Here is a 56362-nt window from a genome sequence, read left to right on the forward strand (position 1 = left end):
TGCGGGCCGACGCACGGCGGCCGAACGCCTTGGCTTGGCGGCAGCACGCCATGGACCGGCGGCCGAACGCCATGGACTGGCGGGCGAACACCATGGATCGGCGTACGCACGCCGCCTGGGCAGTGCGGGCCGACGCACGGCGGCCGAACGCCTTGGCTCGGCGGCAGCACGCCATGGACCGGCGGCCGAACGCCATGGACTGGCGGGCGAACACCATGGATCGGCGGCCGGACGCCGCCAGGGCAGTGGTGCCCATAGCAGGGCGGCTTCGGCGGCAGCACGTTGACCGGCGGCACGTAGACCGGCGGTACATAGACCGGCGGCACGTAGACCGGGGGCGGCACGTAGACCGGCGGTGGCACATAGACCGGAGGTGCCACATAGACCGGGGGGGAGACCCGCACCGGCGGCCGCGTCGGCGACACCAGCGGCATGACGGGCGCCGGAGCCTGCTGCTGCGGCGGGCACGTCACCTTGAAGTTCCAGGCGGTGCCGGTGGTGCCGGCACAGTTCGGGATAACCTCGACCCGCACCTTCTGCGCCCCGGGCGGCACCTGGAACGGCATGTCGCCGCCGCCCCCGGTACACGTGGTGTCATGGACCAGCCGGCCGTCGATGAAGACGCGCATCTGGTCCTTGATGTCGAAATTCTCCCAATGGAAGCTCGCGTTGCCCTGGCGTCCGGCGAGGTCGAGTTCGATCGCCTCCGGCTTGTCGCCGCCGGCGCTGATCACGTCGTCGCACTTGCCGGGCCTGGTGGTCTGCGGCGGCTGGTCCACCGGCGGCTGCACAGGCGGCGGTTGGTCCGGTGGCCGAATGTCGATCGGGATGCAGACCGTGTCGATGCAGTTGACGCTGCCGGCTGGCAGGTCTGGCGGCAATTGCACGGTCATCGTCACCGTGACCGACTCGCCGGGATTGAGCGTCACCGGCGGGTATTCGCACGCCACCTGGGTGCCATTGGGCGCACAGTTCCACGGCGCCGAGGCGGCGACCGCGGTTGCTCCCGGCGGCAGGGTGTCGGTGAAGCGCGGCGTGCCGGTCCACAGCTGGCCGGTATTGTTGGTCAGCGTCAGGTCGAAGGCGCATTGCCCGCCGGGCTGGCACGGCGCCTGCTGGGTCTTGGAGGGCGTCAGCGGCGGCTGATTGACCGGCGGCTGGTCCGGCGGCGTGGTGTCGATCGGGATGCAGACGTCGTCGATGCAGTTGACGCTGCCGGGTGGCAGGTCCGGCGGCAGCTGGATCGTCGTGGTCAGCGTCACCGACTCGCCGGGATTGAGCGTCACCGGCGGGTATTCGCAGACGATCTGGTTGCCGGTGGGCACGCACGCCCAGGGCGGCGAGGCGTCGATCGGGATTGCGCCGGGCGGCAGCGTGTCGGTCAGGCGCGGGATGCCGGTCCACACCTGGCCGGTGTCGTTGGTCAAAGCGAGGTCGAACACGCACTGCCCGCCGGGCTGGCAGATGGCCTGCTGCGCCTTGGACGGCGTCAGTGGCGGCTGGTCCGGCGGCGCGGTGTCGATCGGAATGCAGACGTCGTCGATGCAGTTGACGCTGCCGGGTGGCAGGTCCGGCGGCAGCTGGATCGTCGTGATCAGCGTGACCGACTCGCCGGGGTTGAGTGTCGCCGGCGGATATTCGCAGATGATCTGGTTGTCGGTCGGCACGCACGCCCAAGGCGGCGAGGCGTCGATCGGGATCGCGCCGGGCGGCAGCGTGTCGGTCAGCCGCGGTATGCCGGTCCACACGCCGGGGCCGGGATTGGTCAGCGTGAGCGTGAAGCTGCACGGGCCGCCCGGCTGGCAAAGGGCGGCCTGAATTTTGCTAGGTACAAGGCTAGGCTGGCCGGGGAGCGGCGGGGGGCGGCGCGGCGGCAACTGCGCCGGCTTCTTTGGCGGCGGGGGCGCGTCGCAGGGCTGGTAGATGGCGATGTCGCCGATGCGGGTGGCATCGTTGCGGGCGAGGCCTGCGGTGTCGACCTCGCCATCGACACCGACATTGATGTCGGTGTCGATGAGGTAGGACTGCAGCAGGCCCGTCGGCGGGTAGGGCGGGCCGTCGGGCGGATAGGGCCTTGCCGCGCCGGGCGGCATCGTCTCCTCGACCGCGCTGGCCGGCGTGCCCTGGATGCCGTGAACCTGCGAGCCGTCCGGCCCGGGACACGGCGCCTTGGGCGAGCACAGCGTATCGCCGCTTGTCCAGACTGTCATGTTGGGCCGGGCAGGGTCGAGGGTCCACAGCACCGGCGTGTAGCCATAGCCGAAGGCGATGCCGCCGGCGCAGTTGGCCCGCAAATACGGCTGGCCTTCGGCGCGGCGATCGTAATGGCCGACGTCATAGCGCCCGCCGAGCTGCCAGCCCTGGGCCGGATCGAGCACGTAGCGCAGCGCCCGCGCCTCGTGCGGGGTGGCGAACGCCGCCTCCGCGCCGAGCCCGAGATTGCGCAGGCCGCCCCGCTCGGCCAGCAGCATCACCGCCTGCTCGCCACAGTCGGGGAAGGTGATGTCGCTCACCGGCTGGCTGAAGCCGGCACGGGCGATGTCGGCCGGCTTGGAGAAAAAGTCCGGCAGAAGGAATTCGCGCCGCACGTCGGCGGTGTCGAACGCGCCATCGGGCCCGAGCCGCACCGACCACACGGCGTTGCGCTTCTCGTCCTCGGGCAGCTGCCCCCAGGCGCTATTGCCGAAGGCCGGGCTGCTCCACACCGCGTAATAGAGCCGGCTCTCGCTGCGCGCCGCATCGCGCCGCACTCCCAGGCCCCAGATGCGCCGACCGGACGCGGCGAGGTTCCAGCACTCGGGGGACCGGTCGAAGCCGGCGGCGCCGCAGTCGCTGAAGCGCGCCGTCGAGGCCGGATCGAACGCGATCGGCTGAAGGCTGCGCGTCTGGCCGCTGGCGACGTCGAGGAAGCGTGCCCGGCCCTGGGTGCCATGGTCGTAGCTGCCGAGATCGGCGCCATCAGACACGCGGATGCGGTGGATCATGCCGGTTTCGAGGTCGGAGACCAGGAGCTGGCGGCTGGCCTTGTCGAAGGCGATGTTGCCGAGGCCCGCGGCGGTGTTCAGTCGGCCGTTCAGCGTGACATGGGCAAAGATGGAAGGCCGGTAGCCGTCGGCGGCGTCGAGCCGGTAGATGGTCCCAGGCCCGCCGCCCGGCCCCCACATGCCGGCCATCCACTGGCCGGTGGCGCCGTCGCGGTGCAGGCCGAAGGCGGCCGTCGCCGTGAGGTAGATGTTCGGCGGCGTCGCATCGTCCAGCGCCACGCCGAACACCTGTCCGACTTCGGCCGCGCTGACCGGGCCCCGCTGCGGCTCGTTGATCCAGTGCGTGCCGGTCGGTGGCTGGCCAGGCGCCCGCAGGTCGAGGATGCTGCCGACCGTGCCGGCAGGGTCCAGGATCAGGATGGGCTGGTCGTTCGGGCCGCGGACGGTCGTGGTGCCTGAAAACCGGGTGACGAAGGCCTCGCCGGGGGCAAGGCCCTGTCCCTGCGCCACGGCCGGCAGCGGCGCGGCGCCGAGGAGGGCGGCGGCGACGGCCAGCGCCCGCCAGGGCCGCCGGCGCGACGGCAGCACGGCCGGAAGGGGCGGACGACTGGCAAGCGAACGCGCCGGCAAGCGGACCGAGATCGGCCACGCGCGCGGCAAAGGCCTCGAACTTGAAAAAAACATCGTCGCCCCCTCGCCGAGATGGGGCTGCCCTTGCGGTATCAGGCGCAGATCAGACCGCTTCGCCCGGGGGGGTCAATGCCTGTGCGCTCGCCCGCAATCCTTGCGCCCCGCTCAGCAAATCACCGGCATCGCGACCGGATTTGAATAAAATAGCATTGCAGGCAAGTTCATCGCAAAACAATTGTCTAATTCCATCTGGCAAGCCAAGATCTTGGTTAGCAGCTTGTCCTTGCACCCCTGGGCCTGCAACCCTTGCGGTTGCATGCGCGATTGATGAGACGAGACAGTCGTCCGTGAAGGGTTCGCAGGCGCGTGAAGAGGCGCAGGGATCGGCGCGTCGGATGCATTCGTTTTTGCGGGACCGGCGGTCCAGGACCGTAGATTCCGTGCCCCTGCATCGTCCCAACCCCGCAAAACACGCACGCGGCGGCGCCGGTCATGCACGCCTGCAGGTTGTCCCCCGTCCGCCCACCAAGACGCCTGCCGGCGTGCCGGCAGGTCCGGCCGACCCCGGCGCGGGCGCGACGCCCTTCGAGAGGGCGATGCGGACCGGCGGCGCCGTCACTTCCAGGCGCCGTCATTTCCAGGCGCCGTCACTTCCAGCTGCCGTCCTCGGTGTCCCAGCGCTGGCCGCCGAGCGCGCCGGCGAAGGCGTCGAGCAGCGACTCGGTGTCGACCTGGGGCAGCGCGCTGTTGTCGCCCTCGTCATCGCCGCCGACGAAGGTGAGGTGCGGGCCGGACCCCTCGTCGACGGTGGTGGTGCTGGCGCCCTGCAGCCACAGGAGGGCCTGGTCGCCTGCGCCCGGCGTCTCCGGCCCGAGGGCGATCTGCAGCTCGATGACATCGGTCAGCCCCAGGCTGGGCACCACCTCGCTGGCGCGCTTCAGGACCAGTTTCAGCTCACCCGTCGTCGGGTCCCAGGCGGCGGCGCGGCTCCTGGCGCCGACGATGCCGGAGGCCACCTCGCCCAGCCGCTCGGCGAGCCGTTCGCGGTCGAGCGCGGCGCCCTTGCGCCAGGCGTCCGTGGGGAAGCGCACCGCCCACTCCACGGCGTCGGCGCTGGTCCAGCCCGCGGCAGCGACGCCGGGCAGGGCACGCACCTTGGCGAGCACGTCGGGCGCGCGCTCGGCCGCCAGGCGCAGTTGCAGCACCTGTTCGCCGGTGCGCAGCGCCCGGCAGGAGTCGACCAGCGTGGGCAGCGACACCCGCACCTGCTCGCTCCGCAGCGCCTGCAGCACGCCGGGCAGGCCGGCGCGCGTCACCTTCACCCCGAGGGCGAAGGGCGAGAGGGTTCCGAACACGGCGGGCGCCGGCTCGATCGTCTCCTCCACGGGAAGCGATTCGGCGAACTGCTCCTCGGTCTGCTCGGTGAGGTCGGCGGCATCGACCTCGATCGCGGCATCGCCGCGTGTGAGGGTGCCCTGGAACGAGAAGGTCTTGCCGGTGGCTTTGCGGGTCAGGCTCACCGCCACCGGCAGGCGCTGCTCGGAGGTCTGGCCGGTGCCGGTCAGCTTGGCGCCCTCCGGCTTGAGGGCGACGACGAAGCGATCCTTGCGCGGGCTGTTCGGCCCGAGGGCGTAGCACACGTCCAGCTCGGCCGACACGACGCGGCCGCCCTGGCGCGTTTCCTTCAGGAAGGCGTCGACCAGTTCGTCGCCGAACAGGCCATCATCGAACGTGAAATAGCGGACCGACTCGGGTGCCGGCTTGGCGGGCTCTTTGGCGTGGCTGGGCAGGACGAGCGCAGCGAGGACGCCGGCTGCAAGAACGCTGGAGCGCATGGCGGATTCCGTAGGTTGACGCGCCGGGATCGACAGCGAGATCCCGATTTTCGCAAGCTTGAGGATGCGATACTGTCCCGGCGCGTGGCTAGGCTGCAAGCTTGGTTGAATTCGGCCTCGCCGTCATCAGGGGGAGAAAGCGATGGCAATGCGGCAGCGTGTGGCGGCGGGGACCGTGGCGATGGTGCTGGCGGTTTCGGCGGGCGGGGCGTCGGCGCAGATGGGGTCGAAGGAGCAGGGCGGCGCCATCGGCGGCGCCCTCATCGGCGGCGCCGTGGGCTCCTTTATCGGCGGCAACGCGGCAGCCCGGGTTGGCTCGGCGGTGGCGGGCGCCATGATCGGCTCGTTCATCGGCAGCCGCATCGGCGCCGCGCTGGACGAGGAGGACCGCCGGCAGTTGGCGCGAATGACCCGCGCCTCGATGGAATCGAACAGCGGCAAGCAGTACACCAGCCGCAAGACTGGCGCGAAGGTCCGCACCCGCGTCGCCAAGACCGCCCGCAACGCCGAGGGCCAGACCTGTCGCACCGTCGAGCAGGAAGTGGTGACCAAGGACGGCCGGGTTGTGAAGGACCGCGTCACCGGCTGCCGCGGACCCAACGGATGGTCGGTGTGAGGCTGCGTGCGGGCGCGCTCGCCCTCGTCGCCACGGTGTGGGCGGACGCGGCGCTGGCCCAGCAGCCGATCTCCGGCCGCTCCGAGACCCTGGGCATCACCTTCGCCGGCCGCGGCGAGGCGGCGTGGTGCGGCCCGACCGTCAGCATCGACCTCGCCGCCGACACCGCCGCCGCCTATGACGACATGCAGGCGGTGCAGCAGATGGTGGGGCGCATCCGCGCCGCAGTCGGCCACCCCAAGGAGTGCCCGACGGCCGAGCTGGTCTATTTCCATGCCTTCGCCGGCGGGGAGCCCTATTTCTCCATGCTCGCCACCCGGCTGGGGCGCTGGCGGGTGTTCGACGTCGACCCCGCGACGTTGATGCCGCGCTGTCTCGACGCCGATGCCGACGACGCCCGCTGCGCCGACCGCGTAGCGGCGTTTTCGCTGATGCACCAGCTGTTCGCCGAGGAGGCGTTCGCCGGCCTGCAGCTCACCGAGATGCTGAGCGTGGCCACCGCCTCTCCGCTGGCCTGGCGGGGCCGCGCCTCCGAAGGCCGGCTCGACATCTTCGACGCCGAGCCCGGCACCTCGCCCGCCGCCCTGGCCGACGGCGCCGCCGAGGCCGAGCGGGCGGCCTGCGCGGACCAAGGCGGCCGCTTCGAGGTCGGCGCCGGCAGCCGCGGCGAGCGCGTCGCCAGCGCCCGCACGCGCTGTCGCAAGGGCGGCAGGACCGCCACCACCGAGCACGTCGCGTGGCTGCGCGGCGCGGCGCTCTATCTGTTCCGTATCGCGGCCACCGGGTCGGACGTCGAGGCGGCGCGCACCAGCGAGCGGCTGGTGGAGATGCTGCCGCAGATCGAGTGAGCCGGCTTCCGGCGGCAGATCCGCCTGCGTTTTCAAGGTCTGATCGCGAGAAATTCCTGCAATAGTGCGATAGCGACCTGAATTTTCCGGAACCACCCGAAATGCGCGATGGCATTTCTTGTCGGGCCGACGTGACACGGTGGAAGTCGGCGGATGTCCAAGGATTCGTTGTCACCTGCGAAGGAATTTGCGCAGGGGAATAATAAGAGTCGGTACGGAATCAGTACGAACGGCGAGCTCAGGGCATTCTTCGCAAAAGTGGGAACCGGTTTTGCGGAAGAGAATGCGACAACTCGATAACTTGGAGCGTCCGCCTGGTTCAACGAGATCGGCGGACGCTCCAGTCGCCGATGCTAGCCGCAAAATTTTTTAAGTAATTGAGTTATGGGGAAAAAGGAAGGAGTCGCATTCTTGTCACGCTGATGCGGTTTCCGCATGCTGCCGCAAGGACGACCGTGACCGGGCCGGCGCCCGGCCACGACGTGGCGAGAACGGGGAGCGCCGCCCGCGCCCGGCCGCCGAAGGCCGGTCACAAATCCTGCTTCCTGCGCATCTTGTGGATGACGAAGGGCGCGACCAGGCCGACCACGGCGACGGCGCCGAGCAGCATCAGCAGCGCCGACTCCTCCAGCCAGGCGATGCCCGGGACGGTGAGCGCGAGCACGATCCCCACCAGCGCGACATGCCACGACGCGATATGGATGCCGGCGGTGAAAGTGCCGAGCGCCAGAATGGTCAGGGTCGACAGCGCTGTGGCATCCGCGCTCATCATGTCGGAGACGTCGGCGATCGACAGCAGCTCGATGGCCCCCAGGACGGCGGCCCAGTGCAGAACTTGGGTCCAGATCAGCCGCAGCCGGCCCTTCCGGTCTCCCGCCGCCCGCCATTGCGACAGGATGCACATCAGACCAATGATCGGCCCCAGCGCGATCCAGTAGCCGCGCAGCGGCGTGCCGGAGAAGCTGGTGTAGGCCGCGCCGAAGATCGACAGCGCCAGCACCGCCAGATACGGCAGCTCGCGGAAGATCAGCCGCCGCCCGAAGGAAGGCGCGGCGTCGGCGACAGCATCGTCTGCATTCCAGTTCGTCATAATCCGGTCCCTTCGTTCGGCCGAGACATGGTTCTTCACGTCGCCCGCAGCAGGCGGGGTTGCCCGAATTCGCGTTCGATCATGCCGCCGAACCGGCGGAATTGCTTGTGTTGAATCGCGTTCCGGAAGCCTTTGCACATTGCCTGGAGCACCCTAGGCCGTCGTAATGATGTCCGGCGCGGGGGCGCGCTGCGGCTCCGACTCCTCGGGCTTGGGGCGGTCGAGATACATCTTCGTCAGGAACCGGAAGATGACGCCGATCGCCGCCGCCAGCGGCACCGCGACCACGAGGCCGAACAGCCCGAACAGCTTGCCGAACGCGAACAGCGAGAACATCACCCACACCGGCCCCAATTCCACCCGGCGCCCGAGCAGATAGGGCGACAGCACGTAGTCGGCGATGGTCTGGCCGACCAGGAAGACGGCGGGAACCTGGAGAACCAGCAGCCAGCTCGGCCAAGACTGGGCCAGGGCGATGAGGGTGGCGACGACGAGCCCGGTGAGAAATCCCAGATAGGGAACGAAGCTGAGGAGGCCGGTGGCGATGCCGATGATCAGGGCGTGGTTCAGGCCGATCAGGCTCAGCGCGACCGCATAGAAGACCGCGAGCACGAGGCACAGCGTCGCCTGTCCGACCATGAAGCCGCTGATCTTGTCGTTGATCTCGCCGGCCAGCGCATGCACGGTGTCCTTGTGGGCGTCCGGCACGCAACGGTCGAGGAAGGTGGTGATCCGATCCCAGTCCTTGATGAAGTAGGCCGCGACGATCGGCACGACGATCAGCACCGACAGCACCGAGATCAGCTCCTCGCCGCCCGACCAGGCGGAGCTGAGGAAGCTCTCGGCCGAGCTCACCGCCGCCGAGGACAATTCCGAGAACGCCTTCTCGGCCTGCCCCATGCCGTCGCCGAACACCCGCGCCAGCCACGGCCGGTCCGGACTGCCGGCCGTGAACTCCTGCAGCTGGCGGAAGTAGGCCGGCGCCCGCTCGACCAGATAGCTGAGCTCCTTGATGACGATCGGGCCGGCAACGACGACGAGCCCGATCAGCACGACGCCGATGACCGCGAAGATGCCGAGCGCGGCGCCGAGCCGGCTCACGCCGAGCCGTTCCAGGCGGATCACCAGCGGGTTCAGCACATAGGCGACCGCGGCCCCGGCCACGAAGGGCAGCAGGGCCTCGCGCAGCACCGTCGCGGACACCACCACAACGGCAAGGAGCGCCAGCCATGCGTGCTTCTGGACCATGCGCGATGCCCGTCCCGACCTCCGCCGGCCCGACGAGGCCGGGTCGGATGCCCCGAATGAATGGTCCGGCGCATTTCCTGTCGCAAGCCGTCCGGTCTTGCAAAAATGCGTCCGCCCCGCCGCCGTCCCTCAAGGCTTCCGGACAAGGTGCCTGCGCAGACTAGGGAAGTTCGAGAGAGCCGACAACGACGCGATCAACTCTAGCATGAAATGGCTGTGATTCCGGTTCCCTGGCGTCGGGAGGAGCCATCCGCGGACCGGACCGGATGTCCTCCGGGGCATTCTCCGCAACAGTGGGAACCGGTTTTGCGAAAGAGAATGCGACAACCCAAGGACTTGAGAAGCGTCCGCTTGGTTCGAACTTGCCAGCGGACGCGCTAACGACGGCAGCGTGCGCGGACCGCTGGGTCCGGTCGCGGATTTTCGCGACATCCTCGATGTCCGCACCACCTCGATCATCGCCGCCATTCTGCCGGACAGAGGAAAGCCGCCCGCTCGTCCCCATTTGCGGGGTCCGGTCCCGGATCTTCGGGCGCATCACGTCTTTGCTTCGGCACGGCGGCTCCGGCGTCAACCGCACCCCCGGCGCAGCCAGACCACAAGCGGTTTCACGCGTCTGTTATCCATTGGTGCAATCCGGGTGAACGCGACTACGTATAAATAAGCAGAGCGCGCGTGAAGGGACGCTCTTTCGTTCGAAGCGGCAACACGGGTAGAACAATCTCTCAATGGAGTGTGGAATATGAAGAAAGCAGCTGCAATCGGGGCAGCCACTCTGCTCCTCACGTCGACGATTGCTTCAGCCTACGTCAACCCGGATGGATCGATTACGCCGAGCATCACCGACTCCTATCTCTGGATCAATTTCACAATTCTTGGCCTGCCGGCCATCTGGGCGGCGATCCTGTACAGCTAGGCATCGCGGATGCGCTGAACGGCGGCGGCGCCAAGCTGCGCCGCCTTCGCGGCCTGCTGGACGGTCAGGCTGCGCTCGTTCAGCGAATAATACCAACGTCGGCGGTAGCCGACCGTTGGTTCAACTTGCGAATTTTCGCGAAATCGTTGATTTCCTTAAAGGAAATTCGCAAGATTCACGGCCTCACGCGTCAGCGTTTAGGGCCGTTAGTGTCATACGGTTTCCGGCCAAATCGGCCGGAAACCGTATGATCCGTTTCCTTGAATTTCGCAAAGTCCAACCGCGAGGCTGAATGGCCCCGCGTCAGCGTTTGGGGCCGTTGGTATCAGGCCGCTTGGCGCGAGTCCGCCTGGGTGGCGGGCCGGCAGGTGGGCTGCGGCTCGGCGGTGTCGGGCGCATCGGCGATGCTGACCGTGATTCCGGATTCGCTCAGGCGGCGGCCGAGCCATTCCATGCGGGCGGCCTGCGAGCCGGCCTGCGGAAATTCGCTGCCGCTGCGCTGCAGCCGCTCGGCCATCAGGCAGATGCAATCGGCCATGAACGCCAGCGGCAGCTTCACGCGGGTCATCCCGTCATGGCAGCGCCGGCGGTCCCAGGCGGCGGCGATGACGCCCTCGCGCGCCTTCTCCGCGGTCTGGTTGGTGAAGGCGGCAAGTTCCTCGTAGGTCAACCACAACTGGGGCATTGGGGCAGGCTCCCGTTTCCGACGCTCGTGCAGCTTACATAACGGAAACACCCGAAAATTCGGTTGTGCCGACCTCTAAACTTTGATCAAAACGCCGATCATTGGCCCAACCTGGGCGCGGGACCGCGAAAGGTTGCCAGATGCACCGGACTGGAGTGCGGGGAGGCGAGGCGTGCGCACGTCGGCGGCTGCGCATCGCGGCGATTGCGCTTGGCGGCTGGCTTTTCAGCGCGGCGGGCGCGCTGGCCGGCGGCTCGCTGCCGTTCTCGGACGTCCTGGAGCACGCCCGCGCCGTGCCCGTGCTGGCCGAGCAGTTGGCGGCGATGGTGGCGCAGGAGAACGTCGATCCGGCCGAGCTGGTGTGCGATGCGACCCGGCTGGGCAATCAGTGGCGGCATCTCGGCGGCGAGCGGGTGTTGCCCTTCGAGTGCGAGATCGGCGCCCGCACCGTCGTCATCGAGGGCGCCATCGAGTTCCTGAACGCCAAGGGCAAGGTGATCGCCACCGTGGTCGATGGCGATGCCAAGGACATCACCAAGGCGGTGTTCCGCGACGCCGCCTCGGTCCGCTTCAGCGACCTGCACCTGAAGCCGGAGTGAGACGGTTTCCGCTCGGCGGCGGCGGCGGCGCCTGCGCCCGCGTTGCGATCGTCAGGCCCCAGACCAGCCCGAGCAGCATCCAGAACAGTCGCCAGTGGTCGGAATCGATCACGAAGCCGAGCATCGCCATGCCGAGGAAGGTGCTGTAGATGGCGATGTAGGCGCCCTGCCACGGCGTCGGCCGCAGCACCGTCGCAAAGCCGAAGCCTGTGGTGATCAGCACCAGCAGCGCATAGGCCAGCCCCGAGATCCAGCCGCCCGACAGGAAGGCGTTGAGATAGACGTTGTGGGGATCCTCGACGAAATAGAGATGGAACTGGCGCGGCCCGATGCCGAGCGGATGGTCGAGCGCCAGCAGCGCGCCGAGAATGTGCCGCCCGAACCGGCCGAGCGGGCCGGAATCGTAGCTCTGGGTCAGCGAGGCGCGCTCGCGGAACAGCGTGCCCACCTCATCGACCGACAGCGCCGCCACCACCAGCGCGCCGACGAACACCACGCCGATCCCCGCCAGCAGAATGATCCGCGCGCGCTCAGCCGTCGCGCGGGCGGTGACGAGCGACAGCAGCACCGCGATCGTCGCGGAGGCTGCGAACATGAACCAGGAGCCGCGCGAGAAGCTGAGGACCAGCCCCAGCAGCAGCACCGCCAGCACCGCGACGTTGCGCACGATGGTGCCGAGATTGCCGGCGAGGCTGCGCTGCACGCACAGCACCGCCGGCAGCACCAGGAACGGCCCGAACACGTTGGGATCGTTGAACGTGCCGCGGGCGCGGCCATAGCGCGTGAAGAGATCGGCGAGCACGCCGAAATAGCCGGCGATGCCGCAGGCGGCGGCGATCACCGCGCCGATCATCACCCCCGCCAGCAGGAAGCGCAGCCGCCGCGACGTCTCCTCGGCCATCACCAGCGCGAAGCCGATGGCGGTTACGCCGAGATACCACGACACCGCCACCCACATGCCGGTCTTGTCTTCGCCGAGCACCTGCAGCAGCGAGAGCGTGAACCCGACATTGTAGACGATGACGAGCAGCAGCAGCGGGATGTAGGCCGCGTTGAGGGTGAGGCCCGCCGCGACGAACGCCGTGAACGTCACAAGCGAGACGATCTCGTAGGGCGAGGGCTCGATGAACACGAACGCCCCGGCAAGGCCGGCGAGCAGCAGCAGGAAGGGCCGCACGCGCTCGCGCCGCCGCGGCGCGGCGATGGACGGGAGAGCGTCGGCGCAGATGCTCACGGCCCGCCCGCTCAATAGGCGTTTTCGGTCTTGAACAGCGCGAACGGCGTCTTGAGCAGGATCGCCAGGTCGAACAGCACCGACCAGTTCTCGATGTAATAGAGATCGTGCTCGACGCGGCGCTGGAGCTTCTCCTCGGTGTCGGTCTCGCCGCGCCAGCCATTGATCTGCGCCCAGCCGGTGATGCCGGGCTTGACGCGATGGCGGGCGAAATAGCCGTCCACCGCCTCGTCATAGAGCCGGTTCTCGGCCTTGGCGTGCACGGCGTGCGGCCGCGGCCCGACCAGCGACAGGTTGCCGGCGAACACCACGTTGAAGAGCTGCGGCAGCTCGTCGAGCGAGGTCTTGCGCAGGATGCGGCCGACGCGCGTCACCCGCGGGTCGCCCTTGGTGACCAGCCTGGCGGCGGTGGCGTCGCAGGTGTCGGTGTACATCGAGCGGAACTTGAACACCTCGATCAGCTCGTTGTTGAAGCCGTAGCGCTTCTGGCGGAACAGCACCGGCCCCGGCGAGTCGAGCTTCACGGCGATCGCCACCAGCAGCATCACCGGCGACAGTGCGAGAAGCGCGAGGCTGCCGACGATCTTGTCGAACAGCCACTTCATCACCACGTCCCAATCGGCCAGCGGCCGGTCGAACACGTCGAGCGTCGGCACGTTGCCGATGTAGGAGTAGGCGCGCGGCCGGAAGCGGAGCTTCGCCGAGTGCGCCGACAGCCGGATGTCGACCGGCAGCACCCATAGCTTCTTCAGCATGTCCAGGATGCGGGTCTCGGCGGAGACCGGCAGCGAGAACACCACGAGGTCGATGCGGGTGCGGCGGGCGAACTCGACGAGGTCGGCCACGCTGCCGAGCTTCAACTTGTCGCCGACCTGGCCCGGCGAGCGGCGGTCGCTGCGGTCGTCGAACACGCCGACGATGTCGAGGTCGCTGTCGGGCTGCGCCTCCAGCGACTTGATCAGCTTCTCGCCGGCCTCGCCGCCGCCGACGATGACGGTGCGGCGCACCAGCCGGCCCTCCTGGGTCCAGGTTCGCACCAGGCTGGCAAGGCCGATGCGCAGCGCGAGCAGCGTCATCAGGCCGCTGACGTACCAGCTGCCGATCCACACGCGCGAGAAGGCATCCTCGATGCGCGCGAAGAATGCCACGGCGAAGGCGACCAGGAACACGAGCGTCCAGGCCGCCGCCAGCCGCGAGAACTGCGCCGACACCGAGCGGAAGGCCTGCACGTGATAGATGTCGACCGCCTGGAAGGCGAGCACGGCCGCCCCCGTCAGCGTCAGGATGGCAACCGGATAATAGGCGGCGAAGCCGTCGTTCGGCACCACATAGGCGAGGTAGATCGCCGCGCCCAGCAGCGCGATGGCGGTGAACTCGACCAGCCGCACGAAGCCGGCCAGCACGATCGGCGAGACAGCCGCGGCGATCGGCTCGGCCGCAAGCCGGCGGGCGACGGCGGTGAGGCGAGGCTTCGCGGCCGGCGTGGAGGCGGCCGGCGAGGAGGGCGCGACCGGGCAGTTCTCCGGCTCACCGCGCAGATTTGCATCGAGCATACCGATACGCTCCGAAGGATGCGCGCGCGAGATTGCGCACCCTGTTCTTTTGCGGAGCGAGGCTAGGCCAGAACCTTCACGGAAGGCTTAATTTCCGTGTGTGGGTATAACCGTTCGGTAAGCGTCGAGCACGCCATCGGCCATCGCCGCAACGCTGAAGAGATCGCGCACCCGCGCGCGAAGTGTGGCGGTTGCAGCCTCGTCCGGCATGGCGATGGCGCTGCGCAGAGCGGCCATCAGCGCGGCGATGTCGCCGGGCTCAACCAGCCTCTCGGCCGCCGCGCCGAAGATCTCCGCCATGCCGCCGACCCGGCTCGCCACCATCGGAATACCGGCGGCGGCGGCCTCCAGCACCACATAGGGCAGCGACTCCGCCAGCGAGGGCACGCACAGGAGATGGCCGAGCGCGAAGGCCTCGCGGGCGGGCAGGGGCCCGGTGAAGCGCACGCGATCGAGCAGGTCGCGCGCCTCGACGAGATCGCGGAAATAGCGCGCGTCCGGCCCGCCGCCGACGATGGTGGCGGTGAGCTGGAAGCCTGCGATCCGCAGCCGGGCCATCGCCTCGATCAGCACGTCGACGCCCTTGAGGCGGCGAAGCTCGCCGACGAACACCATGTCTGTGGCATCCGGCCGCGGCGCCACCGGCTCGAACTCCTCCGGGTGCAGGCCGTTGTGCACCACGCGCGCCTCGGCCGTGGGGCGGGCGATCTTGCGGGCATAGGTGTCGCGGCCATAGGCGCTTTCGAACAGGAACAGGTCGGTGCGCCGCGCCAGCAGCCGCTCCAGCGTCAGATAGACGAGCCCCGACGCCGAGCGCGCGTCGTAATGCAGGCTGCCGCCGTGCGGCGTGTAGACGCGGATCGCGCCGGGCGCGGCGGCAAGGCGCGCACAGGCGCCGCCCTTGGCGCCGTGGCCGTGCAGCACGTCGGCGCGCGTGTCGCGCGCCCGCGCGCCGACATGGCGCACCGCGCCGATATCGTCGAACCCGACCTGCCGGGTCATGCGGACGCGGCTGACGCCGAGTTCGAGCTGCGGTTCGAGTTCGGCCAGCGCCGTCTCGGACAGCACGCCGCCGCTCGCCGTGGCGGCCACCACGCCGACCGCATGGCCGCGCGCCGCCTGCTCGCGGGCGAGGTCGACGACATGGCGGAACAGGCCGCCGACCGGCGCCCGCAACACGTGAAGAATGCGAAGGGATGTCATAGGGATTCCGGCTGGGCAGCTTGGCTTCTTTCTTCCCTCTCCCCTTGTGGGAGAGGGTGGCGCGATCGAGCGAACGCGAGGGCGCGCCGGGTGAGGGGTGCGGATGGGCGAATGCAGGAAGATTCACCCCTCACCCGCCTCGCGATCTGAGGATCGCTCGGCACCCTCTCCCACAAGGGGAGAGCGCGGCTCCCGGCCGGTGGGCTGTACCGAGTTGAGTGTCTGAAACCTATCTCACAGCCACCGTTCGATGACGTTGATGGTGTCGCCCGGCCGCACCGGATAGGTCAGCGGCACGCTGGTGCGCACGAGCTGGCCGTCGACGACGCGCGACACCTCGGCATAGGTCTTGTAGGCACGTGGCGAGAAGCCGCCGGCGATCGCCACCGCGGTCTCCACCGTCATGCCGTTGACGTAGGCGTACTGGCCGGCGGCGGTGACCTCGCCCAGCACGAAGAACGGCCGGTAGGCCTCGACCTCGACGGCGACGTGCGGTTCGCGCACATAGCCCTGGCGCAGCTTCGCCGTGATGGCGCGCGCCAGGCTCTCGGTCGTGCGCCCGCGCGCCTCCACCGGGCCGATCAGCGGCACGGCAATCTTGCCCGAGGCGTTGACGGCGTAGGAATTGGTCAGCCCGTCCTGGCCGAACACGGTCACCCGCAGCTTGTCGCCGGCGTCGAGCGTATAGGGCGCCTCGGGCGCCGCCTCGACCGGCGGAATCTGGGACGGCGTGGCACAGCCGGCGAGTCCCAGCATGGCGGCCAGCAGGATGGTGGAACGCAGTCGCATCGCGATGAACCCGATCGCCTCAGGTCTCCTCTATCGGGCGAACATGGTTAACGAAACGTTGCGTCAAGCGAATTGCCGCGCCGATTAACCGACCGGCAACCATGAAGCGACGTTAATCGCCCCAGCGTTCGGTTGCGTTGAGTGGAGTAGGCGATGCGTAGCGTCGGCGAGGTGAGTGGGCTCGAACCGTTGGTGCCGGTTCGGGCGCCCGCGGTTCCGGGCGCGCGGGAGCACGACGGCGACATCGACCTTGCGGCGCTCGGCCGCGCGCTGTGGGAGAAGCGGCGGTGGATTCTGGCGCCGACCCTGGTCGCGCTCGCCATCACCTTCGTCGCCGTCAATCTGATGACGCCGGTCTACCGCGCCGAGTCGCGCATCCTCATCGAGAACCGCGAGAACGCCTTCTTCCGCCCGGAGATCGAGCGCAACAGCGCGGTCGACCGCACGCTGGTGGATCCGGAAGCGGTCACCAGCCAGGTGCAGATTCTGCTGTCGCGCGACCTCGGCCGCCAAGTGGTCACCGAGCTTCATCTCGCCGACAAGGCGGAATTCGACGCGGGCTCGCTGGTGTCCAATCTTCTGCGGCTGGTCGGCCTCGGCCGCGACGACAAGCTGGCCACCGAGGAACGCGTGCTGCGCGCCTATTTCGAGCGGCTCAAGGTCTATCCCATCGAAAAGTCGCGGGTGATCGCCATCGAGTTCGAATCCCGCGATCCCGATCTCGCGGCCAAGGTCGCCAACGCGGTGGCCGAGGCCTATCTCGCGCTCCAGCAGCTTGCCAAGCAGGACTCCACCCGTCAGGCATCAAACTGGCTGCAGGGCGAGATCGAGAAGCTGCGCAGGAAGGTGGCCGACGCCGAAGGCCGCGCCGAAGCCTTCCGCTCGCGCGCCGACCTGTTCGTCGGGGTCAACAACACCCAGCTCTTCAACCAGCAGCTCGCCGAGCTGAACACCCAGCTCGGCGTCGCCCGCACCCAGAAGACGGAAGCCGAGTCGAAGGCGCGGATGATCCGCGAGATGCTCGCCTCCGGCCGCCCCGTCGAGGCGTCCGACATCATCAATTCCGAGCTGATCCGCCGGCTCGTCGAGCAGAGCATCACGCTCAAGGCGCTCCTGGCCGAACAGTCCTCGACGCTGCTCAGCCAGCACCCGCGCATCAAGGAGCTGCGGGCCCAGATCGCCGGCCTCGGCCGCCAGATCCGCGACGAGGCCGAGCGCATGGTGCGCGCGTTCGAGAACGACGCCCGGATCGCCGACGCCCGCCAGGCGCAGATCGCGCGCGATCTCGACCAGCTCAAGCAGCAGGTCGCCGGTGCCGGCGAGCAGGACGTGCAGTTGCGGGCGCTGGAGCGCGAAGCGAAGGCCGAGCGCGACCTGCTCGAATCCTATCTGGCGCGCTATCGCGACTCGGCGGCGCGCGACACGCTGTCGGCCCTGCCGCCGGATGCGCGCATCATCTCGCGCGCCATGCCCTCCAACGTGCCGGCCTTCCCCAAGAAGGTGCCTATGATCCTGCTGATCACCCTGGCGACCTTCGTCCTGTCGACCGGCATCGTCGCCAGCGGCGAATTGCTCAGCGGCCAGGCCCGCCACATGGCGGTGCGCGAGCGCGGCGTTCCCGTCGCGCTGAACCTGCAGCAGAGCCTGCCGCTCGACGAGGAGGCCGAGGCGCCTGCGCAGGCGCCAAGCCTGGCCGAACTGGTGGGCGCGCACGAGCCGGGCATGGTCGCAGTGGTGCCGGCGACCGAAGCCGTGGCGGCGACGCCGATCGCCGCCAAGCTGGCGCGCGATCTGGCCTGTCGCGGCGAGCGCACCGTGCTGATCGAGCTCGATCCGCGCGCGGCCGCCGCGAGCCTGGTGCGCGATCCCACCGCGCCGGGCGTCGTCAATCTGGTGCGTGGCACCGCGTCGTTCGGCCAGGTCATCCACCGCGACCGCACCTCGCGCCTGCACGTCGTGCCGTTCGGCGGGCCAGCCGCCGAGATCGACGACCTGCTCAAGGCCGAGCGCTTGGCGCTGGCGCTGTCGGCGCTGGTGCAGACCTATGATCACGTCGTGCTGGCCGCGCCGCCGGCCGCAACGCTGGCCAAGGCCGGCTTCGTCGGGCAATTGCCGCTGGCGGTGGTGGTCGGGCCGAAAGTGTGGGAGCCGGCCGAGGCCGAGGGCGTCTACGACCAGCTTGCCGAGGCCGGCATCGCCGATCTCATCGCGGTGGTCGAGACGGACGTCGCGGGCACGGGGCCGGGATCGGGCGATCCGGTCATGGCGGCGTGAGCGGGGCGGCGAACAGCCGGCGGCGGGTGGCCAGCACCAGGTTCCACAGCCGCGGCGAGCGCTTGATGTGGCGCTTGAGCGTCCCCAGTCCGCGCCGGCCCGCAGCCATCAGCCGGCCGGCCGCGGTCACCGGCAGGCAACTGTCGAACAGCGGCTCGGCCTCGTCGCAGAACCAGCCCTTGTAGCCGGCCTCGCCGACGCCGAGGTCGAACCAGTCGAGGCCGTCCTCGCAGCAGGCGCTGGCGATGTGGATGAACAGCAGCACGCCGGGGCTGAAGCGCGCATGCTCCGAGCCGGTGATCGACACCTGCATGCACGAGCAGCGGCGCGCGTCCCGCAGGGCGCAGACGACGGCGATCACCTCGTCGTCGCACACCAGCGCGTGGCATTCGAGCAGCGGCCGTCCGGTCTCGACGCCATGGCGGGCGGCATCGCGCAGGAACGCCTCGACACCGGGCTCGGCGAACACGTTGGTGAGGCCCGCCGCCCGCATCCGCGCCGCCTTCTGCGCGAAATGGGCGCCAAGCAGCCGCTCGGCTTCGTCCGGACTCGACGCCGTCACATAGCGATAGCCGGGCAGGGCGGCGAGCTTGCGCGCCTTGCGGTGGAACTTGTTGCGGGTGTCGGCGGACATCGTCCGCCCGAGATACGCCGCAGGATCGGTGGCGAGCCGCCCGCGCCAGCCGAAGCTCGGGGTGGCGTGGTGCGGCAGCAGCCGCAGCGGGTTGGGCACGTCGTGCCAGCTTTCGGGCTGGCGCTCGATCGAGATGATGTCGAGCCGCGGCCCGAGCCGGCCGATGCGCGCAACGAGGTCGGCGGTCGCGGCGGCATCGAGCGCCTCGGCGATGTCCTTGCGCCACAGGCCGAAATTGTAGTTGACGTGCTTGCCGCCGAGCGGCTCGGCCACCACCAGCGGGCCGACCCGCCGCCGGCCGAGCGGCAACAGGAATGCCGGCCGGCCCGCCTCGTCGCGGCCGACCACGATGAACGGCGCGATTCCGGCCGCAGCCCCGATGTGGCGCTGCCACAGCGCCAGGAAGTCGAAGCGCTGATAGGCGGGGAAGACCGCCTCGCGCTCCAGCGCGCGCCAGACCGGCTCGGCCGCGGCGAGATCGCCGAACGCCTCCAGCTCTGCCACGGCCTGCGTGCCGGCGGCGCTCTTGGTCAGCGCCCGGCGAGTTGCGTCGGCATCGGTCAAGCTCAGAGTCAAACTGCGTCCCTCGGCTGCGGGCGCAACGGTCACGGTCGTTCTGTCCGGCGGAGCGAAGCCCCTGCCGAGTGTGCGCCTTCTGGCTTCGCGAAAGGTGGCAGCAATTCCTCAAGGAAAGGTTGGCGCCACGTGCCGGATGCGTCGCGCCCCGCGAATCCGAGGGGGATCAGGCCGCGCGATCGGGCTGGGCCATCCACCACACCAGGGCGCCGGCCGGGATGACCCAGCCGATGCCGGCCACCACGTAATAGACCAGCTCGGTGAACCAGTGGCCGAGGCCGATGCCGAGCTGCGCCACCATCATGGCGCCGAGCGACCAGACGACCACCAACAGCAGCAGCAGGATGGCGCCCCAGAATTTGCGTGTGCGCTGTCGCATTCCGGAATTCCTCTTTCTTACGCCAGCGCCTGCTTACGCCAGCGCCTGGTCGAGGTCGGCGATGATGTCGGCGGCATCCTCCAGCCCGATCGACAGCCGCACGGTGTCCGGCCCGGCGCCGGCCTGGATCTTCTGGGCGTCGGTGAGCTGGCGGTGGGTGGTGGAGGCCGGGTGGATGATCAGCGAGCGGGTGTCGCCGATATTGGCGAGGTGGGAGAACAGCTCGACCTTCGACACCAGCTTGACGCCCGCATCATAGCCGCCCCTGAGGCCGAACGTGAACACCGCGCCCGCGCCCTTGGGCACGTACTTCTTGGACAGCGTATGGTAGCGGTCGCCCTTGAGGCCGGGATAGCTGACCCAGCTCACGGCGGGATGCGACGACAGGAATTCGGCCACCGCCAGCGCGTTCTCGCAATGGCGCTGCATGCGCAAGGGCAGCGTCTCGATGCCGGTGAGCACCAGGAAGGCGTTGAACGGCGACAGCGCCGGCCCGAGATCGCGCAGGCCGAGCACGCGGCAGGCGATGGCGAAGGCGAAATTGCCGAACGTCTCGTGCAGCACCATGCCCTGATATTCCGGGCGCGGCTCCGACAGCATCGGATAGCGGCCTTCCTGCGACCAGTTGAAACTGCCGCCGTCGACGATCAGGCCGGCCAGCGAATTGCCGTGGCCGCCCAGGAACTTGGTCGCCGAATGCAGCACCACGTCGGCGCCGTGCTCGAACGGCCGGCACAGATAGGGGGTGGCGAGCGTGTTGTCGACGATCAGCGGCACGCGGGCGCGCCGCGCCACCCCGGCCACCGCCTCGATGTCGGTGATGACGCCGCCGGGGTTGGCGATCGATTCGATGAAGATCGCCTTGGTCTTCACCGACACCGCGTTCTCGAAGCTCGCAATGTCGTCCGGATCCGCCCATTTCACCGTCCAGCCGAAGTTCTTGAAGGCGTGGTTGAACTGGTTGATCGAGCCGCCATAGAGCTTCTTGGAGGCGATGAACTCGTCGCCCGGCTGCAGCAGCGTGTGCAGCGTCAAGAGCTGCGCCGCATGGCCCGAAGCCACCGCCAGCGCCGCAGTGCCGCCCTCCAGTGCGGCGATGCGCTCCTCCAGCACCGCATTGGTGGGGTTGCCGAGCCGGGTATAGATGTTGCCGAACGCCTTGAGGCCGAACAGCGCCGCCGCGTGGTCGACGTCGTCGAACACGAAGGAGGTGGTCTGGTAGATCGGCGTCGCCCGCGCACCGGTGGTCGGGTCCGGCTTGGCGCCGGCGTGGATGGCCAGGGTCGAAAAGCCCGGGGTGCGGTCGGTCATGGCGGTCTCCTGGTCCGGCAGTCGTTCGGCAGTGGTTCGGGCAGTGGTTCGGCACGTCGGCGGAACCGCTACCATTACGACAGGGGCGTGGGGAAGAGAACCGCGGGTGCGGATCTATCGTCCCGCTCCGCGCGATGCGCCGAGCCGGGACCGTTTTTCAGCGCCGCGGTCTCCAACGCCGTAGGGCGCAACAGCGTCGGCGTATTGCGCTGGAGCGCGAGCTGCCTCCACCACAGAGGTGCAATACGCCGACGCTATTGCGCCCTAGCGATGTCGGCCCGCCAGCCCCAGCCGGGGGATCTCGATCGCCGGGCAGCGGTCCATCACCACCGCGATGCCGGCGGCTTCGGCCTGCGCCGCCACCGTGTCGTCGACCACCCCGAGCTGGGTCCACAGCACCTTCGGGCGCACATCCAGCGCCAGCATCTCGGCGAGGATGCGGGGCAGGTGGCTCGAGTCGCGGAACACGTCGACCATCTCGACCGGCTCGGGAACATCGGCGAGGCCCGCATGGACGGTGCGGCCGAGCAGGGTTTGGCCGGCGAGCCCGGGATTGACCGGGTGGACGCGATAGCCGGCCGCGATGAGGTAGCCCAGCACCTGATGGCTGGGCCGCGCCGGATTGGCCGAGGCGCCGAGCAGGGCGATGGTGGTCGTCCCGGTCAGGATGCGGCGGAGCGCGGCGTCTGGGTCGCGGCCGGCCGAAGCGCGGCCGTGTGCCGGCATCATCAGCGGTCCTCCCAGTGGGGATGGCGCTTCTCGATGAAGGCGGAGATCCCTTCCTCGGCGTCGCGCGCCAGCATGTTCTCGACCATGACTTCGGTGGCGTAGGTATAGGCCTCCGGCAGCGTCATCTCGCGCTGGCGGTAGAAGGCTTCCTTGCCGATCTTGACGGTGTGGGCAGATTTCGCGGCGATCTTATTGGCCAGCGCCAGCGCGGTCTTCAGCACCTCATCCTTCGCCGCCACCCGGTTGACCAGGCCCCACGCGCACGCCGTCTCGGCATCGATCATCTCGCCGAGCAGCAGCATTTCCAGCGCCTGCTTGGGCGCGACGTTGCGCGACAGCGCCACCATCGGCGTCGAGCAGAACAGGCCGATATTGACGCCGGGCGTGCAGAACTTGGCCTCGCGCGCCGCCACCGCGAGGTCGCAACTCGCCACGAGCTGGCAGCCCGCCGCGGTGGCCGTGCCCTGCACCGCGGCGATCACCGGCTGCGGCAGCGTGACGATGGCCTGCATCACGGCGGCGCAGCGGCCGATGATGTCGGCGTAGAAGGCGCGGCCGCCGTCCGGGCCGGCGCGCGCCGCCGTCATCTCCTTGAGGTCGTGGCCGGCCGAGAACACCGGCCCCTGCGCCGTCAGCACCACCGCGCGGATGGCGCGGTCGGCCCGGATGTCGTCGAGCGCCGCCGCGAGCGCGGCCAGCATCGCGTCCGACAGCGCGTTGCGGCTGGCCGGGCGGGCGAGCGTGACGATCTCGATCGCGCCGTCGCGGGCGCGGACGATCGGCGAGGTATCATGTTGCGGGGTAGTCTCTTGCAGGGCAACGTCGGCCATCGCGTCCTCACGGGGGCTTGCTCACATAGGCTTGAGCGTACGGGATACGGTTACATTCTAATCTAATCGCAGGACGGGCCGCGACACGAGCCCGTCCAGGGAAACGCCAGTGCACGGAACCAGTCAGAAGATGCACGGAGTTGGCGCAATCGTGCACTAGATTCTTTCGTTGGTGCAGCAGCTTATCCAGTCGGATGCGGCCTTCGGCTTGATGCATCCGACTGGGCTGGTGCACTGGCATGCAGGGGAGGACCGGAATGCAGCTGCCGACCACGGCCGAGACCGCCGCGCCCGATGCCGCGCCGCGCGCGCGCATGACCACCGCCGAGCTGCAGGCGTTCCTGCGGCGGGAATTTCCGCAATCCTTCGAGGACGACGGCGACCTCGTGGTGGAGGCCACCGGTTACGGCTTCGCCCGGGTGCGCCTGAAGCATGCGGAGAAGCATCTGCGGCCGGGCGACACGCTCTCCGGCCCCTCGATGATGCTGCTCGCCGATGCCACGGTCTATGTCGCGCTGCTTGCCTCGATCGGCCCGGTGCCGCTGGCGGTGACCATCAATCTCAACATCAATTTCCTGCGCAAGCCGACGCGGCGCGACCTGATCGCCGAATGCCGGCTGATCAAGCTGGGCAAGCGGCTGGCGGTCGGCGACATCGGCATCCGCTCGGATGGGCGCGACGAGCTGGTCGCCCACGCCACCGCCACCTACTCGATCCCCGACAAATGAAAGGGCTTGCCCAATGGTATTAAAACACCAAAATTATAAATCATTGTTCTAATGAAGAAATTCGTCGCATTCGAGCATTGACCGTCGCGCGCGCCTTCTCTACAAGGCCGCTCACGCTGCGGTCCCGGTTCGTCCGGGTGCCGCGCCCGTTGTCAACCCGGAAACCGCCATGAAAACCTATTCGGCCAAGGCCGGCGATATCGACAAGAAGTGGGTGGTGATCGACGCCTCCGGCCTTGTCGTCGGCCGGCTCGCGACGATTATCGCGATGCACCTCAAGGGCAAGCATCTGCCGACCTACACCCCGCACATGGATTGCGGCGACAACATCATCGTCGTCAATGCCGAGAAGGTGGTGCTCACCGGCCGCAAGCTCGACCAGAAGGTCTACTACCACCACACCGGCTATCCCGGCGGCATCAAGGAGCGTTCGGCCAAGTCGATCATGGCCGGCAAGTTCCCCGAGCGCATCCTGGAGAAGGCGGTCGAGCGCATGCTGGCGCGCGGCCCGCTCGGCCGCAAGCTGATGGGCAACCTGCGTGTCTACAAGGGCCCGGCCCACCCGCACGAGGCCCAGCAGCCGGTCAAGCTCGACGTTGCCGCCATGAACCGCAAGAATGTGAGGAGCGCCTGACGATGGCCGAGGTTCTGCAGTCCCTCGAAGACCTTCAGGGCTTGAAGGGCTCCGTCGCCGAGGCGCCGGTCTACGAGAAGAAGGTCGATGCCCAGGGTCGCGCCTATGCCACCGGCAAGCGCAAGAACGCGGTCGCCCGCGTGTGGATCAAGCCGGGCTCCGGCAAGATCACCGTCAATGACCGCGTCGTCGACGTCTATTTCGCCCGCCCGGTGCTGCGGATGATGATCCAGCAGCCGTTCCAGGTGGCCAGCCGCGTCGACCAGTACGACGTACAGTGCACGGTCTCCGGCGGTGGCCTGTCCGGCCAGGCCGGCGCGCTGCGCCACGGCATCTCCAAGGCGCTGACCTATTTCGAGCCGGAGCTGCGCGCCGTGCTCAAGAAGGGCGGCTTCCTGACCCGCGACTCGCGCGTCGTCGAGCGCAAGAAGTACGGCCGCGCCAAGGCCCGCCGCAGCTTCCAGTTCTCGAAGCGCTGATCGGCTTCCTTGCCGCCAGGACGTTCAAAGGCCGGGCGAAAGCCCGGCCTTTTTGTTTTCGCATGGAGGCCATCCAGCTCGCGCGGTTTGATCCACCTCATACGGGAGCGGCCGCACTGCCGATATGTCTTCTGCCCAAGTTTGAGGCGGGAGAGTTCGAGGCGGGAGGGTTCGAGGAGACCACCTGCGGCCACGTTGGCCCGTCCGTCGCACGATTTGCTGCCGGCCTGCGTCGCTCCATCGGAGCTTCATGCCGACAGAGCAACGCAACAATAGACTGACACGCTCCAGGAGTGTTGAGACATGGCGACAGTGAAGTTCTACGGCGAGGAGTCGGTCCCGCTGGAAATGCACAAGGTGCGCATTGTCCAGAAACTGAATCTCCTGCCGATCGACCAGCGCCTCAAGGCGATCTCCGAGGCCGGCAACAACACGTTCCTGCTGCAGAACGCCGATGTGTTCCTCGATATGCTGACCGACTCCGGCGTCAACGCGATGAGCGACCAGCAGCTCGCGGCGATGATGGTCGCCGATGACGCCTATGCCGGCAGCGCCACCTACACGCGCCTTGCCGACAAGCTGCACGAGATCTTCGGCATGGACTATTTCCTGCCGACCCACCAGGGCCGCGCTTGCGAGCACATTCTGGCGAAGGTGCTGGTGCAGCCGGGCACGGTGGTGGCGATGAACTACCACTTCACCACCACCAAGGCGCACATCACGCTGCAGGGCGGCGTGGTCGAGGAGCTGGTGGCCGATGCCGGGCTGGAGGTGACCAGCGACCTGCCGTTCAAGGGCGACATCGACATCGCCAAGCTCGAAGCCGTCATCAAGAAGTACGGCGCCGACAAGATCGCGTTCGTGCGCGTCGAGTCGGGCACCAATCTTATTGGCGGTCAGCCGGTGTCGCTGAAGAACCTCGCCGATCTGCGCAAGGTCTGCTCGCAGCATGGCATCCTGTACGTGCTCGACGCCAGCCTGCTCGCCGACAATCTCTACTTCAACAAGATCCGCGAGGAGAGCTGCAAGAACCTCTCCATTCGCGAGATCACCCGCAAGGTCGCCGACCTGTTCGACATCATCTATTTCTCGGCGCGCAAGCTCGGCTGCGCCCGCGGCGGCGGCATCTGCATCCGCGACAAGGAGCTCTACTTCAAGATGCGCGGCCTGGTGCCGCTCTATGAGGGCTTCCTGACCTATGGCGGCATGTCGGTGCGCGAGATGGAGGCGCTCGCCGTCGGTCTCGAAGAGACCATGGACGAGGACATGATCAGCCAGGGGCCGCAGTTCATCGCCTGCATGGTGAACGACCTCGACAAGCGCGGCATCCCGGTCATCACCCCGCCCGGCGGCCTCGGCTGCCACCTCGACGCCAAGCGCTTCGTCGACCACATCCCGCAGTCGCAGTATCCGGCCGGCGCGCTGGCCTCGGCGCTCTACATTGTCTCCGGCATCCGCGGCATGGAGCGCGGCACGCTCTCCGAGCAGCGCGAGCCGGACGGCAGCGAGGTGTTCGCCAACATGGAGCTGGTGCGCCTTGCGCTGCCGCGCCGCGTCTTCACCCTGTCGCAGGTGAAGTATGCGGTCGACCGCATCGCCTGGCTGCACGAGAACCGCCGGCTGATCGGCGGCCTGGAGTTCATCGACGAGCCGCCGATCCTGCGCTTCTTCTATGGGCTGCTGAAGCCGGTGTCGGACTGGCAGGAGAAGCTGGTGGCCAAGTTCCGCGCCGATTTTGGCGACAGCCTTTGAGGCGGCAGTCTCTGAGGCCGTCGGCGAGATTTCGACCGAGAGGCCGAGAGGTTGCCTCGTACCAAGTTGCCCCTCACCCGGATCGCTGGCGCGATCCGACCTCTCCCCATGAAGAACGGGGAGAGGTGACGGGCCGCCTCTCCTTCACCTCTCCCCGTTTGCGGGGAGAGGTCGCGAGCAACGCGAGCGGGTGAGGGGCACCTGAGCAAGTCTTCCGCAAGACCGCACGATCCATCTGCGATAAGCCCGTCTGCGGCAGGCAATCTCTGCGCGAGGCCAATTTTTTCACGAGTTTGCGCCACCCTCCGCAATCGAGAACCCGCGCGCCGGACCGGCGATGCGGGTCAATTCGGTCGGGGACGGCGATCTTGGCGGATTCTTCGGATGGCGGACGGGGCGTTCTGATCGTCGGCGGCGCGCATGGCGCCCTGGCGCTGGCCCGCAGCCTGGGGTCGCGCGGGGTGCCGGTCCGCTTCATCGCCAACGAGACGCTGCTGCCGGCGTGGTCGCGCTTCGTCGCGCGCGTTGCCGGCTGGCCCGGCCCCGCCAGCACCAACGCCGTCCCGTTCCTGCTGGAGGCGACGAGGACGCACGGCCTCGACGGCTGGCTGCTGGTGCCGGGCGATGACACGGCCGTCCGGCTGGTGTCGCAGTCGCACGCGGCGCTCTCGGCCGCCTACCGGCTGATGCTGCCGCCGTGGGAGGCGCTGCAGTGGGCGTGCGACAAGCCGCTGCTCTATCGCCGCGCCCGCGAGTTCGGCCTCGCCATTCCGCAGACCTACGCGGTGGCCTCGCTCGACGAGGCGGCGAAGCTGGAGCCGCGATTTCCCATTGTGCTCAAGCCGCACATGGGCGTCGGCGGCGGCCGCTTCGTGAAGTCCAAGGTGGTGCGGGCCGACGACCGGGCCGCCTTCCTCGCCGCGTTTCGCGCCGCCGCCTCCGAGATCGGCGGCGAGCACGTCGTCGTCCAGGAGCTGATTGCGGGTGGCGGCGAGAGCCAGTTCTCCTATGCCGCGCTGTGGCGCCGCGGCGCGCCGGTGGCGGAGTTCGTCGCCCGCCGCGCGCGCCAGTATCCGATCGAGTTCGGCTTCACCAGCACCTATGTCGAGGTGGTCGAGGATCCGGGCGTGGTTGCGGCCGCCCGTCCGCTGCTCGCCTCGATCGGCCATGACGGGCTGGTGGAGGTCGAGTTCAAGCGCGATGCCCGCGACGGGTCGTTCAAGCTGCTCGACGTCAATCCGCGCCCCTGGTCGTGGTTCGGGCTGGCCCGCGCCGCCGGCGTCGATCTCGGCGCCATGCTGTGGGATGCCGCGGAGGGCCGCGAGGTGGCGCCGGCCGCAGCCCGCCCAGGCACGGCCTGGACCTATGCCCTGCGCGATGCCGTGGCGGCGAGCCAGCTCATCCTCAAGGATCGCTTGCGCGCAACCGATTATCTGGCGTCTCTTGCCCGGGTGCGGGCGGAGGCCGCCTTCGCGCTCGGCGATCCGCTGCCGGGCCTGATCGATCCGCCGGCGACGGCGTGGCGGGTGCTGACCCGGCGGCTGCTGCCCCGCCTTGCATCCCGTCTCAAGGAAGGCCCGGCTGCGGGCACGTCGCCACCATGAGCGCAGGTTTGACCGCCAGAGCATTCTCCGCACGAGTGGGAACCGGTCTTGCGAAAGAGAATGCGGAAACTCAAAGGCCTGGAGCGTCCGGCCGTTTCAGTCTGATCGGCGGACACGCCAAGCGTCTCCTCAGATACGGTGTCATCCGCGCCGGCCTGGAGGCGGTGGCGCTGACGCACGCCGGCCGGCTGATGCCGGGTGCGGCGGGGCGCGGCGTGGTGTTCACGCTCCATCATGTGCGGCCGGCGGCAGCGGCGAACTTCGATCCCAACGCCATCCTGGCGGTGACGCCGGCCTTTCTCGAACAGGCGATCGGCGTGGCGCTGAAGCGCGGCCTGACGCCGGTCCACCTCCACGACCTGCCGAAGCTGCTGGCCGACGAGTCGGACCAACGCAAGTTCGCAGCCTTCACGCTCGACGACGGCTATCGCAACAATGCCGAATTCGCCGCACCGGTGTTCCGGAAATACGGCGTGCCCTACACCGTGTTCGTCACCCCCGGCTTCAGCACCCGCACCCGCACCATCTGGTGGGAGACCGCGGCCGCGCTGGCCGGGCAGGGGCCGTCCGTCCGCTTCGATTTCGGCGCCGGTCCCGAGACGGTGGCGACCGCCACCGGCCTGCAGAAGTTCGCAGCCTTCGAGCGGCTTGCCGCGTTCGTCCAGAGCATCGACGAGGACGAGGCGGTGGAACGCATCGACGAGGCTGCGCGTGCGGCGGGCCTCGATCCGCTGGCCATCGTCGACGGTCTGGTGATGACGGTTGACGAGTTGCGCGTGCTTGGCGCCGATCCGCTCGCCCATCTCGGCGCCCACACCATGACGCACGTCAACCTGATGCGCGTGAGCGCGGAGCGCCTGCACCATGAGATCGCCGCCTCGACGCGGACGATCGAGGACTGGGTCGGCGCCAGGCCGCGCGCGTTCTCCTACCCCTATGGCTGGGCGAGCGCGGCTGGCGCGCGCGAGTTTGCCGCTGCCGCCGCGGCCGGCTTCGAGGTGGCGGTGACCACCCGGCCCGCCGTGCTGCCGTTCGGCCGCCTTGAGCGGCCGACGGCGCTCGGCCGCGTTTCGCTCAACGGCCTCTATCAGCAGCCGCGCTACGTCGAGGCGCTGATCTCCGGCATTCCGTTCCGGCTGATGGGGTAGCGCGGCTTCCGGCCGATCGGCTCTTTTCCTTCTCCCGCAAGAGCTTTGCCAGGGCACGCGCAAGCGCGGCCCGGGTGGGAGAGAGGAAGAGCGCGGCTCTTGGCGGCTGGCTGTTCCGATAGGATGACCCGGAAACCGGGTCAGCTCACCCGGAACGTGGTGTCGCGCACCAGCCCCGGCTGGAAGGTGAGGTCGGCGATCGGTGTCTCGCCGGCAACCGTGGTCTGGCCTTCGCCGACCAGCACGCGGGCGCCGGGCGGCAGGTAGATGTCGACGCGCGAGCCGAAGCGGATCATGCCGAAGCGCTCGCCGGTGCCGACCTGCTCGCCTTCTTTGACCCAGCACACGATGCGCCGCGCCACGAGGCCGGCGATCTGCACCACGCCGAGGGTGGCGCCGGTGGTGGTCTTGATGATCACGCCGTTGCGCTCATTGTCCTCGCTCGCCTTGTCGAGGTCGGCATTGAGGAAGACGCCGGGCTTGTAGGCGACACGCTCCACCCGCCCGGCGATCGGCGCGCGGTTCACGTGGCAATTGAACACGTTCATGAAGATGGCGACGCGGGTGCGCGGCGCGTCGCCGAGGTCGAGCTCGCGCGGCGGCGGCGCATTCACGATGCGCTGGACGACGCCGTCGGCCGGCGCGATCACCAGCCCGTCGCGGATCGGCGTCACCCGCTTGGGATCGCGGAAGAAGGCGAAGCACCACGCCGTCAGCACCAAGCCGATCAGCCCGACGCTGAACGACATCCAGAACAGGCCGAGCGTGATGATGGCAAACACCGCGACGAACGGCACGCCTTCACGGTTGAGGGGCGGGATCGACTTGCGCGCCGAGGAGAGCGCAGTCATGAGCGAGGAGACGTCCAGGGAAGATGACATGATGGCTCCTTTCCACCCGATCCGGCGCTGCGCCGCAAGGGACTATCATTGGAATTCCGGTGGACCGACTCGCGATTCCGGACGCAGGCTCGCCTAAGACGGGAAAGAGATAGCGGGATTTTCGGCGGCAGGAAGGCCCTTCGCCGCCCCGCCGGCCGAAATCCCGGTGAAGATCTACCGCCCCCTCATCCGGCCGCGCCCGAGCCGGCCGGGGTGGAGATCAGGCCCTCGGCCGCGGCGTGGGCCAGGGTCTCGCGCGCCGCCTCGGCCTCCTTCTGGCGGTTCCACATGCCGGCATAGAAGCCGCCGCGGGCCAGAAGCTCGCCATGGGTGCCGCGCTCGATGATGCGGCCCTCGTTCAGCACGATGATCTCGTCGGCGCCGACCACGGTGGAGAGCCGGTGGGCGATGACGATGGTGGTGCGGTTCTTCGACACCCGCTCCAGGGCCTCCTGGATCTCGCGCTCGGTGTAGCTGTCGAGCGCGCTCGTCGCCTCGTCCAGCACCAGGATCGGCGGACCCTTGAGGATGGTGCGGGCGATGGCGACGCGCTGCTTCTCGCCGCCCGACAGCTTCAGGCCGCGCTCGCCGACCTCGGTGTCGTAGCCGGCGGGCGTCGAGCGGATGAAGTCGTCGATCTGCGCCAGCCCCGCCGCCTGCTCGACCTCGGCGTCGTTGGCCTCCCAGCGGCCGTAGCGGATGTTGTAGCGCACGGTGTCGTTGAACAGCACGGTGTCCTGCGGCACCATGCCGATGGCCGAGCGCAGGCTGGTCTGGCTGACGGTGCGGATGTCCTGGCCGTCGATGGTGATGCAGCCGCCCGACACGTCATAGAAGCGGAACAGGAGGCGCGACAGCGTCGACTTGCCGGCGCCCGAGGGGCCGACCACCGCCACCGTGCGCCCCGCCGGCACGGTGAAATCGATGCCTTTGAGGATCGGCCGCTCGGGATCGTAGGCGAAAACCACGTTCTCGAACCGCACCGTGCCCTCGCGCACCACAAGATCGGGCGCGCCCGGCCGGTCGAGAATTTCCGCCGGCCGGTCGAGAATGCCGAACATGGTCTCGATGTCGACCACCGCCTGCTTGATCTCGCGATAGACCATGCCCATGAAGTTGAGCGGCTGGTAGAGCTGGATCATGATGGCGTTGATCATCACGAAATCGCCGATGGTATTGCGCCCCGCCTTGATGTCCAGAACGCACAACGCCATCATCCCCGTCAGGCCGAACGTGAAGATCACCGCCTGTCCGGAATTGAGCACCGCGAGCGACGTGTAGGTCTGGATGCTGGCGGTCTCGTAGCGCTCCATCGAGCGGTCGTAACGCTCGGTCTCGCGCCCTTCGGCGCCGAAATATTTCACCGTCTCGTAGTTGAGCAGCGAGTCGACCGCCTTGGTGTTGGCCTCGGTGTCGCTCTCGTTCATGCGCGTGCGGATGGCGATGCGCCATTCCGTGGCGAGGTAGGTGAACCACATGTAGAGCGTCACCGTGAGGACGATGACCGCGGCGTAGCGCCAGTCGAACTGCCACACCATCACGGCGAGGATCAGCGCCAGCTCGATCACGGTGGGGGCGAGCTGCAGCATCACCATCCGCACGATGATCTCGATGCCGTTGCGGCCGCGCTCCAGCACGCGCGTCAGGCCGCCGGTCTTGCGCTCCAGGTGGAAGCGCAGCGACAGCGCGTGCATGTGGCGGAAGGTCAGCAGCGCCAGCCGCCGCACCGCATGCATGGCGACCTTGGCGAACAGGCCGTCGCGCCACTGCGTCAGCACCGCCATCAGGATGCGGGTCACGCCATAGGCGAGCGTCAGCATCAGCGGCGCCGCCAGCACCCAGGCGACCCAGCCGTCGCCCTTCGGGGCGTCGCCGGCCAACGCGTCGGTGGCCCATTTGAAGGTGAAGGGCACCACCAGCGTCACCAGCTTGGCGACGACCAGCAGCACCATGGCATAGATCACCCGCCGCTTCAGGTCGGCGCGGTCGGAGGGCCAGATATAGGGCCACAGATTGACGAGCGTGCTCAGAAGCCGCCCGTTCTCGGTCGAAACGGTGGGCGGCTTCTGCGGCCCCGGCTGGGGCGCGGCGGCGGCATAGTCGGAGGGTCTCATCGCCTGTATCCGTGTCCGCTCAACTGGCGGCCGGCTGGTCGCCGCCTGCGCATGAAGCGGCAGAATGGGGTGGCTGACCGCCGCCGAGAGTCGCAAAGAGGCCGGCGAGATCGGCAGCCAACTCGGCAATCGCGTCGGCATCAAGGCCGTAGCAGGAGCGCGGCCCGTCGATGCGGCCGTGCACCAGGCCGGCGTCCTTCAGCACCTTGAGATGCTGGGAGACGGTCGACTGTGCCAGCGGCGTCAGCTCGACGATCTGGCCGCACAGGCAGGTGCCGTGCCGCGCCAGCGCCCGCAGGATCGCCAGCCGGGTCGGATGGGCGAGGGCGCGCAGCCGCTCGGCGCGGCGAACGTCGTCCTGGTCGAAGATGCCGTCCTGTTCGAACATGCGCTGGAGCCTTAACCGGCAAATGTGCAGATTCGCTCATCGTCAGTTGCCGATATAAAGGTCCGCTCCCGGCCCGGCAAGCAGACCGTTTGCGCGTGGTCGGTGTCGCTGGCCTTGTGCGCTGCTGGTTGGGCCGTTGGTCTTGGACGCTGGTCTTGGACGCTGGTCTTGGCGTCGGGAGCGTCTTATGGTCGTCACATGGGTCCCTTCTTCCGATCGTTCGAATCGAGCCGGCGCCGGCAGGCGCCGCTCGACCGCCTTCGCCGCATTCCGCTTCGCCTGCTCGCGCCCAATCTGGTGACGTTGTTCACGGTGGGCCTGGGGCTCACCGCCATCCGCATGGCGGCCGACGGTCGCTTCGAATGGGCGGTCGGCGCCATCGTCGCGGCGGCGCTGCTCGACGGCGTCGACGGCCGTCTCGCCCGCTGGCTGAAGGGCACCTCGCGTTTCGGCGCCGAGCTCGACAGCCTCGCCGACTTCGTCAATTTCGGCGTGGCGCCGGTGCTGATCCTCTATTTCTGGGGCCTGCACGATCTCAAGAACGTCGGCTGGATCGCCTGCCTGCTGTTCGCCATTGCCGCGGCGCTGCGGCTCGCCCGCTTCAACGTCATGCTGGAGGATCACGACCGCCCGGCCTGGCAGAGCGACTTCTTCATCGGCATTCCGGCGCCGGCGGGCGCCATCGTCGTGATGCTGCCGATGTATCTCGCCTTTCTCGGCCTGCCGCATGGCATCGTGCTGCACGTCCTGTCGACCCTGCTCACGCTCGCGGTCGGGGCGCTGATGGTGTCGCAGGTGCCGACACTGTCCGGCAAGCGGGCGACCTCCAAGGTGCCACGCGAATGGGTGCTGCCGCTCCTGGTGGCTGTGGTGGCGTTCTTTGCGCTGCTGGCGAGCTTCCCGTGGGAGGTGCTGATCTTCGGCACGCTCGCCTATCTCGCGGTGCTGCCGTTCGGCGTGAAGCTCTACCACCGGCTGGAAGAGAAGCATCCCAACGGGGAGCCGGCCGAGGCCGACGATGCCGCCGACGCGCCAATGGAGATCCTGCCGCCCGCCGATCAGCCGGGCTACGGCGCCGGCCGAGTAGGCCGGCTGAACTGAGGCCCGGCAGCCAGATCCGGCCACCATCTCCTGCCTCGATCACCGCAATGTGCGGGCCGCGGCCATTGGCGGAACGGGGACAGCCGCCCTATCTTTTTAATGGTTCCAAACATGGAGAGACGGTGTGCCCCGACATCTGCTCAGACTTCTTGGATTGAATGCTCTGGCCGGCGCCGGCGCGGCGGTCGTTCTGGTGGCCCTCCTCGTGGCCTTCGATGCGCACGGCCTCGGGACGCTGATGGCCCGCTCGGAGACGCCGCTGCTGCCGCTGGCGGTCTTGACCTTCGGCTTCGTCGTGACGCTGTCGAGCGTGGCGATGGGGGCGGCGGTGATGCTGCTGCCGCGTGACGATCAGCAGCCGCACGGCACCGCCAAGGTGCCGGTGGGCGAACTGGTGCCGGTGCGGGTTGCGGCGCGGGCGAAGCGGCGCTGATATAGGCGCCGCCGCCGAACAGGCGGACGGAGGATTCGCCGCAGCGGCGGATCGGGCCTTTGGGGGAGGGCCTCGACATGCCGTCTCGTCGCCGCATCATCGGACTTGCGGGCAGGGGACTTGCGGGCGCGCTTCTGGCGTCGCCCGCCGTGTTGCGCGCTCGCTTAGCCCGCGCAGCGGAGGTCACCCTTCGCCTGCATCATTTCCTGCCGCCGACCACCAGCGGGCAGGTGGGCTTCCTTGCGCCCTGGGCGAAAAAGATCGAGGCGGAGTCCGAGGGCCGGATCCGCATCGACATCTTTCCCAGCATGCAGCTCGGCGGCAAGCCACCGCAGCTCTACGACCAGGCGCGCGACGGCGTCGCCGATCTGGTGTGGACGCTGCCCGGCTACACCGCCGGCCGCTTTCCGATTCTCGAAACCTTCGAGCTGCCCTTCATTGCCGACAAGCGCGCGCGGGTGAATGCGCTGGCGGTGCAGGATTTCGCCGATGCCCATCTCGGCGCGGAGCTCGGCGAGGTGAAGCCGCTCTGCGTCTGGGCGCACGACGGGGGCGTGATTCATTCGTCGCGGCAGGTGGCGAAGCTGGAGGACATGAAGGGCCTCAAGCTGCGCTTTCCGTCGCGCCTGTCGGGCGAGGCGCTGAAGGCGCTCGGGGCGCAGGCCATCGGCATGCCGGTGCCGCAGGTGCCCGAGGCGCTCTCCCAGCGCGTCATCGACGGCGCGGTGGTGCCGTGGGAGGTGGTGCCGGCGGTCAAGCTGCAGGAGCTGGTGAAATTCCACACCGAGTTCGCCGGCTCGCCGACCTTCTATGTCGCAACCTTCGTGCTGGCGATGAACAGGGCGCGCTATGACGGCCTGCCGGCCGAGCTGAAGGCGGTGATCGATGCCAATTCCGGCCTTGCCGCCGCCGCCATGGCCGGCCGCAGTTGGGATGCCGCCAGCGCCGAGGTGCGCGAGCGCGTCGGGACGCGCGGCAACACCATCACCACGCTGCCGCCCGAGGAGGTTGCGCGCTGGCGCGCCGCCACCGAGCCGGTGGTGAGCGCTTGGCTCGCCCAGATGGCGGCGCGCGGCCTCGACGGGCAGCGCTATCTCGCCGCGGCCCGCGCGGCGATCGCCAAATACGCGGCAGCCTGAGCGGTGCCGGCGTCACAGCAGGAGCCGGTGCGGAACGCCGCGGCCGCCCGCGGCCGGCCGACGGAGGTGCGCATCTCCATCGGTCTGGCGCTGGGCGGCGGCGCGGCGCTCGTCGCCCTGTCCGCCCTCGTCACCCTCAGCGTGCTGCTGCGCTGGCTGGGGGAGGGCGGCATTCCCGGCGATTTCGAAACCGTGGAGATGCTCACCGCGCTGGCGGCGTTCGCCATGCTGCCGCTGTGCCAGCAGACGCGCGGCAATGTCATCGTCGACACGCTGTCGCGCAACTGGCCGCCCCGCGCCGTCCGCCTGGTCGATGCGCTGTGGGATGTGCTCTATGCCGCGGTGGCGCTGATCATCGCCTGGGGCGCGTGGCAGGGCGGGCGCGATGCGCTCGCCAACGGCACCGCCACCATGGTCCTCGGGCTGCCGGTCGGCTGGGCGATGATCGCGGCGGCGGGGCTCGCCGTCTGGCTGGCCATCGGCGCCGTGGTCAGCGCGCTGCGTCTGGTGTTCGAGGGGCGGTCTTGAGTGGCGTTCTGATTGCCGTCGCCGGCTTTGCCGCGATGCTGGTGCTGATCGTGCTGCGCATGCCGGTCGGGCTGGCCATGCTGGTGGTCGGCGCCGCCGGCTATGCCACGCTTGCCGGCGTGGCGCCGCTGCTCGCCTTCCTCAAGACCACGCCCTACTACACCTTCGCCAACTATACGCTGTCGGTGATCCCGCTGTTCGTACTGATGGGCGCGCTGGCCGAGCGCGGCGGGCTGGCGCGGGCGCTGTTCGAGGCGGCGGCAGCCGTGATCGGCCATCGCCGCGGGGGGCTCGCCAGCGCGGTGATCGCCGCCTGCGCCGGCTTCGGCGCCGTGTGCGGCTCATCGGTCGCCACCACCGCCACCTTTGCCCGCGCAGCCCTGCCCGAGCTTTTGCGCTATCGCTGCGATCCCGGCTTCTCGGCCGCCACGGTGGCGGCCGGCGGCACGCTCGGCATCCTCGTTCCGCCCTCGGTGGTGATCGTGGTCTATGCCATCTCCACCGAGCAGAACATCGCCAAGCTGTTCATGGCGGCGCTGGTGCCGGGGCTGCTGGCGACGCTGCTCTATATCGGCGCGATCGCCGTCCGGGTGCGGCGCAACCCGGCGCTCGCGCCGCCGGCGAACCGGGTTGAGCGCGCCGGGCGCCTGACGGCATTGCTGCGGGTCTGGCCGGTGGCGCTGATCGCGCTGGTCGTGGTCGGCGGCATCTATGGCGGGGTGTTCACGCCCACCGAGGCTGCCGCGGTCGGCGCGCTGGCGACGCTGCTGGTGGGTCTGGCCCAGGGCAGCCTGCGCTGGCCCGAGATCCGGCAGGCGATGATCCAGACCGCCGAGACCACGGCGATGATCTTCCTCATCCTGCTCGGCGCCGAGGTGTTCAACGGCTTCCTGGCGCTGTCGCGGCTGCCGGACACGCTGGCCCAGGCGGTGATCGAAGCCGGCCTGCCGGCCTATGGCGTGCTGGCCGCGCTCTTGCTCGTCTACATCCTGCTCGGCGCGGTGATGGACGAGCTGGCGATGATCCTGCTCACCTTGCCGGTGTTCTTCCCGGTGATGATGTCGCTCGATTTCGGGCTGACGCCGGAGGAGACGGCGATCTGGTTCGGCATCCTCGTGCTCACGGTGGTGGGCATCGGCCTCACCGCGCCGCCGATCGGCCTCAACGTGTTCGTGGTCAGCGCCATCGCCCGCGAGGTGCCGATCGCCGCGATCTACCGCCGCGTGCTGCCGTTCCTGGCCGCCGACCTGGTGCGGATTTCGCTCCTGGTGGCCTTCCCGGTCCTGTCGCTGGGGCTGGTGCGCCTGCTGGGGTGATCGTTTCGGGTATCCCGAAGGTCACTGGCTCGACAGCCGGCGCGCATTGGCCCGCACGCGGGTGTAGGCCGGTTTCAGCGCCGCCTTGCTGACCGAGTAGAGGCCCTCCGGCACGTCGGCCGCCGGCAGATTGCCGGTGGCGGCGCGGCCGATAAGTTCGCCCGCCGCCAGCGTCGCATCGAACGAACCCTGGATGGCGGCCTCGACCTTTTCCGACACCATGCGGAACGCCTCGTCGTGGCCGCGGCCGGACGCAAGTATCGGAATGCGATGCGCGATGGTCACGAACGCATCGAACGATGACAGCGCCGCCGCCGCGGTGAATTCCGTTGATATACCGAGCAGACGGGTAAACATGACATCCTCACGATCTCAGTTGATATTCTGCCGCCATCACCATTGGTGTACGACATCGTTTATGATTGTCGCTAGGTGAGGCGGAATCTAGGACGTGAAAGATCAACAAATCGTGCATCGCCAGCAGATACAACCTGTCGATGAGTTCGATCTGAGACTCTTTTATACGAGCCAGCGCAGTTATCGGTTCGCACGATCGGTGCTCACCGCGTGAGCGAGATTGTCGCACCCTGGGTCGCGGTGCCGTCGAACCGGTTCGGTCCGCTGCTGGTGAGCCGGGCGAGCGGCCGGGTGTCGCGGTCATAGAGGAACAGGCTGGAGCCGGTGAGCGTCCAGCTCGTCGCGCCGGCGAGACTGCCGCATTGCGGCTCGGCCTGCGCCCAGCCGGCGCGGGAGGCGGGCGGCTCCCGCAGCACGATCTGGCAGTTCTGGCCATCGCCGGCGAGCGTCCACGTGCCGCCAAGTCCGGCGGCCTGGGCGCCCGGCGCGATGCGCGGCGGCTCGCTCGCCGCGCTCGGCGGCAGTGGCGCCGGGCTCTCGTCGATGATCGACGGAAAGCCGCCTGAAATACCGGTCGACCCGCCACTTGAGACCCTGGACGAGAGGCCTGGCGGTGCCGCGGGCGGCGGCGCCAGGACGGCCTCCGAGGCCGATGCTCCCGGCGGCGGCGGCAGGGCGCTGCCGGTGACCGGCGCCGTCGGTGCGGCCGAGACGGGCGAGTCCGCTGGGGCGGACTCCATCACCAGAGGGCGCTCGATGGCGCAACCGGCAAGGGTGGCCGCGAGCAGCAGGGCCGCGAGGGGGAGCGGAATCGGGGCAGCGGTCAAACCCGGATGCCTCCAGCGCCGAGGCCGCTCGGGACGATCCCGACGACGCCGGCAGCCGACCGTTGGTTCCTCTCGCGCGTGTTCATGAAATCGCTGATCCCCAGAAAGAAAATTCACGAGAGCGAAAGGCCCGAAGCGACGTCATCCGCGGCCGTTCGTCGGATGCCACGTCTGGCCGCGCCGGCCGAAGATCCGCACTCCGTTGCCGCAAACCCCGTTTGCGAACGGGGATGCACGGCAGGACGGCTGGCAGGCTCACACTGAGACCCCGCAATTGCGGCACAGCAGCCGGCGAAAGCGGCTCAGCGCACCAGCACCACGGGCTCGCCTTCGGCGCCATAGCCGTCATAGCGGGTGGCGCCGGTCGACTGCATCCGGGCGATCGGCTGGTTGCCGGAATCGGTCAGCACCATCTCGTTGCCCTGCAGCTTCCAACTTTTGGCCTTGGAGTAGGCGCTCCAGCAGTCGCCGCTGGCCGAGACCGAGCCGCTCGCGCCGTTGGCGGTCGACAGCGTCATCATGCAGGCCTTCTGGCCGTTGGAGAACTGCCAGGAGCCGTTGAACGGCGAGTTCGCCTTGGTCGATGCGGTTTCGCTGGCGGGCTGGCGGGCGGGCTGCTGCGTCTCGGTCTTTGCGGTCTTCTTCTCTTTTTCGGCGGCGCGCGCCGTCGGCTTCGAGGTCGAGCGGGCCGGCGTGCTGCGGGCCTGCGGCGGCGCGGCCGCGGGCGGCGGCGCTTCGGCGGTTTCGGCCGCGGGTGGCGGCGGCGCCTGCTCGGTGGTGCTCAGAAGCGACGTACCGTCGCTTGCGCAGCCTGCCAGCATCAGCGCCCCGGCGACCAGGGCAAAACGGCGGAACGGTTGCATAGCAATCCCCCAATATCCCAACCCCGCATCCTCGATCGAGCAACCGGGGAACGTGGCCATAGGAGCCGGTACATCCGTCCCATGGCCAATCCATGATGGTCTTATTAACACTCCGCAGAAAAATGATGAAATCCTCTCGTGCGCCATCCACCCCGGGGATGATCCCGCGGCCCGACAGCGAAGTGCCGGCTCATCGGCCGGCACCTGGGGCTTAATCTTGAGGGGAAGGACCGGTCCCGGTCCGGTTCGGCGGCGCCGGTCGCCGCAGGTCTTGGCCGCTGGCCGGGCCGAAAGTCTTGTCCGGGCCGAAAGTCTTGGCCGGGCCGCAGGTCTTGGCCGGGCCGCAGGTCTTGGCCGGGCCGCAGGTCTGGCCCGAACGGTACGTCAGGGACCGGGGCGCGAAGCCCGCGCCGGCTCAGCCGGTCCCCGAATCGTTGCATCACCGATCGCGGCAACACCGATCGCGGCGCGATCGGCTGCCGCAGGCTCGATCACTTCATGGTCGGGATGATGAAGTCCGCGCCGTCCTTGATGCCGGAGGGCCAGCGCGAGGTGATCGTCTTGGTGCGGGAATAGAAGCGAATCGCATCCGGCCCGTGCTGGTTGAGGTCGCCGAACGACGAGCGCTTCCAGCCGCCGAAGGTGTAGTAGGCCAAGGGCACCGGGATCGGCACATTGACGCCGATCATGCCGACCTGGACCTTGGAGGCGAAGTCGCGCGCCGCATCGCCGTCGCGGGTGAAGATGGCGACGCCATTGCCGTATTCATGGTCGTTGGCGAGCTTCAGGCCCTCGGCATAGTCGTGCGCGCGCACCACCGCCAGGACGGGGCCGAAGATCTCCTCCTTGTAGATGCGCATGTCGGCCGTCACCTCGTCGAACAGGCAGCCGCCCAGGTAGAAGCCGTTCTCGTAGCCCTGCATCTTGAAGCCGCGGCCGTCGACCACCAGCTTGGCGCCTTCCTTGACCCCGAGGTCGACGTAGGACTTCACCTTCTCCAGATGGGCCTTGGTGACCAGCGGGCCGTAATCGGCGTCGAGCGAGGTCGAGGGGCCGATCTTCAGCGCCTCGACGCGCGGGATCAGCTTCTCGATCAGCCGGTCGGCAGTGGCCTTGCCCACCGGCACCGCCACCGAGATCGCCATGCAGCGCTCGCCGGCCGAGCCGTAGCCGGCGCCGATCAGCGCGTCGGCGGCCTGGTCGAGGTCGGCGTCGGGCATGATGATCATGTGGTTCTTGGCGCCGCCGAAGCATTGCACGCGCTTGCCCGCCGCGCAGCCGCGCGAATAGACGTGCTCGGCGACCGGCGTCGAGCCGACGAAGCCGACCGCCTTGATGTCGGGATCGTCGAGCACGGCGTCGACCGCTTCCTTGTCGCCATTGACGACGTTGAGCACGCCGGCCGGCAGCCCGGCTTCGAGCAGCAGCTCGGCGAGCTTCATCGGTACGCCGGGGTCGCGCTCGGAGGGCTTGAGGATGAAGGCGTTGCCGCAGGCCAGCGCCGGGCCGAACTTCCACATCGGGATCATCGCCGGGAAGTTGAACGGCGTGATGCCGGCGACGACGCCGAGCGGCTGGCGCATCGAATAGATGTCGATGCCGGGGCCGGCGCCGTCGGTGTACTCGCCCTTCATCAGGTGCGGCACGCCGGTCGAGAACTCGATCACCTCGACGCCGCGCTGGATGTCGCCCTTGGCGTCGGGGATGGTCTTGCCATGCTCGCGGGCGAGCAGCTCGGCAAGCTGGTCGTAGTCGCGCTGCACCAGCCGCAGGAATTCCATCAGCACGCGGGCGCGGCGCTGCGGATTGGTGGCGGCCCAGGCCGGCTGGGCGGCTTTCGCATTCTCGACCGCCGCGCGAACCTCGGCGGTGGTGGCGAGCGCGACCCTGCCGATCACCTCGCCGGTCATCGGCTGGAACACCTCGCCAAAGCGCCCGGAGGTGCCCGGCACGTGCTTGCCGCCGATGAAATGCCCGTAGTCCCGCATGCGTCTCTCCCGTGGTTTGTCGATGCGGGGACGTGATTGCCCCGCTCTCTCCACGCATAGCTAAAGACGCTGCCGTGCGAAAGGCGACGGAGGTCGCACATAAAAAAAGCCCCGGCCGTGACGGCCGGGGCCTTTGTGCGGAACGATCCGCCCGGTGTTCCGGGATGTACGGATCAGTCCTTGCAGCTCAGTCCGTGCAGCTCAGTCCTGGCAGATCAGTACTTGCGGACGAGCGGCTCGGAGGCGCCGCCGAAGCGGTAGTTGACGCCGAGCTTGACGACGTTGACGTCGGTGTCGACCTTGGCGAAGGAGCCATCCGGGAAGAAGGTGTTCTTGTCGCCGAAGTCGTAATAGTCGTACTCGACGAAGGTCGACCAGTCCGGGGCGAAGGCGTATTCGATGCCGCCGCCGAGGGTCCAGCCATCGCGGGTGTCGCTCTTCGAGATGCCGCCAACGACTTCATTGTCGAGGTCGGTCCAGGCGACGCCGCCCTTCACGTAGAACAGCGCGCGATCGACGGTGAAGCCGATGCGGCCGGTCACGCTGGCGAGCCAAGTGGCCTCGTTCTTGTACTCGTTGATGCCGTAGAGAGTCTTGCCTTCGAGGCTGGCGCCCGAAATGTCGCCCTGGATGCCGAGCACGATGTTGTTGAACTGGTAGTCGAAGCCGATCTGGCCGCCGCCGACGAAGCCGTCGAAATCGTTGCTGACGCCCCAATTCCAGGCGTCGTTGGACCAATCATTGCCGCCCCAGCCATAGCCGAGGTGGCCGCCGAGATAGAAGCCGGTCCAGTTGACACCGTAGGTGACCGGCGCGGCGGCAGCCGCGGCGGCGGCCTTGCGGGCAGCCAGGTCGGCGGCCGAAGCGGTGCCGGCCAGCACGGTCGAGGCCAGGAGTGCGAGAGCGATACGACGCATGGTTCTTGTGTCTCCAGTGTGATGGAGCCGGCGGTTTATACCCGCCCATGCGTCAAAGAATGGCGAAATCGTGCAAGGCTGCGTTTTCGCAGGGGCTGTTGCTGCTATGCAACATTTGCAGAATGGCGCAACGGCAACCAGCAACTTTGCATAGCGGGTCCGTCAATCCCTGCGTGTTGCGCTGCACAACGCTTAGAGCATTTTCCGCAAAAGTGGATACCGGTTTTGCGAAAGACCCGAAGGGCCGCGTCAGCGAAAATGCGATAAACCAGAAACTTAGAGCGTCCGATCTGATGCAGTCAGATCGGACGCTCTAGGTCAAGGATGGCGCGGCCCGCCAAACGAAGAGAGCCCCGGCATGGCCGGGGCTCCCATAGGCGGCCGAATGCGTGGCCGTCGATCAGTAGCCGAAGCGGTAGTTGACGCCGACCTTCACGACGCTGACATCGGTGTCGACCTTGTAGAGATCGCCGTCGAAGATCGTGTTCTTGTTGCCGAAGTCGTAATAGTCGTACTCGACGAAGGTCGTCCAGTTCGGCGCGAAGGCATATTCGACACCGGCGCCGAGGGTCCAGCCGTCGCGGGTCTCGCTCTTCGAGTACACGGTGTTGCCGACAACGGCGGTGCTGTCGACGTCGGTCCAGGCGGCGCCGCCCTTGATGTAGAACAGCGCGCGGTCGGCGGTGAAGCCGAGGCGGGCGGTGAGGGCGGCGATCCAGGTCGCCTTGTTCTCCAGCCAGTCGCCATCGATATCGAAGACCTTGCCTTCGAGATTGGCGCCGGAAAGGTCGCCCTGCAGGCCGAGGACGATATTGCCCATCTGGTAGTTGAAGCCGAGCTGGCCGCCGCCGACGAACCCGTCGAAATCGGTGCTGACCGAGCCGGGGGCCCACGACGGGGCGGTCCAGTCGTTCGAGCCCCAGCCATAGCCGAGGTGGCCGCCGACATAGAAGCCGGTCCAGCTGAAGGCATAGGCCGCGGCCGCCGGCTCATAGCGGCGGGCCGACAGGTCTGCCGCGGAGGCGGTGCCGGCGATCATCGTCGTCGCCAGCAGGGCAAGGGTGATTCGACGCATTTTCATCTCCTGAAAGGGAGCCGGGCCGGCGGGAACACCCGAAGGACCGGCAAGTGGCGGGTTGGATGGGGATTGTCCGCGAAGCCGCCGCCTGCGCGGACAGTGGAGCTCAATAGGGACGGTTGGCCGGCGGCACCGGCGGCACCGGTGCGAAGCGGTAGTTCACGCCCAATTTCAGGGCCTGAACCTCCTGGTCGACAGCCGGTGTGAACGGCGCGACCGAGCCGGTGAAGACCGTGTCGTCGGCGCCGAAATCCATGTAGGCGTAGTCCAGCCGGGCCGACCAGGTGGGCGACAGCGCCACCTCGACGCCGCCGCCGGCGGTCCAGCCGGTGCGGCGGGTCTCGGCCGTCGCCGAGTCGATGCCGTCCGTCCAGGTCAGGTTCTGGTCGGCGAAGGCGGCGCCGCCCTTGGCGTAGACCAGCACGCCGCCGAAATCGTAGCCGGCGCGCGCGGTGAGGGTGGCGAGCCAGTTGATCTCGGCATCGAAGCGCGAGGCGGGCGCGACCGGATCGTTCGTGCCGCCGGACAGGTCGGCGGCGGAGATGTCGGCCTCGAGGCCGACGACCCAATGGTCCATCTGGTAGTTCAGGCCGATCTGGCCGCCGCCGAGGAAGCCGTCATGGTCCTGATGCAGCGACCAGTCGGCAGCCGTGCCGAAATAGCCGGTTTCGACCCATCCCCAGCCGACATGGCCGCCGAGATAGATCCCGGTCCAGTCGGTGACGGCAACAGGCTCCCCGGAATAGGGGGTGGGAGCGCGGCGCGCGAGATCCGCCGCAAACGCTGGGGCAACCGCGAGCAAGGAAGCCGCCACTGCAAATACGCAACGCCGCATGACCGTGTCCTTTCGGCTCTGCGGCTTTTGTGCGCGATCAGAATTAAGCTCGGGTTACTGGGAAAAATTTTCCGATAATCCGTGTCTTCCCGGCCACGGAGCGGAAACCGCGACCGGGCGCCGGGCCGCGGCGTCGCGGGCGGACTCCGTCCCGCGGGCGCGAGACCGAAAAAACCGCAGGTGCGAGGCCAAAAAAGAACCCCGGCCGGAGCCGGGGTTCAGGACGTTTGGAAGCAGATCGTATCGGGCAATCAATAGCGAGCGGACACCGCCGAGGGGCCGCCGAAGCGATAGTTCACGCCGATCTTGACCGCGCTGACATCGGTGTCGACCTTCAAAGTACCACCCCAGTTGGGGAAGTAGTAATTCTTGTCGCCGAAGTCGTAGTAGTCGTATTCGAGGAACATCGTCCAGTTGGGGGCGAAGGCATATTCGATGCCCGCGCCAAGGGTCCAGCCAGAGCGGGTGCTGCTCGAATTGTCGGTCAGGACGTCCCAGTACCAGGAGCTCTCATGGTCGGCCCAGGCCGCGCCGCCCTTGATGTAGAACAGCGCGCGGTCGGCGACGAAGCCGAGGCGGCCGGTCACGGTGGCGATCCACGACGCTTCGTTCCGGTAGTATTCGTCGAGGTAGACCGACTTGCTTTCGAGCGAAGCGCCGGTGATGTCCGCCTGGATACCGATCACGACATTGTTGAACTGATAGTCGTAACCGATCTGGGCGCCACCGAGGAACCCGTCGAAGTCATTGCCGACGCTTCCCCAGCCGGGGAATTCCGGAGACGACCAATCGTTGCTGCCCCATCCGTAGCCGATGAAGCCGCCGACATAGAACCCGGTCCAGTTGGGAGCCATCACGACCGGGGCAGAGACAATCGACTTGCGAGCGAGATCCGCTGCTGACGCGGTCCCGACCAGCGCAGTCGAGGCAAGCAGCGCAATAACGAGACGACGCATCACAGCCTCCATTGCAGAACGACCAAACACGACATGGTGGTAGCACCGTCCCAGTTGGCTTGACAGAGGGATTCCTGGACCTGCTTCGCTTTCCCGGCCTGTGTTGCTTCGCGGCAACAACTTGCCGTTGGGATAGTCGCCTTTCGGTGTTTTGAGGCAAATGCATCCGCTTAGGGTAGGCCGCTTACCCGGAATTAAGCTCGGCTTCCGAATATGGCGGCTCGAACGGGATCCGCCGCCAGGGCGGTTTCCCAGCGACTGTGGGAGCCTCGCCTCTATGGATATCGCGACCGCACTGGGCTTCGCGCTCGGCATCGGAACGGTTTTGCTGCTGATGGTCATGGACGGTGACGTCAGCATGTTCGTCGACAAGCACGCCGCGATCGTGATCTTCGGTGGCAGCACGGCCGCCACGCTGATCCGCTTTCCGCTGTCGACCATCATCCACGGCCTGCCGATGGGGATGAAGTTCGCCTTCAATCTCCGGCGCATTACCGCGCACGACCTTGTCGAGCAGATTTCCCACCTTGCCGACGTGGCGCGCAAGCAGGGGCCGATCGGCCTGGAGAAGGAGGTGATCGAGGACACCTTCCTGGCCAAGGGCATCCGCTACGTCGCCGACGGCTACGACAGCGACTTCATCCGCGACAATCTGGAGCGCGACCGCGACAACTTCCTCACCCACCTGGAGGAGGGCTCGAAGGTCTACCGCGCCATCGGCGACTGCGCGCCGGCCTTCGGCATGGTCGGCACGCTGATCGGCATGGTGCAGATGTTCGCCAACATGTCCGACGCCTCCAAGCTCGGGCCGTTCATGGCGGTGGCGCTGCTCGCCACGCTCTATGGCGCGGTGATTTCCAACATCGTCTGCCTGCCGCTCGCCGACAAGCTGCACGGCCGCCTGATCGACGAGGAGATCAACCGCTCGCTGATCATCGACGGCGTGCTGATGATCCGCGACTCCAAGAGCCCGGGCGTGGTGCGCGAGATGCTGCTGGCCTACTTGCCCGAGCACAAGCGCGACGAGCTCGCCGAACCGGCCACGGCCTGACGGCGAAGGCGGAGGGCGAACAAGATGGCGCGCAAGAAGGGCGGCGGGCACGGCGGCGGGCACGGCTGGTACGTGACGTTCGCCGACCTCATGGGCCTGTTGATGATGTTCTTCGTCACGCTCACCGCGTTCTCGACGATGGACAAGGTGAAACTGCAGACCGTCGCCGGCTCGATGCGCGAGGCTTTCGGCACCCAGACGCTGTTCCGCTATTCCGGCATGGTCGAGGTCGATGGCCTGCCGACGCGCCAGAAGCTCAAGCATGTCGGGCAGGTCAATCCCGAGGACGCCACCGACAGGCCGGCGCCGGTCGAGCCCGATGTGGAGAAGGACAACGGCCAGCGCTCGCGCGACATGGAGTTTGCGCTGGCGACCGCCTCGCTTCGCCAAGCGCTGCAGGATCTGCCCGAGATCAGCGACATCTCGAAGAACATCATGATGGAGGAGACGAAGCGCGGTCTCGACATCTCGCTGGTCGACCAGGACGGGCGCGCGATGTTTCCGGAGGGCATGAAGGAGCCGGTGGAGCGCGCCCGGCGCGTGCTGGTCCAGCTTGCCGGTCCGCTCAAGCAGATGCCCTACCGTATCTCGATCACCGGCCACACCGCCGCGACGCGCGCCCCCCCGCGCCCCGGCTACGGCCCCTGGGATCTGTCCGCCGACCGCGCCAATGCGGTGCGCCAGATTCTCGAAGAGACGGGCGTGCCGAGCGCCCAGATCTTCGCGGTCACCGGCAAGGCCGACACCGAGCCGATGTTTCCGGACGATCCCTATCTGTCGGCCAATCGCCGCGTGACGCTGACCCTGATGAAGGAAGCGCCGCCGCTGCCGCCGGGCTTCACGCCCTGAGCGGGGTGCTTCCCGGCGAAGGGTGGATTGGCGTGGCCTGCGCGCCTGTCGTACGATACGGCGGAACTTGAGGAATTCGGCCGGCGGGCCGATTGGGCGGGGGGCGCTGCGATGATCAACCGACGTCTTGCCATCGTGGGTGCCGGCACCATGGGCACCGGCATTGCCATCAATGCGGCGCAGAACGGCATGCACGTCGTGGTGATCGACGCCACCGCCGCTGCGGCCGAACGGGCCAAGCGGCGCGCGGCGGAGGTCTATTCCCGCTTCGTGGAGAAGGGGCGGATGAGCGAGCGCGAGCGCGCCGCCGCGCTGTCGCGGTTCGAACTCGGCGCCGGCATCGGCGACGTCACCCGCGCCGATCTGATCATCGAGGCGGTGTTCGAGGATTTCGCGATCAAGGCGCCGGTGTTCGAGGAAATCTCGCGCCATGCCCAGCCCGGGGCGCTGATCGCCACCAACACCAGCGCGCTGCGCGTGGGGCGCCTTGCCGCCCATGTCGCCGATCCCGGCCGCTTCCTCGGCCTGCATTATTTCTCGCCGGCCGAGATCAATCCGGTGGTCGAGCTGGTCAGCGCCGAGACCACCGCGTCCGAGACGGCGGATCTGGCGCAGGCCTTCCTGCAGGCGACGCGGCGGGTCGCCTTGCGCTGCAAGGATTCGCCGGGCTTCGCGCTCAACCGCTTCTTCTGCCCCTACACCAACGAGGCCGCCCGCCTGCTCGGCGAGGGGGCCGGCACCGTCGGCGAGATCGAGCGCGCGGCGGAGGAGGCGTTCGGCGCGGCCGCCGGTCCGTTCCGGGTGATGAACCTGATCAAGCCGCGCATCAATCTCGGCGCCATCCGCAACCTCGCCGAGCTCGGGCCGTTCTACGCGCCGGCGCCGAAGATGGTCGAGGTCGGCGAGGCCGACGCCAGCTTCGAGATCGACCAGCCGCAGGCCCCGGTCGACGAATCGCGGCACGCGGCGATGGTCGGCCGCATCCGCGGCGCCGCCTTCCTGTCCATCCTGCAGGAGCTCGACGAGGACGTCGCCGCGCCCTCGGCCATCGACAGCGGCGCCAAGCTCGCCTTCAAGTTCGCGCACCCGCCCTGCGCCCTGATGGACACGCTGGGCCGCGCCACGGTCGAGGCGCTGATCGCGCCATTCCTTGAGCGCTACGGCCTCGACATGCCGGCGAGCATCGCCCTGGTCGGCCGGCTGGCGGACTGACGTCGGCGCCACCGGAAGCCCGCCGCCGCCTGCGGAAGCGTCGCGCCCGTTGTACCGCCTGCCGGCCCGTTTTAACGTGGTGGCGCAGGGCATTCGGCGTCAAAGGGCGCCGTGCGAAACGATCCGGAGAGGGCGAGATGGCAAGGCGGCACGGACTGATGGGAGTGGCGCTGGCGGCGATGCTGGCGCTGGCGTGGCCGGCGGCGGGCGAGTCGCGCGAAGTGCGGGTGTTCAACTGGTCGGACTATATCGACGAATCGACGCTTGCCGCCTTTACCAAGGAGACCGGCATTGAGGTCCGCTACAACGTCTTCGATTCCAACGAGACGCTGGAGACGCGCCTGCTTGCCGGCCGCACCGGCTTCGACGTCGTCGTACCCTCCGGCAACTTCCTGCAGCGCCAGATCAAGGCCGGCGTCTTCCGCAAGCTCGACAAGTCGAAGCTGCCGAACCTCGTCAATGCCTGGCCGTTCGTCACCGGGAAGCTCGCGGTCTATGACCCCGGCAACGAGTACGGCGTCAATTACATGTGGGGCACCACCGGCCTCGGCTATAACGTCGACATGGTGCGCGAGCGCCTGGGCGACGAGCCGATCGATTCCTGGTCGATCGTGTTCGATCCCGCAAAGCTCGCCAGGCTGAAGGATTGCGGCGTCCACGTGCTGGACGCGCCCGACGAGCTGATTCCCGCGGCGCTGACCTATCTCAAGCTCGATCCCAACAGCCGCGACAAGGCGGACTTCGAGAAGGTCGAGAAGCTGCTGGCGCCGCTGCGGCCGTTCATCCGCAAGTTCCATTCGTCCGAATACATCAACGCGCTGGCCAATGGCGACATCTGCCTCGCGGTCGGCTGGTCGGGGGACGTGCTGCAGGCCAAGAAGCGCGCGGCCGAGGCCGCCGAGAAGACCGGGCGCGCGCCGGTGCAGGTGGCCTTCGCCATTCCGCGCGAGGGCACGCTGATGTTCTTCGACAATTTCGCCATCCCCAAGGACGCCAAGAACATCGACGAGGCCCACGCCTTCATCGACTTCATGCTGCGGCCGGAGATCGCGGCGAAGAATTCGAGCGCGGTGAGCTACGCCAATGGCAACCTCGCCAGCCAGCCGCTGATCGAGCCGCACGTGCTCAACGATCCCGCGGTCTATCCGCCGCCCGAGACGCTGGCCAAGCTGTTCATCATCACGCCCTGGGACGCCGCCACCCAGCGCGTCGGCACGCGGCTGTGGACCAAGTTCAAGACCGGGCGGTGACTCCAGTGTTCGCCGTCCCGGGCGAGCGTGAGCGAGACCCGGGACCGTTATCCGGAAGGGTGCTTTTTCTGAAAACGGTCCCGGCTTGCGCGGCTTTCATCCGCTTGGCCGGGACGACGACCTCTCCCCGCTGTCGTCCCGGGCGAGTTTTGTAGGGCGCAATAGCGTAGCGTATTCCGCCAAGGCCGGCTGCCCGAACGGCGCAATACGCGTTCGCTATTGCGCCGACGATGCCGAACGACGGTGTGATGGCCGCATCGTGAGGTCTGATCTTGTCCCGGTCATGTCCCGTTGGGGGGGGAATGAACCCGGGCCGCGCGATCACTCGACGATCTGGACGATGCGGTGGGTGCGCGGGTCGACCAAGACGGTGCGGTTGTTCACCACCGTATAGCGATAGCTCTTCACGCCGTATTCCGCCGGGACTTCGTAGTAGGTGACGCCGGAGGACGGCAATTCCGAGCCCACCGCGACATCGCCGTCGTAGGTGTAGGACCGGCGCTTTTCCCGCACCACGTATTGGAGGAAGCGCGGCCGGGTCTCGTCCGACAGGCCACCGACGATGGCGCCGCCGACGCCGCCAACCACGGCGCCCACGGGGCCGCCGACGATGGCGCCGCCGACTGCTCCGGCTGCGGCGCCGCCTGCGGCACCGTCCTGAGCCTGGGCGGCAAAGGGTACGACCGCGACCGCCAGAATCGCGGTCGCCGCGAGAAATGTTTGTCGCATGGTGATCTCCCGTTATGCGTGAGCCCACGGCCCGCGCTCAATCACCAACAAACGTTCGAAGCCCATGTTCCGGCGCCGGGAGAGCGAGCCGATGCAAAGGCGTGGCGGAACGGAGCATGAAAACGCTGGCGCGGAGCGGGCGCGTGTTCACGGCGCAGGCGCGCATCACCGCCAGCGGCGGTGCAGCCACAGCCACTGTTCGGGATAGGCGCGCACCCAGTCCTCGATGATCGAGGTGATCATCTGCATCGAGGCCTGCACGTCGATGCTGCCGTCCTTCGCCTGCGGCAGATCGAGCCGCTCGGTCAGCTCGACGCGGAAGCGGTGGTCGGGCAGGCGGATCACCCGCACGCCGTGGACCGGCACGTCGGGATAGAGCCGGGCGAGGCGGGCGATGGTCGGGTTGGCCATGCAGCGCCGACCGAAGAAGGTCACCGGGACGCCGCGGCCGAAGCGCTGGTCGACCAGCATGCCGAGGTGCTCGCCGCGCTCCAGCACGCCGGCCATCGTCAGCACCGCGTCGGGGCCCGAGGCGATCAGCGTGCCCATGGCGTTCTCGCGCACCTGCTCGATCGCATCGGCGATCTTGAGATTGTTGGGGGCGCGGTAGAGCACGGCGGCCTTGAGGCCGTGGGCGGCGGCGGCCACCGCCGGCAGCTCCCAGTTGGCGAGGTGGGCGGCGAAGATCAGCGCCGGCTTGCCGTCGTCGCGCAGCCGGTCGTAGAGCGCGACCGAGGGCGTCTCGATGCGCCCGCTGCCGGGCTGCTCGCGGTTGAAGTCCCACAGCCGATCGATGTGCGGAAACTCGCCGGCGACCCGGCCGAGATTCTCCCAGCAGCCGGCGAGCAATTCCTCGATCTCGGCGGCGCTCTTGGCCGGGAAGGCGGCGCGCAGATTGGCCCGTCCGGTGCGGCTGACCGGCAGGATCGGCCCGAACCGCCGGGCCACCCGGCCCATGACGTCGCTCATCCGGTCCGGATCGGCGCGCCGCGCCAGCTTCAGGGCGCCGAGGGTGATGGCCGCGAACAGCGCATCGACCACCTTCAGCCCGGCGCGGACGAGCGTATGCCGGGCGCGGGCGATGAGCAGCTTGGCGCGAAGGACGTGATAGCGCATGGGTTAGAAGGTCACGATGATCTTGCCGAACACCTTGCGGCTTTCCAGCCGCTCCAGGCCCTCGGCGAAGCGCTCGACCGGCAGCTCGGTATCGATCACCGGCCCCATGCCGGCGGCGATCTTGTCCAGCGAGCGGCGAATCGCCGCCATCGGCGCACCGAACGAGCCGATGATGCGGTACTGCTGCTGGAACAGCTGCATCAGGTTCATCTGCACCGAGACGCCCGAGGTCGAGCCGCAGGTGACGAGCCGCCCGCCGCGCTTCAGGCACAGCAGCGAATCGTTCCAGGTCTCGGCGCCGACATGCTCGAACACCACGTCGACGCCCTTCTTGCCGGTCAGCCGGCGGGTGATGGTGGCGAAGCGGTCCTTGCGGTAGTTGATCACATGGTCGGCGCCCAGCGCCTTGGCCTTCTCGGCCTTCTCGTCGTCGCCGACCGTGGCGATGACCGTGCAGCCGATGGCCTTGGCCATCAGGATCGCCACCGTGCCGATGCCGGAGCCGCCGGCCTGCACCAGGATGGTCTCGCCGGGCTCCAGCCTGGCGTTGTCGAACAGCATGTGCTCGACGGTGGAATAGGCGATGGGCGCGCAGGCGGCGGCCTGGAACGAGACGCCGGCCGGCACCGGAATGGTCAGGCGCGCCGGGTGGTTCATCACGTCGCGGGCGAAGCCGTCGACATGGAAGCCGAGCACGCCGGCGACGTTCTCGCACAGATTGTCGCGGCCCTCGCGGCAGGCCTTGCAGTGGTTGCAGGTCAGCGCCCCATACATCACCACCGGTTGACCGATGGCGAAATCGCTCACGCCCTCGCCGAGCGCCGCGATCTCGCCGGCCGCCTCCGCCCCCACCACCAGCGGCAGCGCGCGCTTGGCGAACGCCATGCCGCGATATCCCCACACGTCGATATGGTTGAGGCCGATGGCCTTGATGCGGATCTGCACCTCGCCCGGCGCCGGCGGGGCAGGGGGCGCCATCTCGTCGAGGCGCAGATCGCGGTCACCATGGAGTCTGAGCGCACGCATGGGATACTGCTCCGAAAACGTGCCGCACCCGCCGGCTGATGGCGGGGCTGGCGGCAGGACTGGGGCGGGGCTATAGGCTGGCGCCGCCGCCGTCAACAGAGGGACGTCGGCATTGGCGTTCAGACGAGCGGAACGAGAGGGAGACTACGGCATGTCGGAACAAGGAACGCAACAGCCCTCGGCGCAGACGAGGGCTCTGCGGCCGCGGCGCCGCAGCTTTCTGGGTTGGGTTGGGTTTTCGATCACGGTGATCATGCTGTCCACCATGATCAGCGGCTATATGGTCTATCGCACCAGCTTCCTGCGCGTTCCCGCAATTGCCGAGGCGCTGTGCGGCAAGGGACAGCATATCGAGTTCTTCATCACCAAATACACCGTGCCGGAGACCGGCATGGAGGTCGAGGACAAGCAGGTCGCCTGCATCAATGCGCAGGGCATGCGCACCGATGAGTCGGTCAATCTGGCGATGCTCAAGCTCTGGCTCCTGTGCGCGCTGATCGTCGGCGGGTTGCTGCATACGGGTCTGGCCTGGCGCGCGCGCTGGGAGCTGAGCCGGCTGGAGCGCGAGTACAAGGCCGCCGTCGAGAAGGCGAAGGGCTGAGTCGGAGTCCTAGGCAATCGGCTCGGCGGCGATCGGCTCGGCCTCTTTTCTCCCTCTTCCGAAAGGGGAGAGGGCAGGAGGGGGCTGCGCCCGCCGGCTTGGTAGCGCCCGCCTGTGGCGATCAGCGCTGCAGGGTCAGCGTGCTGGACAGGCCGCCGTCGATCACCAGCGTCTGGCCGGTGAGCGCCCCGGCCGGCGGCGACAGCAGGAAGGCGACGAGCCCCGCCACCTCGTCCGGCTTGACGAAGCGGCCGAGCGGAATCTGCGCCTCCATCTTCTCGCGGAAGGCGGCGTAGGGCGCCAGCATGTCGGTGTCGACGAAGCCCGGCGCAATCACATTGACGGTGATGCCGCGCCGGGCGCTTTCCGTCGCCAGCGTCTGGGCGTAGCCGATCATCGCCGCCTTCGAGCCGGCATAGGGCGCGTTGCCCTGGCTGCCGCGCAAGGCCGCGATCGAGCCGATGCCGACGATGCGCCCGGCCCGCGCCCGCATCATGCCGCGCACCACCGCCTTGGCGAGCCGGGTGAACGACCAGTAGTTCACCTGCATCAGCACCTCGGCCTTGTCCTGGTCCATCATCGCCGCCAGCGTGTCGTAGGGCATGCCGGCATTGTGGACGAAGCCGAAATAGCTCTCGTCGGCGACCGCTGAGGCGACCGCCTCGACCGCCGCCCGGTCCGTGAGGTCGAGCGCGCGCGTCTCGAAGCTCTGGCCTGGGTGGGCGGCCTTGAGCTCGGCGACGAGCGCGTCCGCCTCGGCGCTGGCCGAGCGGTAGGTGAAGGTGACGTCGAACCCGGCCTGGGCCAGCGCCCGCACGCTGGCGGCGCCGACGCCGCGGCCGCCGCCGGTGAGCAGAATGCGGCGGCTTTTCGCAGCTTCGGCCATCACGCCGGCTCCCGCGCCAGCACCAGGCAGACGTTCTGGCCGCCGAAGCCGAACGAGTTCGACAGCACCCGCGCCACCTCGGCATCGCGGGCGACGTTCGGCACCACGTCGAGCGGGATCGCCGGATCGGGAACCTTGTAGTTGATGGTCGGCGGGATGCGGCTGTTGACCATGGTGAGGATCGAGAACACCGTCTCGATGGCGCCGGCCGCCGATAGCGTGTGGCCGACCATCGACTTGTTGGACGACACCGGCAGCGCCTTGAGCAGATCGCCGAACACGGCGTTCATCGAGTTGTATTCCATCTTGTCGTTTTCCGGCGTGCCGGTGCCGTGGGCGTTGACATGATCGATCGCCTCCGGCCCGACGCTGGCATCGGCCAGCGCGTTCCGGATGCAGCCGATCACCGGCTTGCCGTCCGGCGAGGCGCGGGTGCGGTGGAACGAATCGGCGAGCTCGCCCACGCCCTCGACAATGCCGAGGATGCGCGCACCCCGCGCGATCGCCGCGTCATAGTCCTCCAGCACCAGAGCGGCGGCGCCTTCGGCCATCACGAAGCCGTCGCGGTTCTTGGAGAAGGGCTTGGAAGCCTCCTCAGGCGGCTCGTTGGCGGTCGACAGCGCCGACAGCAGCGAGAATCGCACCAGCGATTCGAGGTTCACCGTGGCGTCGGTGCCGACGCAGAGCGCAGCCCGTGTCTCGCCGCGGCGGATGGCCTCGACGCCGAGCTGGATCGCCGAGGCGCCGGAGGCGCAGGCGGTCGACAGCGTGATCGGCGAGCCCTGGGTGCCGAACCGCTCGGCGACATGGTCGGCGACCGAGCCGAACAGGAAGCGCTCGCCCCAGGCGCGGAACTTCCCCGTCGCGGCGCCGGCCAGGAGCGTGGCGTAGGTGACCGGTTCGGCCGTCGGTCCCGCGGCCAGCACCGCCTCGCGCTGCTCCCACTCGGTCTCGACCGGCGGCATCGCCAGGAACAGCGGGCCGGGGAAGTAGCCCTTGCGGCCGATGGCCGCCTCGGCCAGGGCCTCCTCGACCGCGACATGGGCGAGGCGCTCGGTCAGCTCGGCGGCGCAGAACGGCTCGGCCGGGATGAAGTCGATGGTGCCGGCGACGGTGGTCTTGAGCCCGTCCAGCGGAAAGCGCTTGATGGTCGAAAGGCCCGATTTGCCGGCCATGATGGCCGCCCAGTTGTCGGCCTTGCCAATTCCGAGCGAGGTCACCACGCCCATGCCGGTGATGGCGACCACCGGCCGGCCCTGCCTGTCGCGACGTTCGCCAGCCATGTCCTGATCCTCGCTTTGCGATTTCGTTCAATGATACGATCTCCGGCTGATCAAGCCGGAGCTTCGTATTCCACTCGCCGAAAACCCCGTCTGCGAACAAGGATATTTCGGCGAGTCCGCTACCGGTATCCCGAAGGGACCAACCGGAGCCCGTCTCAGTCGACCGCCTCGACCAGCGCCGCCGCCTCGCCCCGCCAGTGCCCGACGGAGGTCACCGCCATCTGCCTGAGCGGCCCGGTGAACGGCGCCTCGATGGCGTCACTTCCGAAGGGCGCGAAGAGCGCGCCCTTCGACAGGGCAATCGCCGCCAGCGCGACGTTGGCCGGGAACTGCGACTCGATCCCCGCGCCGATCAGGCTCGCGGTCGCCCGAACCGGCAGGCCGCGCCCGGCGAGCGCCGCGCGCTCCTCGCTGGTCGCGGTCTCCGTGCCGACCGCACCGGACAGGATCGCCGACGAGGCCGGGTCGAGCGGGCCGAGCGCATCGAGATGGCCGCTGATCGACGCCGCCACGTCGCCCGCATTGCGCCGCGAGCGGCCGGACTGCACCGCCGCGAGCCTGGCGAACGGCTTGGCGCCGCGCGCCAGCGCGTGGGCCTTCTCCTCCAGCACCAGGAACGCCGCCATCGAGCCCAGCGCCAGCCCGCCGCCGCGCGCCGCCCGCTCCCACACCGGGGCATAGGCGCCGTGCAGCAGCGCGCCGCCGAGCTCGAACAGGAGCAGCATGTCCTCGCGCTCGGCATTGAACGCGCCGCCGACCAGGAAGATGTCGCCGGTGCCGCCGATCAGGCGCGACAGCGCGATGCGGACGGCATCGACGCCCGAGGCCTCCTCGCCCATGAAGGTGCGCGACGAGCCGACCACGCCGTGGACGATCGAGATGTTGCCGGCGAGCAGGTTCGAGAGCTGGGCGAGAAACAGCGTCGGCCTGAGGTCGCCCATCAGCCGGTCGTTGAGGAACCGCCCCTTGGACTCGGCGGTGCGCAGGCCGTCGAGGATCTTGATGTCGACGGAATTGTCGCGCTCGCCGCCGCCGGCGGCGACGATCATGTGGGTCCGCGACAGGATCTCGGTGTTGCCCTTGATCCCCGCGCTCTCCAGCGCCAGGCCGGCTGTGTAGGTGCCGTAGCGCTGCCACGGCTCCATCTGCCGCTGATCGCCCCGTTTGGGGATCTGCTTGTCGAGATCGAGCGGCGCCATCGGATGGACCGGGTAGGGCGCGAACCGGGTCTCGTCGACCGTGGGGCCGGCGCCGCTGGTGAGCGCCGTGTAGTGGGCCTCCAGTCCTTCGCCGAGCGAAGAAACCAGCCCGATGCCGGTGATCCAGGCTT

The 56362-nt window shown here is 68.4% G+C and carries 52 protein-coding genes (1 of these 52 cut by a window edge); 21 read left to right on the forward strand and 31 right to left on the reverse strand.

Annotated elements, in window-relative coordinates; all coding sequences use genetic code 11:
- Positions 1-3614, reverse strand: a 3614-nt coding sequence (locus tag F1193_RS11540; RefSeq protein ID WP_150097879.1) for a COG1470 family protein, incomplete at its 3' end; no start/stop codon positions are given.
- 647 nt (positions 3615-4261) lie between these two features.
- Positions 4262-5449: a hypothetical protein gene (locus F1193_RS11545; protein ID WP_150097881.1), complete on the reverse strand. Its 1188-nt coding sequence runs from the start codon at positions 5447-5449 to the stop codon at positions 4262-4264.
- A 142-nt stretch (positions 5450-5591) separates the two neighbouring features.
- Between F1193_RS11545 and F1193_RS11550 the strand changes: the two genes are divergently transcribed.
- Together F1193_RS11550 and F1193_RS11555 are read left to right on the forward strand one after the other, a co-directional pair.
- A complete protein-coding gene (locus F1193_RS11550; RefSeq protein WP_150097883.1) occupies positions 5592-6065 on the forward strand; it encodes a hypothetical protein in 474 nt (157 codons plus the stop codon).
- Entirely contained in the window at positions 6062-6913 is an 852-nt protein-coding gene (locus tag F1193_RS11555) for a hypothetical protein (protein WP_150097885.1), read from the forward strand. The genes F1193_RS11550 and F1193_RS11555 overlap by 4 nt, the downstream gene beginning before the upstream one ends.
- 529 nt (positions 6914-7442) lie before the next feature.
- On the opposite strand, the gene F1193_RS11560 is transcribed toward F1193_RS11555, so the two are convergent.
- A complete protein-coding gene (locus F1193_RS11560; RefSeq protein WP_150097887.1) occupies positions 7443-8042 on the reverse strand; it encodes a hypothetical protein in 600 nt (199 codons plus the stop codon).
- A 114-nt stretch (positions 8043-8156) separates the two neighbouring features.
- On the reverse strand, positions 8157-9251 hold the full coding sequence (locus F1193_RS11565) for an AI-2E family transporter (RefSeq protein ID WP_150097889.1): 1095 nt from the start codon (positions 9249-9251) through the stop codon (positions 8157-8159).
- Between the two features lie 735 nt (positions 9252-9986).
- Here F1193_RS11565 and F1193_RS11570 point away from each other — a divergent pair.
- A complete protein-coding gene (locus tag F1193_RS11570) occupies positions 9987-10418 on the forward strand; it encodes a hypothetical protein (protein ID WP_150097891.1) in 432 nt (143 codons plus the stop codon).
- Between the two features lie 74 nt (positions 10419-10492).
- Here F1193_RS11570 and F1193_RS11575 read toward each other — a convergent pair whose 3' ends face one another.
- On the reverse strand, positions 10493-10852 hold the full coding sequence (locus F1193_RS11575; protein WP_150097893.1) for a hypothetical protein: 360 nt from the start codon (positions 10850-10852) through the stop codon (positions 10493-10495).
- Between the two features lie 140 nt (positions 10853-10992).
- Here F1193_RS11575 and F1193_RS11580 point away from each other — a divergent pair, with 140 nt between their 5' ends.
- Complete coding sequence (locus tag F1193_RS11580; protein WP_150097895.1) at positions 10993-11451, forward strand: hypothetical protein; 459 nt, start codon at positions 10993-10995, stop codon at positions 11449-11451.
- Here F1193_RS11580 and F1193_RS11585 read toward each other — a convergent pair.
- The 4 genes from F1193_RS11585 to F1193_RS11600 form a co-directional block, all read right to left on the reverse strand.
- Positions 11423-12685 (reverse strand): O-antigen ligase family protein, encoded by a 1263-nt coding sequence (locus F1193_RS11585; protein WP_150097897.1) that lies wholly within the window; start codon positions 12683-12685, stop codon positions 11423-11425. The two genes, F1193_RS11580 and F1193_RS11585, sit on opposite strands and share 29 nt — an antisense overlap.
- Before the next feature lie 11 nt (positions 12686-12696).
- Positions 12697-14238 (reverse strand): undecaprenyl-phosphate glucose phosphotransferase, encoded by a 1542-nt coding sequence (locus F1193_RS11590; protein ID WP_150097898.1) that lies wholly within the window; start codon positions 14236-14238, stop codon positions 12697-12699.
- Between the two features lie 87 nt (positions 14239-14325).
- Positions 14326-15441 (reverse strand): glycosyltransferase family 4 protein, encoded by a 1116-nt coding sequence (locus F1193_RS11595; RefSeq protein WP_150097900.1) that lies wholly within the window; start codon positions 15439-15441, stop codon positions 14326-14328.
- A gap of 234 nt (positions 15442-15675) precedes the next feature.
- Entirely contained in the window at positions 15676-16230 is a 555-nt protein-coding gene (locus tag F1193_RS11600; protein ID WP_150097902.1) for a polysaccharide biosynthesis/export family protein, read from the reverse strand.
- Between the two features lie 153 nt (positions 16231-16383).
- On the opposite strand from F1193_RS11600, the gene F1193_RS11605 reads away from it, so the two are divergent.
- Positions 16384-18504, forward strand: a complete 2121-nt coding sequence (locus F1193_RS11605) for a GumC family protein (protein ID WP_150097904.1) — start codon at positions 16384-16386, stop codon at positions 18502-18504.
- On the opposite strand, the gene F1193_RS11610 is transcribed toward F1193_RS11605, so the two are convergent.
- From F1193_RS11610 to F1193_RS11630, 5 genes are all read right to left on the reverse strand, one after another.
- A complete protein-coding gene (locus F1193_RS11610; protein ID WP_150097906.1) occupies positions 18491-19714 on the reverse strand; it encodes a GNAT family N-acetyltransferase in 1224 nt (407 codons plus the stop codon). The genes F1193_RS11605 and F1193_RS11610 overlap by 14 nt on opposite strands.
- Before the next feature lie 166 nt (positions 19715-19880).
- On the reverse strand, positions 19881-20093 hold the full coding sequence (locus F1193_RS11615) for a DUF2842 domain-containing protein (RefSeq protein ID WP_150097908.1): 213 nt from the start codon (positions 20091-20093) through the stop codon (positions 19881-19883).
- Between the two features lie 33 nt (positions 20094-20126).
- The gene (locus F1193_RS11620) at positions 20127-21404 is read right to left on the reverse strand and encodes an O-acetylhomoserine aminocarboxypropyltransferase (protein ID WP_150097910.1); all 1278 of its coding nucleotides are present in this window, start codon (positions 21402-21404) and stop codon (positions 20127-20129) included.
- Positions 21405-21668: 264 nt separating this feature from the next.
- Positions 21669-22133, reverse strand: coding sequence for a CoA-binding protein (locus tag F1193_RS11625; RefSeq protein WP_246164343.1), 465 nt, complete (start codon positions 22131-22133; stop codon positions 21669-21671).
- Complete coding sequence (locus tag F1193_RS11630; protein ID WP_150097912.1) at positions 22133-22963, reverse strand: enoyl-CoA hydratase; 831 nt, start codon at positions 22961-22963, stop codon at positions 22133-22135. Before F1193_RS11630 ends, F1193_RS11625 begins: the two co-directional genes overlap by 1 nt.
- Positions 22964-23220: 257 nt before the next feature.
- Between F1193_RS11630 and F1193_RS11635 the strand changes: the two genes are divergently transcribed.
- The 6 genes from F1193_RS11635 (at position 23221) to F1193_RS11660 (ending at position 29308) form a co-directional block, all read left to right on the forward strand.
- A complete protein-coding gene (locus F1193_RS11635) occupies positions 23221-23691 on the forward strand; it encodes a PaaI family thioesterase (protein ID WP_246164345.1) in 471 nt (156 codons plus the stop codon).
- 169 nt (positions 23692-23860) lie between these two features.
- Positions 23861-24325 carry a 50S ribosomal protein L13 gene (rplM, locus tag F1193_RS11640; protein WP_150097914.1) on the forward strand — a complete coding sequence of 155 codons (465 nt, stop codon included), beginning with the start codon at positions 23861-23863 and terminating at the stop codon, positions 24323-24325.
- Between the two features lie 2 nt (positions 24326-24327).
- Positions 24328-24804, forward strand: a complete 477-nt coding sequence (gene rpsI, locus F1193_RS11645) for a 30S ribosomal protein S9 (RefSeq protein ID WP_150097916.1) — start codon at positions 24328-24330, stop codon at positions 24802-24804.
- 303 nt (positions 24805-25107) lie between these two features.
- Complete coding sequence (locus tag F1193_RS11650; RefSeq protein ID WP_150097918.1) at positions 25108-26556, forward strand: tryptophanase; 1449 nt, start codon at positions 25108-25110, stop codon at positions 26554-26556.
- 368 nt (positions 26557-26924) lie between these two features.
- Positions 26925-28160 carry a carboxylate--amine ligase gene (locus tag F1193_RS11655; protein ID WP_150097920.1) on the forward strand — a complete coding sequence of 412 codons (1236 nt, stop codon included), beginning with the start codon at positions 26925-26927 and terminating at the stop codon, positions 28158-28160.
- 164 nt (positions 28161-28324) lie between these two features.
- Positions 28325-29308 carry a polysaccharide deacetylase family protein gene (locus F1193_RS11660; protein WP_246164347.1) on the forward strand — a complete coding sequence of 328 codons (984 nt, stop codon included), beginning with the start codon at positions 28325-28327 and terminating at the stop codon, positions 29306-29308.
- 140 nt (positions 29309-29448) lie between these two features.
- Here F1193_RS11660 and F1193_RS11665 read toward each other — a convergent pair whose 3' ends face one another.
- From F1193_RS11665 to F1193_RS11675, 3 genes are all read right to left on the reverse strand, one after another.
- A complete protein-coding gene (locus tag F1193_RS11665) occupies positions 29449-30159 on the reverse strand; it encodes a phosphatidylserine decarboxylase (protein WP_150098004.1) in 711 nt (236 codons plus the stop codon).
- 215 nt (positions 30160-30374) lie between these two features.
- A complete protein-coding gene (locus F1193_RS11670; protein WP_150097924.1) occupies positions 30375-32303 on the reverse strand; it encodes an ABCB family ABC transporter ATP-binding protein/permease in 1929 nt (642 codons plus the stop codon).
- Positions 32304-32322: 19 nt separating this feature from the next.
- Positions 32323-32691 carry an ArsR/SmtB family transcription factor gene (locus F1193_RS11675; protein WP_150097926.1) on the reverse strand — a complete coding sequence of 123 codons (369 nt, stop codon included), beginning with the start codon at positions 32689-32691 and terminating at the stop codon, positions 32323-32325.
- 198 nt (positions 32692-32889) lie between these two features.
- Between F1193_RS11675 and pssA the strand changes: the two genes are divergently transcribed.
- From pssA to F1193_RS11700, 5 genes are all read left to right on the forward strand, one after another.
- Positions 32890-33792, forward strand: coding sequence for a CDP-diacylglycerol--serine O-phosphatidyltransferase (pssA, locus tag F1193_RS11680; protein WP_150097928.1), 903 nt, complete (start codon positions 32890-32892; stop codon positions 33790-33792).
- A 154-nt stretch (positions 33793-33946) separates the two neighbouring features.
- Positions 33947-34225, forward strand: coding sequence for a hypothetical protein (locus F1193_RS11685; RefSeq protein ID WP_150097930.1), 279 nt, complete (start codon positions 33947-33949; stop codon positions 34223-34225).
- Between the two features lie 77 nt (positions 34226-34302).
- Entirely contained in the window at positions 34303-35364 is a 1062-nt protein-coding gene (locus F1193_RS11690) for a TRAP transporter substrate-binding protein (protein ID WP_150097932.1), read from the forward strand.
- 27 nt (positions 35365-35391) lie between these two features.
- Positions 35392-35892 carry a TRAP transporter small permease gene (locus F1193_RS11695; protein ID WP_170263552.1) on the forward strand — a complete coding sequence of 167 codons (501 nt, stop codon included), beginning with the start codon at positions 35392-35394 and terminating at the stop codon, positions 35890-35892.
- Positions 35889-37208, forward strand: a complete 1320-nt coding sequence (locus F1193_RS11700; protein ID WP_246164349.1) for a TRAP transporter large permease — start codon at positions 35889-35891, stop codon at positions 37206-37208. The genes F1193_RS11695 and F1193_RS11700 overlap by 4 nt, the downstream gene beginning before the upstream one ends.
- A gap of 21 nt (positions 37209-37229) precedes the next feature.
- Here the strand turns inward: F1193_RS11700 and F1193_RS11705 are convergent, their stop codons facing one another.
- The 8 genes from F1193_RS11705 to F1193_RS11740 form a co-directional block, all read right to left on the reverse strand.
- Positions 37230-37565 (reverse strand): hypothetical protein, encoded by a 336-nt coding sequence (locus F1193_RS11705; RefSeq protein ID WP_150097936.1) that lies wholly within the window; start codon positions 37563-37565, stop codon positions 37230-37232.
- 203 nt (positions 37566-37768) lie between these two features.
- Positions 37769-38392 (reverse strand): AprI/Inh family metalloprotease inhibitor, encoded by a 624-nt coding sequence (locus tag F1193_RS11710; protein ID WP_150097938.1) that lies wholly within the window; start codon positions 38390-38392, stop codon positions 37769-37771.
- A gap of 302 nt (positions 38393-38694) precedes the next feature.
- Positions 38695-39255, reverse strand: a complete 561-nt coding sequence (locus F1193_RS11715) for an AprI/Inh family metalloprotease inhibitor (RefSeq protein WP_150097940.1) — start codon at positions 39253-39255, stop codon at positions 38695-38697.
- Positions 39256-39746: 491 nt separating this feature from the next.
- Positions 39747-41243, reverse strand: coding sequence for a CoA-acylating methylmalonate-semialdehyde dehydrogenase (locus tag F1193_RS11720; protein WP_150097942.1), 1497 nt, complete (start codon positions 41241-41243; stop codon positions 39747-39749).
- 215 nt (positions 41244-41458) lie between these two features.
- Positions 41459-42160 (reverse strand): outer membrane protein, encoded by a 702-nt coding sequence (locus F1193_RS11725; RefSeq protein WP_150097944.1) that lies wholly within the window; start codon positions 42158-42160, stop codon positions 41459-41461.
- 400 nt (positions 42161-42560) lie between these two features.
- Positions 42561-43235, reverse strand: coding sequence for an outer membrane protein (locus F1193_RS11730; RefSeq protein ID WP_170263554.1), 675 nt, complete (start codon positions 43233-43235; stop codon positions 42561-42563).
- A 109-nt stretch (positions 43236-43344) separates the two neighbouring features.
- Positions 43345-44040 carry an outer membrane protein gene (locus tag F1193_RS11735; protein WP_170263556.1) on the reverse strand — a complete coding sequence of 232 codons (696 nt, stop codon included), beginning with the start codon at positions 44038-44040 and terminating at the stop codon, positions 43345-43347.
- A 284-nt stretch (positions 44041-44324) separates the two neighbouring features.
- Positions 44325-45029 carry an outer membrane protein gene (locus F1193_RS11740; protein ID WP_170263558.1) on the reverse strand — a complete coding sequence of 235 codons (705 nt, stop codon included), beginning with the start codon at positions 45027-45029 and terminating at the stop codon, positions 44325-44327.
- Between the two features lie 277 nt (positions 45030-45306).
- Here F1193_RS11740 and F1193_RS11745 point away from each other — a divergent pair, with 277 nt between their 5' ends.
- The 4 genes from F1193_RS11745 to F1193_RS11760 all read left to right on the forward strand — a co-directional run bounded on the left by F1193_RS11745 (position 45307) and on the right by F1193_RS11760 (position 49391).
- Complete coding sequence (locus F1193_RS11745) at positions 45307-46080, forward strand: motility protein A (RefSeq protein ID WP_150097952.1); 774 nt, start codon at positions 45307-45309, stop codon at positions 46078-46080.
- A gap of 24 nt (positions 46081-46104) precedes the next feature.
- Entirely contained in the window at positions 46105-46929 is an 825-nt protein-coding gene (locus tag F1193_RS11750) for an OmpA/MotB family protein (RefSeq protein ID WP_150097954.1), read from the forward strand.
- Between the two features lie 27 nt (positions 46930-46956).
- The gene (locus F1193_RS11755) at positions 46957-48141 is read left to right on the forward strand and encodes a 3-hydroxyacyl-CoA dehydrogenase (RefSeq protein ID WP_150097956.1); all 1185 of its coding nucleotides are present in this window, start codon (positions 46957-46959) and stop codon (positions 48139-48141) included.
- Between the two features lie 137 nt (positions 48142-48278).
- On the forward strand, positions 48279-49391 hold the full coding sequence (locus F1193_RS11760; protein WP_150097958.1) for a polyamine ABC transporter substrate-binding protein: 1113 nt from the start codon (positions 48279-48281) through the stop codon (positions 49389-49391).
- Positions 49392-49712: 321 nt separating this feature from the next.
- On the opposite strand, the gene F1193_RS11765 is transcribed toward F1193_RS11760, so the two are convergent.
- From F1193_RS11765 to F1193_RS11775, 3 genes are all read right to left on the reverse strand, one after another.
- Complete coding sequence (locus F1193_RS11765) at positions 49713-50120, reverse strand: DUF1236 domain-containing protein (protein ID WP_150097960.1); 408 nt, start codon at positions 50118-50120, stop codon at positions 49713-49715.
- 165 nt (positions 50121-50285) lie between these two features.
- On the reverse strand, positions 50286-51236 hold the full coding sequence (locus F1193_RS11770) for a lipid A biosynthesis lauroyl acyltransferase (RefSeq protein WP_150097962.1): 951 nt from the start codon (positions 51234-51236) through the stop codon (positions 50286-50288).
- 3 nt (positions 51237-51239) lie between these two features.
- A complete protein-coding gene (locus F1193_RS11775; protein WP_150097964.1) occupies positions 51240-52262 on the reverse strand; it encodes a zinc-binding dehydrogenase in 1023 nt (340 codons plus the stop codon).
- A 253-nt stretch (positions 52263-52515) separates the two neighbouring features.
- Between F1193_RS11775 and F1193_RS11780 the strand changes: the two genes are divergently transcribed.
- Positions 52516-52863, forward strand: coding sequence for a hypothetical protein (locus F1193_RS11780; RefSeq protein ID WP_150097966.1), 348 nt, complete (start codon positions 52516-52518; stop codon positions 52861-52863).
- Positions 52864-52984: 121 nt separating this feature from the next.
- On the opposite strand, the gene F1193_RS11785 is transcribed toward F1193_RS11780, so the two are convergent.
- The 3 genes from F1193_RS11785 to F1193_RS11795 form a co-directional block, all read right to left on the reverse strand.
- On the reverse strand, positions 52985-53749 hold the full coding sequence (locus tag F1193_RS11785; RefSeq protein WP_150097968.1) for an SDR family NAD(P)-dependent oxidoreductase: 765 nt from the start codon (positions 53747-53749) through the stop codon (positions 52985-52987).
- Positions 53749-55032, reverse strand: a complete 1284-nt coding sequence (locus tag F1193_RS11790) for a beta-ketoacyl-ACP synthase (RefSeq protein ID WP_150097970.1) — start codon at positions 55030-55032, stop codon at positions 53749-53751. Before F1193_RS11790 ends, F1193_RS11785 begins: the two co-directional genes overlap by 1 nt.
- Before the next feature lie 155 nt (positions 55033-55187).
- Positions 55188-56362: the 3' portion of a beta-ketoacyl-ACP synthase gene (locus F1193_RS11795; RefSeq protein WP_150097972.1), read on the reverse strand. Its footprint extends 16 nt past the window's final position; only the last 1175 of its 1191 coding nucleotides appear in the window; the start codon falls outside the window, past its right edge; it ends in the stop codon at positions 55188-55190.

The organism is Blastochloris sulfoviridis (genome assembly GCF_008630065.1).
Taxonomy (GTDB): Bacteria; Pseudomonadota; Alphaproteobacteria; order Rhizobiales; family Xanthobacteraceae; genus Blastochloris; species Blastochloris sulfoviridis.

Bases quoted from the DNA above. Each gene is read 5' to 3' on its own strand.
- F1193_RS11545 (WP_150097881.1), bottom strand. From the start codon at position 5,449: ATGCGCTCCAGCGTTCTTGCAGCCGGCGTCCTCGCTGCGCTCGTCCTG.
- F1193_RS11550 (WP_150097883.1), top strand. From the start codon at position 5,592: ATGGCAATGCGGCAGCGTGTGGCGGCGGGGACCGTGGCGATGGTGCTG.
- F1193_RS11565 (WP_150097889.1), bottom strand. From the start codon at position 9,251: ATGGTCCAGAAGCACGCATGGCTGGCGCTCCTTGCCGTTGTGGTGGTG.
- F1193_RS11575 (WP_150097893.1), bottom strand. From the start codon at position 10,852: ATGCCCCAGTTGTGGTTGACCTACGAGGAACTTGCCGCCTTCACCAAC.
- F1193_RS11580 (WP_150097895.1), top strand. From the start codon at position 10,993: ATGCACCGGACTGGAGTGCGGGGAGGCGAGGCGTGCGCACGTCGGCGG.
- F1193_RS11590 (WP_150097898.1), bottom strand. From the start codon at position 14,238: ATGCTCGATGCAAATCTGCGCGGTGAGCCGGAGAACTGCCCGGTCGCG.
- F1193_RS11595 (WP_150097900.1), bottom strand. From the start codon at position 15,441: ATGACATCCCTTCGCATTCTTCACGTGTTGCGGGCGCCGGTCGGCGGC.
- F1193_RS11600 (WP_150097902.1), bottom strand. From the start codon at position 16,230: ATGCGACTGCGTTCCACCATCCTGCTGGCCGCCATGCTGGGACTCGCC.
- F1193_RS11605 (WP_150097904.1), top strand. From the start codon at position 16,384: ATGCGTAGCGTCGGCGAGGTGAGTGGGCTCGAACCGTTGGTGCCGGTT.
- F1193_RS11615 (WP_150097908.1), bottom strand. From the start codon at position 20,093: ATGCGACAGCGCACACGCAAATTCTGGGGCGCCATCCTGCTGCTGCTG.
- F1193_RS11620 (WP_150097910.1), bottom strand. From the start codon at position 21,404: ATGACCGACCGCACCCCGGGCTTTTCGACCCTGGCCATCCACGCCGGC.
- F1193_RS11625 (WP_246164343.1), bottom strand. From the start codon at position 22,133: ATGATGCCGGCACACGGCCGCGCTTCGGCCGGCCGCGACCCAGACGCC.
- F1193_RS11630 (WP_150097912.1), bottom strand. From the start codon at position 22,963: ATGGCCGACGTTGCCCTGCAAGAGACTACCCCGCAACATGATACCTCG.
- F1193_RS11635 (WP_246164345.1), top strand. From the start codon at position 23,221: ATGCAGCTGCCGACCACGGCCGAGACCGCCGCGCCCGATGCCGCGCCG.
- rplM (WP_150097914.1), top strand. From the start codon at position 23,861: ATGAAAACCTATTCGGCCAAGGCCGGCGATATCGACAAGAAGTGGGTG.
- rpsI (WP_150097916.1), top strand. From the start codon at position 24,328: ATGGCCGAGGTTCTGCAGTCCCTCGAAGACCTTCAGGGCTTGAAGGGC.
- F1193_RS11650 (WP_150097918.1), top strand. From the start codon at position 25,108: ATGGCGACAGTGAAGTTCTACGGCGAGGAGTCGGTCCCGCTGGAAATG.
- F1193_RS11665 (WP_150098004.1), bottom strand. From the start codon at position 30,159: ATGACTGCGCTCTCCTCGGCGCGCAAGTCGATCCCGCCCCTCAACCGT.
- F1193_RS11670 (WP_150097924.1), bottom strand. From the start codon at position 32,303: ATGAGACCCTCCGACTATGCCGCCGCCGCGCCCCAGCCGGGGCCGCAG.
- F1193_RS11675 (WP_150097926.1), bottom strand. From the start codon at position 32,691: ATGTTCGAACAGGACGGCATCTTCGACCAGGACGACGTTCGCCGCGCC.
- pssA (WP_150097928.1), top strand. From the start codon at position 32,890: ATGGGTCCCTTCTTCCGATCGTTCGAATCGAGCCGGCGCCGGCAGGCG.
- F1193_RS11690 (WP_150097932.1), top strand. From the start codon at position 34,303: ATGCCGTCTCGTCGCCGCATCATCGGACTTGCGGGCAGGGGACTTGCG.
- F1193_RS11705 (WP_150097936.1), bottom strand. From the start codon at position 37,565: ATGTTTACCCGTCTGCTCGGTATATCAACGGAATTCACCGCGGCGGCG.
- F1193_RS11715 (WP_150097940.1), bottom strand. From the start codon at position 39,255: ATGCAACCGTTCCGCCGTTTTGCCCTGGTCGCCGGGGCGCTGATGCTG.
- F1193_RS11720 (WP_150097942.1), bottom strand. From the start codon at position 41,243: ATGCGGGACTACGGGCATTTCATCGGCGGCAAGCACGTGCCGGGCACC.
- F1193_RS11725 (WP_150097944.1), bottom strand. From the start codon at position 42,160: ATGCGTCGTATCGCTCTCGCACTCCTGGCCTCGACCGTGCTGGCCGGC.
- F1193_RS11730 (WP_170263554.1), bottom strand. From the start codon at position 43,235: ATGCGTCGAATCACCCTTGCCCTGCTGGCGACGACGATGATCGCCGGC.
- F1193_RS11740 (WP_170263558.1), bottom strand. From the start codon at position 45,029: ATGCGTCGTCTCGTTATTGCGCTGCTTGCCTCGACTGCGCTGGTCGGG.
- F1193_RS11745 (WP_150097952.1), top strand. From the start codon at position 45,307: ATGGATATCGCGACCGCACTGGGCTTCGCGCTCGGCATCGGAACGGTT.
- F1193_RS11750 (WP_150097954.1), top strand. From the start codon at position 46,105: ATGGCGCGCAAGAAGGGCGGCGGGCACGGCGGCGGGCACGGCTGGTAC.
- F1193_RS11760 (WP_150097958.1), top strand. From the start codon at position 48,279: ATGGCAAGGCGGCACGGACTGATGGGAGTGGCGCTGGCGGCGATGCTG.
- F1193_RS11765 (WP_150097960.1), bottom strand. From the start codon at position 50,120: ATGCGACAAACATTTCTCGCGGCGACCGCGATTCTGGCGGTCGCGGTC.
- F1193_RS11770 (WP_150097962.1), bottom strand. From the start codon at position 51,236: ATGCGCTATCACGTCCTTCGCGCCAAGCTGCTCATCGCCCGCGCCCGG.
- F1193_RS11775 (WP_150097964.1), bottom strand. From the start codon at position 52,262: ATGCGTGCGCTCAGACTCCATGGTGACCGCGATCTGCGCCTCGACGAG.
- F1193_RS11780 (WP_150097966.1), top strand. From the start codon at position 52,516: ATGCTGTCCACCATGATCAGCGGCTATATGGTCTATCGCACCAGCTTC.
- F1193_RS11785 (WP_150097968.1), bottom strand. From the start codon at position 53,749: ATGGCCGAAGCTGCGAAAAGCCGCCGCATTCTGCTCACCGGCGGCGGC.
- F1193_RS11790 (WP_150097970.1), bottom strand. From the start codon at position 55,032: ATGGCTGGCGAACGTCGCGACAGGCAGGGCCGGCCGGTGGTCGCCATC.